This is a genomic window from Acidaminobacter hydrogenoformans DSM 2784, assembly GCF_900103005.1.
Lineage (GTDB): Bacteria > Bacillota > Clostridia > Peptostreptococcales > Acidaminobacteraceae > Acidaminobacter > Acidaminobacter hydrogenoformans.
Window position 1 is genome coordinate 1 of the sequence record NZ_FMWL01000014.1, and the last position, 57,671, is coordinate 57,671.

Here is a 57,671-nt window from a genome sequence, read left to right on the forward strand (position 1 = left end):
AGGCTTGTATTACAGCGTTCAGGAACTGGAGCAAGGAGATCCTCAACGCCTTCAAGTATGGCTATACCAATGGCTGTACAGAAGGATTCAACAATAAAATCAAAGTCTTGAAACGCATCAGTTATGGCGTGAGAAACTTTATGAGATTCAGAAACAGAATTCTTCACATGTGCAGGTAGATTTAACTGGCTGTTTTACACTGCTGGCCTTTTTGTCATGCCCATAATTCGTTCGTTGACAATCGATTACTAAAATACCCTCTAAACATTAAAGGAGCAGGGATTCAAAGAATCCCCACCCCAACTATTGACTTAGAGCCCCAAAAACAAAGAGCGGGTGCCCGCCTTCCAAATTCCTCATCGGAAGGGCCGGCACCCGCTTTCTCAAGCTTCAGCTTCAATTCCATTGCTTTAAAAAACCACCTTCACACGCGAAGGTCCCGCTTCTGGTACCTCACATAAGTCACAAAAAGAGACGCCGCTGTGATCACCATCGTCAAAAGGAGCCCCATGCCTCCCAGCCCGCTTTCGACAACCTCCGTAGCAGCAAAGTACCTGAACGGCGACAGAAAATCCAGAGCGTTCAAATTACCCATATACTCAATAACCACACCAATGGCATAAGTCCCAAAGACCAGCAGCAAAGAGGCGCCCAGCGCTACCTTATAAGATTTTAAAAGCGCCGAGCAGAGAAATCCCAGTGCCATAAACACGACCTGCGTAAAAAACATCCCCACAGCCGTCAACGTCACAGCACTATGGATTGGGGCATTCCCCATTGCTGGAATGAGCAGCACCATAGTCGTCAACCAGGTAAAGAGACCCATGACCAGAATATTAACCAGCCCCGCCAGGAGCTTTGCCGTAATGACCGTGCTTCGACTGTAAGGTTTCGCGAACAGAAACTCTGATGTCCGGTCGCGCTCTTCCGTTGAAATGAAGGACGCCCCCACAAACGCCGCGTGGGGATAAACCATGAGGCAGTACCAATAATACATGATCATATAATAACCAATAGGCGTTCCTATAGATGGCCCGTTCATGCCAAACATGATGACGACAATTCTCGGGATTGCCTCCATAGCCGACATAATGCTGTCCATGTTTTCCATGACCATCGGCGTCTCCATGTAAGCATAAAACGCTGTCAGGATCATGACCAACACCCAAATAACCAAGCCTTTTCTGTGTTTTTTAAGTGTTTTCAGAAATATGGTCTTCATGTCTGTTCACCCCCTTAGGATACCAGCGTGACATCTTTTTTTCGGAAATAATGATGTCCCGCCAATAGGGTTGCTGCCGACACCAAAAGAAACACCATCAGGTTGACCGGATCATAGCGCTGAGTTGAAATGATGTCCGCCCCTTTAAAATAAGTAAACGGCGACAAAAAACCAAGCCAGACGAAACCCATTTTGTAGGAAAACGACCCCGTCACAAAGGCAAAGAACGAGACCCCGGAAGATACTGTCACCGTGGTTCTGAGGTGTGGCCACAAAACCCCCAGCAGCATTCCGAGAAACAGAAAGATCCACTGAACGAAAATGGCAGAGCCAGCGATCAGCGCCATGGCTTGAAAACTGTATGCCCCTTTGGCCCCCGCCGCCATGCCAAGCCAGGACCCCACAAAATAAGCCACGCCAACTGCCAGCGTTGCCAGCAGCCCCGCCAGAAGCTTCGAAACAAAAACCTTTGAACGGCTATAGGGCTTGGTCAGGATAAAATCCGCCGTCGCGCCTCTATATTCCTTGGTCATCATTGACAGGCCAACATTCATGCCATGAACCGCGCAGGCAAACAGCACAAAGGTTGTCAAAAAAGCGTACGCTCCCAGCGGTGTCGACAGAATTTGCAAATTGGTTCCCATGGTTTCATAGTAGCCCTGATTGCTCAGTCCGGATATACTGCTCATGTCCGTGCCTGTGAGCATATCAATATAAACGGGGGTCATCAAAAAAATTGTCACCCCAAGTATGATCGACCATAGAACTGTTGAAACACTCAGCTGCTTCAGCTCAAACTTGAAAATTGTCATTTCCTCAAGCCCCCCTAACGGTAGTAGTGGAGGAAGATCTCTTCCAGGGACGGCTCCTCAATATAGACGTCATTGAGGTCAAGGGCACTGAGCTTATCGAGCAAGTCGCCCACGCGCCCCTTATAAATAAAGCTGACACTTGAACCAGCCTGATGATAGTCCGCAACGCTCCCCATGTCAAAGTAACTTTCCTGAAGCGTCGAGCTGGCCGTCAGCTCGATTTTTTTATAGCCCACGCTTCTCATCTCACTGATATTTTCAATGCTGATCACTCGGCCTTCCTTCAAGATCGCGACCCGCTCACAGATTTTCTGAACCTCGCTCAGCACGTGAGATGAAAATAAAATCGTGACGCCTTTTTTATTCTCCTCCCGAAGAATCTCGAAGAAAATCTCCTTAATAAGCGGATCTATCCCACTGGTAGGCTCGTCAAGAATCAGCAGTTTAGGCGAGTGGAGCAGCGCCGCCACTATGCCCACTTTCTTTTTGTTGCCAAAGGACAGATCTGTAATTTTTCGGTTTAAATCCAGCTTGAGGCGCTCTGAAAGCTCGGAGATCCGGCCTTCGCAGTCCTGTTGGTAAAGGTCCGCGGCATATTTCAGCAGCTCTCGAACCTTCATCTTCTCATAGTAGTAAGCTTCCGATGGCAGGTAGCCCACCTCCCCCGCAATTTCAGCAGCTTCTTTAACGCAATCCTTCCCAAAGATTGTTGCACTGCCCGCGGTCGGATGAATCAACGCCAAAAGACTCCTGATCGTTGTCGTTTTACCAGCGCCGTTTGGGCCAATAAACCCAAAGATTTCTCCCTCAGCCACACAAAAGCTCACGTCTTCGATCCCCATCTGCTTTCCGTAGTACTTGGACAGATTTTTAATTTCAATAATTTGCTGACTCATAAAAATCCTCCTCACGTCAGGCGGGCCCAGTCCCCCACCAAATCTTCAGGTGGGCCCAGTCCCCAACCAACTACTCAGTCGGCTTGTAAAAGCATCGCTTCATGATTTCAATATAATCGTCAAACACTTGAATGTGTGACTCATCCGCCTCTTCATAGCTCCCAAGCTTACTGCGGGCCTGCTCGGAAAACCCCAGCATAACCCAGTTGATCATGTTAAGTACTTTTTCCAGTTCAAAATCCTCCCTGAATTTCGAATAGTCAATATTCTGGTTCATCAGGGCAAAGCTCCTTGAGATGACGTCATGTTTAATCCCGCTGAATTCTTCGTGAAAGTCAGCGTCATTCTCTTTGATCGCCACCTCGAGAAAATCAAACGCATAAGGCATCTGTCTCATATGCCTGAGCTTGATCAAACCAAGCTGCCTGACGCGTTCGAAAAAATCACTTTCCTCAAGATCCATCTCCTTGAGGATCTGTTGAATGATCCCAACGGCATAATGGAACAGATAAATGAAGAGCTTCTTTTTTGACCCAAAATAGACGAAAAGCGCGCCTTTTGAAATGTCTGCATTCTTGATAATTTCATTGGTGGACGCCCGCTCATAGCCATTTCTTACAAACTCTTCGAATGCCGCTTTTAGAATCCTGTTTTGTTTTTCAGGGTCCAAAGCTTCAAACTTGCTGACCAACCGCATCCTCCTCACTTTCTTTTTACACAATTGACCACACTGGTCATTTATAGCTTTATTATCTCACTATTGACCGGATTGGTCAATGGCATCGCAAAAAAAGGAAATCATTGGGGACAGTCCCCAATGATTCCTCAAAAATCAATAAGAACCGTCCCCATTGATTCCATTGATTTCTTGATTTCACATAATCTCCCCATGGGTTTCATGGTCTGTAATCTCGCTGATTCTATTCTTGTCATCCACGAAGACGACCGACGGTTTAAATGTCCGCGCTTCTTCAGCGTCAATCCAGCAGTACGCAATTATGATGACATTGTCACCCACATGGACGTGCCGCGCCGCCGCGCCATTCAGGCAGATGACACCCGACCCCGCCTCGCCTTCAATCACATAGGTCTCAAGGCGCGCGCCGTTGTTGTTGTTGACAATCTGGACCCGCTCGCCAGGCAGGATGCCGGACGCCTCCAGGAGCAGCTTGTCTATGGTGATGCTGCCTACATAATGCAGATTTGCCTCCGTCACTGTGGCCCTGTGAATTTTTGATTTAAACATATTGAGCATCATTCTATTTCACCTCAATTTGAAGATTGTCGATCAGTCTTGGTTTCCCCACTTTAACAGCAAGCGCAATGAGCACCGTCCCGCTCAAAGTCTCAAGCGGCTCAAGGCTGAAGGCATCCACCACTTCAATGTAGTCCACCTCAGCAGACGGCACTTGACGAATGCGCTCCGAAATCGCGTCCCGAACAGCGAAAGCGCTTCTCTCACCAGCTTCAATCATTTCCCGGGCCATGAACAGACTTTGTGACAAAACCAGCGCATCCTGACGTTTAGACTCTGAAAGATAAACATTCCTGGAGCTGAGCGCAAGACCATCCGCCTCCCTGACAATGGGACACGCCACAATCTCAAAATCAAAATTGAGATCCGAAGCCATGCGACGGATCACCGCCACCTGCTGGGCATCCTTGCTCCCAAAATAAGCCCGCTCAGGCGCGACAATATTAAACAGCTTGCTGACCACCGTGGCGACACCCCTGAAATGACCAGGCCGGCTGGCGCCGCAAAGCCTTCCCGTTACCTCGCCCTCAACATCCACATACGTCCCATAGCCCTCCGGATACATGTCCGCCACTTCAGGCGCGAATATAAAGTCGACGCCTTCCGCCTCAAGCAGCGCAGCATCCCGCTCAAAATCCCGGGGATAACTGGCCAGGTCTTCCTTTGGCCCAAACTGAATGGGATTGACAAAAATGCTGACCGCAACCACATCATTTTCCCGACGCGCCTGACGCACCAAAGACAAATGGCCTTCGTGGAGAAAGCCCATGGTAGGCACCAGGCCAACGGACTTTCCTGTTTTTTTGAGCGCCTTCAGCTTCTGCTGCAGTACTCGGGGATTTTGATCCACTTCCATAACTATACGCCTCCAACTATCTTTCCAAATTTTTTATCTCATCACTTCAGCAATACAGCTTCAATACAGCTTCTCAAGCACCTCATCTGCCAACTTAAACGTATGCTCCGGCCCCGGAAACGCGCCGCTTTTGATTTCAGTAATGTACGCCTCAACCGCCGCTTCTATCTCCTCACCAACGCTTGCGAACTTCTTCACAAATTTAGGCGTGAACGTCTTAAACATCCCAATCATATCCTGAATAACCAGAACCTGCCCGTCACAATCCGCACCAGCCCCTATGCCGATGGTCGGTATTTCCAGCTTCTCACTAATCACCTTCGCCAACCTCGACGGAATACACTCGAGAACAACCGCGCAAGCGCCCGCCTCCTGCACCGCAAGTGCCTCTTCAATCAACTTTTGTGCCTGATCCAGATTCTTTCCCTGCACCTTAAAGCCACCAAAGATATTGACCGACTGAGGTGTCAATCCAAGATGCGCAACCACCGGAATCTTAGCCCGGACAATCGCCTTAATCGTTTCCACCATTTCGTAACCGCCCTCAACTTTAACCGCGTCCGCCTGGGCCTCGCGCACAAGGCGACCCGCGTTCCGAACGGCTTCCTCCACGTTTATTTCATAAGACAGATAAGGCATATCCGCGACGAGAAACGCATTCTTCGTCCCCCTGCGCACCGCTTTCGTGTGGTGGATCATATCCTCCATGGTTACCTGCAGGGTATTTTCATAACCCAGCATGGTCATGCCAAGGGAGTCCCCCACCAGCAGGCTGTCCACGCCCGCATCGTCCAGCAGCTTCGCCATACTATAGTCGTAAGCCGTCAGCATGGCAATCTTCTCGCCCCGTGCCTTAAATTCCCTGAAATCACTGACTGTAAATTTTTTATCCTTCACCTTTAGTGTCCTCCTCATTCAGCAGATTTGCAAGCTCTGCCGCCGCGTCGGGTTTGACCTTCAATTTATCTCTTTCCGCCAGCGTTAAGGTCGCAGCAGATAAAGTTTTATAGAGCCCCAGAACCTCTGAAAAAGCTTCAAGGGCTTTTAGATGCTTTTCCACTGTGGCAACGTCACCTCTGGCCACCGGCCCCGTCAACGCCTCCGCCGTTCCTGAACGCGCAACATTGTCCAAGCTTCCATAAACTAAAGGCAACAAACCTTTTATGGCTTCTTTCTCAGAAAAGCCAACTTCCTTAAACAGCTGAACCGCCGTATCCATCAGCGTGACGACAAAATTGGAGGCAAACACCGCCCCCGCGTGATACAGGGCCTTGCTGCCGGCTTCAAGCCGAACAAAGGGGATCCCCAAATTCACAAGCCAAGCTTCAAAGCCGCCCCCAGATTCAACCTCCGCGGAAAACAACGCTTTTCCAAAGGCGTCTCTCGCTCGCTGCACCTCTGAAACTGAGACTAAAGGATGCAGCGTCGCAGTTTCGAAGCCGGCTAACGATAAAGGCGCCAAGGCATCCCTGCTGTGGGCACCGCTCATGTGAACGAAGATAGGACGTTTCAAGCTTTCAGGGCTCAAGAGCTCCTTTTTTTTACCACTCTTTTGAGTCTCCAGCAAAGACAACGCCTCTGCCAAGTCCTGCGCCACCACTTCTATCTGATCATCCACAACCGTAAGAAAAACGAGATCCGCCTCGCAAATCAAATCGAGAGGATTCCGGAAGGCTTCACTGTGCGTCAGCTCAGCCGCCTTCAAGGCCGAATCGTGGGTCCTGCTGGCATAACCCGCTATGGCTTCGCCCTGATCTTTTAAAAAAAGTCCAAACGCTGTACCGACCTTTCCTGCGCCAATTATTCCAATCCTCAAGGTCACACGCCTCCTTTACTTGAAAGGCTATAAGCTGTACTGCACTGTTCCTCTATTCACTTGTTAACGTCTTCCATTTCCTTCCTACATCCTATCCATACCCCAAAACACAAAAAAGACTCGCCCCAGAACAGGACGAGCCGCACGCCAAAAAGGCGTTTCAGTCACGATGTCTGTCTCTGGCCATCTGGCTCTGAGCAGTTGTAAGGTCATTCCGGTACTTCCGCTAAGGGTATGGCGCACGAGGCTGCCATCCAAGGCAATTTTACCATAGAAATGCGGATTGTAAAGAAAAAATGCGGCTGGTACTTGGGACCATCGGCAAAAAATCACGCAGCTTTTGTACTTTTTTGCCGCACGCAGTCCGCTTGAAAGGGCCAATCCATTACCTATTGCAAGCTACAGGCTAAACGTGACATAATGGGGATAGTCAATAAGCTTGAAGCTCATATTGAAGATATTTTCGTTGACAAAATGTTATCACCTTTAGTAAATTGAATGAATCGATATACATTTACTTTCATTATAGGGGGGTGCCCGCGCTGGATCGCTATGAAATTAAAGAATTGGTGCTGTTTGCCGCGCTCGCGGGACGCGTCCTGCTCGAAAACGGTGCGGAAACTTACCGTGCGGAAAGTACGGTTGAGCACATTTTGAGGTCGCGGGGCGTTGGTAATGTTCAGGCCTTCGTGATCCCAACTGCCATCTTTCTTTCGATCGAATACAACGATGAGCTGTACAGTCACATCGAAAGGAACAAACGGATTGGGATAGACCTGATGCGGGTGACCCGCGTCAACGACCTGAGCCGAGACTTTTCCTCGGGCAGCATGAGCGTCCAGGAGGCCCGACTGAAGCTCAACGACATCAAAAAATCCTCACAATACAGTTTGCTGACTCAGCTTCTATTCGCAGGTGTGGGCGGCAGCTTCTTTACCCTGATGTATAACGGCGGTCTCCTGGAGTTTACAGGGGCGCTGATCGCTTCGGCCATCACCGCAGCCGTGACGGAGTTCCTGTTTGCCCATGATGTCAGCCTGTTTATGCGCAACGTCGCAGGCGGTCTGATCACCGCCGCAGCTTCTATTACCTTTTCCGTAGCTTGCACTCTTCTGGGGCTGCAGGTGGACATGAATATCATCATTATAGGCGGGATCATGACCATGGTACCCGGCGTGGCTATCACCAATGCGGTCAGAGACTCCATCTCAGGGGACTACGTCTCCGGCATGTCCCGGACCTCCGAGGCCCTCGTCATCTCCGTCGCGCTTGTTTTAGGGGTTGGCGTCACACTCAACGCCGCTCGAATACTGCTTGGGGGGTTGATGCCATGATTCTGTTGACAAGTGTTTTGACGTCCTTTCTGGCAACCCTCGGTTTCGCGGTCCTGTTCAACACACCAAGGCGGCACCTGTTTACGGCCAGCGCCAACGGCGCTATGGGCTGGGCCCTTTATACCCAGATCACTCTGCTTGGGGGATCCACTATTTTCGCCACATTTGTAGGGGCCATGACTCTGGGCCTCGCCGGAGAGCTGCTGGCCAACTATTTCCGGAAGCCGGCTACCGTCTTTATTGTACCGGCCATCATACCCTTCGTCCCTGGGTACGGCATCTTCTACACCATGGAATCCATCATGGGGCAAAATTATTCCGAGGCCGTTTCCAAAGGCGCAGAATCTTTTTTGATTGCAGTGGCTATAGCCAGCGGTTTAATCGTTTCCTCCACCATGGGAAAGTTTATCAGGACTTACAAGAGCAAAAGAAGAGCCACCAAAGTGTAAACGCCTGGATTTTCATAATAACCGCGAAGGGTTCTGAGCATTAAGGCCTTCGCGGTTTTTTTCTCTGCCGGCGGTTTAATACCTGATACTAATATCTATCATTGACTTTTTCAGTGAATTAACCTATATTTATAGGTGGAAGGTATTATCGTCTAAATATTGGGTCGGCGAAGCGCTGATCCTTTTTTTATAAGGAGTGTGACTATATTGAATCTGCCAACCCTCAAAATTGGGGATCTCGAAGCGCGCCTGCCGGTGATTCAGGGCGGCATGGGCATAGGTGTTTCCATGTCAAGGCTGGCGTCCGCTGTAGCGAACGCAGGCGGCATAGGCGTCATTTCCGGCGCTCAGCCCGGTTTCAAAGAGCCGGATTTCTGGACAAATCCTCTCGAAGCAAATCTCAGAGGTATCCGCAACGAAATACGAAAGGCAAGAGAGCTTAGTCCGCAGGGCATCATAGGCATCAACTTCCTGACGGCGACACGGGAGTATACAGATTTCGTCAAAGAAGCTGTCAAGGAAGGCATTGACCTCATTATCTCCGGTGCCGGCCTGCCAAAGAACCTGCCTGAGTTTGTCAAAGGCACAAAGACGAAATTTGCGCCTATTGTTTCCTCCGGAAAAGCTGCCGAAACGCTGCTGAAGCTCTGGGACCGCCGCTATCAGGTTGTTCCGGATGCCATTATAGTTGAAGGCCCCCTTGCAGGCGGCCACCTTGGCTTTTCGAGAGAAGAGCTGGAAGGCACAGCTAAGGACCTTTACACTTTGCTGGATGAAGTCCTGGTCGCAGTCAAAGCTTTCTCAGACCGCTATCAAAAGCCTATTCCCGTCATTGCAGCCGGCGGTATCTTTAGCGGCGCGGACATGAAAAAAGCCCTTGATTTAGGCGCTGCTGGTGTTCAGATCTCAACGCGCTTCGTCACCACGGAGGAATGCGACGCGGATGACGCTTTCAAGCAAATGTACCTGGATGCCAAAGAGGAAGACGTCGTCATCATTCAGAGTCCCGTTGGGCTCCCGGGACGCGCAATCCGAAACGATATGACCCACAGCCTGGAGGCTGGGCGCATTCCGGTTTCGGCCTGCACCCGCTGCCTCAGCCACTGTGATCCGGCTACAACGCCTTTTTGCATCACGAAAAAGCTTATTGAGGCGGTCACCGGCGAGGTGGACAAAGGCTTGGTCTTCGCAGGCCACAACGCCTTTAAACTCGACAAAATAACGACCGTACAAGCGGTCATGGACGAGCTGGTCACAGAATACGAGGAAGCTTGCACGTCATAAAGGCTAAGAAGAATGAGAAAATGAGCAGAAAGAGCGGGAAACACGTTCAAAAAATCTGGTCTGGGACAATCTGGTTGGGGACAGTCCCCGACCAGATTTCATCTAAAATAAAAAGCGTTCTCTCCTCGGGTTTAATTCCGATTGAAGAGAACGCTTTATTTTTTTACTTTCTACAGCCTCGACACGTAATCCTGGAACCCAAAAGTTCTGTGAACCCGAATCCCATCCGTTTCATTATAAGAGGCAATGGACGGCAGATTGACGCCGTTGAAGGTGTTGTTCTTGACCATGGTGTAATGGGCCATGTCCGTAAACACCAGGCGGTCTCCCGGTTTTAACGGCTCATCAAAGGAATAATCCCCAATTACGTCCCCGGAAAGACAAGTATTGCCTCCAAGACGGTACGTATAAGGTTTCTCCCCAGGTTTTCCCGAGCCTATGATGTGCGGCCGGTAAGGCATTTCGAGGACGTCTGGCATGTGACACGCCGCTGACGCGTCCAAAATAGCTACTTCCATGCCGTTCTTGACGACGTCCAGCACTGTTGACACCAGGTAACCGGTGTTCAGGGCAATGGCTTCGCCTGGCTCAAGGTAGATTTTCAGGTCGTATTTATTCTTCATGAAAAGAATTGATTCGACCAGAGACTCAATGTCGTAATCCTCGCGGGTGATATGGTGCCCCCCGCCAAAATTGAGCCACTTCATCTGCTTCAGGTAAGGGCCAAACTTTTCATCCACCACCGGAATGGTTCTGGCAAGGGCGTCCGAATTCTGCTCGCAGTGGGTATGGAAATGGAGCCCGTCAATGCCTTCCAGCATCTCCGGATGAAAGTTGTCGAGGGTGATTCCCATGCGGGAATTTGGCGCACAAGGATTGTAAAGCTCAACCTCAATTTCGGAATACTCCGGGTTGACACGAAGTCCGCACTCAATCTTCTTTCCCGGGTAAGCCTTGACTCTGTCCCGGTATTTTTCCCACTGAACGAAGGAGTTAAAGACCAAATGGTCACAATAACCCATGAGCGCTTCAAATTCGTGTTCAATGAAAGCAGGCGCGTATGCATGCACTTCCTTGCCCATGTACTCATAGCCCAGCCTTGCCTCGTGAAGAGAGCTGGCGGTGATGCCCGCAAGGTATTCCCCTACAATGGGCAGCATGGACGCCATGGAAAAGCCTTTCAGCGCCAGGAGAATTGAAGCGCCGGTGCGCTTTTGGACGGAATCCAAAATCTCAAGGTTTCGTCTGAGAAGACGCTCGTCCACAACATAGCATGGGCTTGGAACACTATAAAAATCAATATTTTTCAATCTCTGCACCTCAGTCTGTCAATAAGGGGTTAGTCAAGCAGAACCGGCTCAAAGCTCTCGTGCCAAGGCAGTCCCTGTTTGTTGAGTTGTTCCATGAACGGATCCGGATCGAACTCCTCAATGTTGAAGACGCCAGGCTTCTTCCAAAGCCCTTTCAGAATCATCATGGCACCAATGACAGCAGGCACACCTGTGGTGTAAGAGATTGCCTGAGAACCCACTTCTTTGTAGGCCTCCTGGTGGTCGCACATGTTGTAGACATAGTACGTGCGAGGCTGTCCATCTTTCACGCCCTGAATAACGCAGCCGATGTTCGTCTTGCCCTTCGTCCTCGGTCCAAGGGACGCAGGATCCGGAAGCAGCGCCTTGAGGAATTGAAGCGGCACAATCTCTCTGCCTTCGTATACAATTGGCTCAATGGACGTCATGCCGACATTCTCAAGAACCTTTAGATGCGTCAGATAGTTCTGGGAGAAGGTCATCCAGAAACGGATCTTCTGGATCCCCTTGATGTTGAGGGCAAGGGACTCAAGCTCTTCGTGATAGAGGAGGTAAATGTCCTTTTCACCTATGCCTTCAAAATCGTAGACCTTTTTAATGGAAAGCGGCGGCGTCTCGACAAACTCGCCCTTCTCCCAATAACGGCCATTCGCCGTAATTTCGCGGATGTTGATCTCAGGGTTGAAGTTCGTCGCGAACGGATAACCGTGGTCTCCGCCATTAGCATCCAGGATGTCAATGGTATGGATCTCATCAAAGTAATGCTTCTGGGCATAAGCGCAGAAAACACCGGTAACACCTGGGTCGAAGCCGCTGCCGAGGAGTGCTGTGATGCCAGCCTTCTCGAAGCGCTCCCTGTAAGCCCACTGCCATTTATATTCGAATTTTGCCGTGTCGAGCGGCTCATAGTTCGCGGTATCCAGATAGTCGACGCCCGTCGCAAGACAAGCATCCATAATAGTCAGGTCCTGGTAAGGCAGCGCGACATTGATGACAATGTCCGGACCGAACTGCTTAATGAGCTCAATGACTTCCTCGGTTTTATCCGCGTCCACCTGAGCGGTTTGGATCTTGGTCTTGCCGCCGTCGAGTTTCTCTTTCAAGGCGTCGCATTTCGACTTGGTTCTGCTTGCAATGCAGATTTCCTCGAAAACGTCAGGGTTTTGACAACATTTGTGAACAACGACTTGGGCGACACCACCAGCTCCGATGATAAGGGCCTTGGCCATTTTTCAACCTCCTTTAAATAGTTAATCTTCCGGGACAATTATAGTAAAAACCTCACTATAAGTCGAGGGTTTTTACTATTTATTGAACGTCAACTGATAAAATATTTGTGTTGCCTGTTTTTTTGATTCTTATTAGCTGAATCTGACAATAAGCGGACACATAAAATAATATACCCAATGTTGGCTGAGACTAATCGCAAACTAAAAACGTGGTATCATGGAGGAATAAAGGAGGCGATCGCCACCATGTTTACACTCTTTGACCCCAGCCGCCAAAAACTGCCCATAAAAGTCTGGCTCGAGCATGCTGATGCGTTGGAAGCCGTCTGTCTGCAGCAGGCGCTCAATTTATCAAATCTTCCGTTCGCCCAGGGCTGGATTGCCCTGATGCCGGATACCCACAGCGGCTATGGCATGCCTATTGGCGGTGTACTGGCCACCAGGGAAGTCATAATTCCAAATGCGGTCGGCGTCGACATAGGCTGCGGTGTCATTTTTGAACGGACTTCGGTGAAGGTGGGAGAGGTGTTTAAAGGGACCATCGGCAAACGTCTTTTGGAGGTGATGGTGAGCGAGATCCTGCGGGCGATTCCGACCGGATTTGAGCATCATAAGGAGAAGCAGGCCTGCGAGGCGGCGGAGCGTTTTGAGAAGGTCCTTGAAAGTATTGAATTGAGAAGCTTTGAAAAGCCGTTATTGCAAGAGACCGAGCGGGCCTGTTTTCAAGTGGGCACCTTGGGGGGTGGGAATCATTTTATTGAGCTGCAGGAGGATGACGAGGGCTATTTGTGCCTTATGGTGCATTCCGGTTCGAGAAATATTGGACATACGCTGTGCTCGCATTTCAACAAGCTTGCGAAAAGCCTCAGCGGAAAGCTCCAGTGGCAAATTCCGGCGAAGTGGGATCTGGCTTATCTTCCCGTAAACAGCCCTGAGGGCCGGGCCTATATTCAGTGGATGGGGTTCGCGCTGGACTTCGCCCACGAGAATCGTGAAGTCATGCTGGCCCGGGTCAGGCACATTGTCGAGAAGGCTTTGGCGCCGCGGCTTGCCAATGAGGCTTTTGAGATTCTGGAGCATCATCATTGCCACCATAACTACGCTGCGCTTGAACGCCATGATGGTGAGGCATTGTGGATCCACCGCAAGGGCGCGATCCGCGTTGCAGAAGGCGAGACTGGGATCATCCCCGGAGCCATGGGCAGCTGGTCCTATCTTGTGAAGGGCAAGGGCAGCGCTGAGAGCTTTAATTCCTGTTCTCATGGCGCAGGCCGGCAAATGAGCCGCCACGAAGCCAAAAGGCGCTTCACGCTTCAGGAGACTTTGAGGGACCTTGAGCTTGAAAACGTTGTCCTTGGGAAAGTCAAAAAGGGTGACCTCAGCGAAGAATCCAGATGGGCCTATAAAGACATTGATGCAGTGATTGGGAATGAGCTCGACTTGATCGAGCCTATTAAGAGGATGAAGACTCTGGCCGTCGTCAAAGGGTAATAGGTGTTTGGTTCGGCCCAGTCCCCAACCACGTGTCCCTGTCCCCAACCAAATCCCAAAAAACACTAAACGCCTTTGTCATTGAATGATGACAAAGGCGTTTAACTTCTGGGGCCAGATTGGCTCATCTTAGTTTTCCATCTCCTTGTAACCGTAGAGGCCTGCGTAGTCATTGTCAATCTCGTGATCGCAAGATTCACAAACACCAAAACGATTGACTTTCTTTTGATCTCCGCAGCGCTTGCAAGTTTCAACATTCCACTGATCTTTGCTGATGTACTTCTCCATAACCTTCATCCTCCTTAGGTTGAATAATTGTATACAATTATTCTCTTTGTGATTATTATAGGGCCTCGTCTTTCATTTTGCAACCCCTTTTTTCGGTAAAAACTCAATTTTATTATGTTTTTTTGCAAATACATAACATTAAACTTGCATTTTTTAACTTCAAAAAGAATCTTGTATTGCATTGAATACATTTTATAAAATAATTTCACTTCACCTTTCGAAAACGGAAAGATGCATCTTTCTTTTTCAAACTTGCACATTTAATATCCATACGTTCGTTTGAACATAAAAAAACGCGCCCTGGCCGACTATTCGTTCGACGAGGGCGCTCAGCTTCTGGGATCAGGCTGAATCATATTAGTTTTCCATCTCCTTGTAACCATAGAGACCTGCATAGTCACTGTCTATTTCGTGATCGCAAGATTCACAGACACCAAAGCGATTGACTTTCTTTTCATCTCCACAGCGCTTGCATACTTCCACAGTCCATTGGTCTTTGCTCAAATATTTTTCCATAAGATCCTCCCTCAAAATTTGTTGTCTTGCTTAACCTCTTGTGATTATTATAAGTGATCATCTTTCATTTTGCAAGGGCTTTTTTGATATTTTTTTGATTTTTTTATGTTTTTCTGCAAGTGCACGGTTATCAACTTGCATTTATTATTTATTGTTTGAAATAAATTATTCTTTTATCTAAATAATGACGAAGTAGGACCATTTCTAATTTTGATTATATATTAATATTCGTGTTTCAATATTCGATTTTGTTAATCGAACCTTGCCTTTTATACTCATCCTGCCCCTTGCCGTTCCTCAGTCACAGCGCGTTGGTTTGCCATGCGCAGCAAATCGATTTTTCAGCCTTTCCTTAGACATTCCGAAAGTCATCTTGCATATTCCTGCACTTTTTATGCTTTGCGACCTTATACACATCATTTCAACCACATATGTCATTCGCGATCTGCAAAACCTATTAATGAATATTATAGTGACACTTCCTTCATTTCGCAACCCCTCTTTAAGCATTTTTCGCTGTTTAGCAATGTTTTTTTACAAGTACAAAATAGTTTTCTTGCATTTTCAGAAAGCTTTAGAAGCAAATCCTTCACTTTTAGTTATTTTATAAAATAAAACGCCACCTTCCCAAACGAAGGCGACGTTCGATAAAGTTGCATAAATATCAAAACATCTAAAACTGGTGACGTTAAGAGCCCGCGACAATCACCGTCGCCGGGCTTTCCAGGGTATGCGGTGAGCCATCAAAGCCCCCATAGACATTCACTTCCCTAAATCCTGCTTCTTCCAGAGCGCGAACGAGGTCACCAGCTTCTACAGGCAGCAAAGTCGTTGAGGCTTCAGTCTTTCCCTGACCTTCGATCTCCAGCTGACCATGAAATACAACTTCCGCGTCCTTCAATTCATAATGCCTGTGAAAGCGCATGCGCCCCTCCTGACGGTCTATCAAAGGCAACGACAAATCCTTGTGGGCAAGCACACGGTCATAATTGACCGTCTGTATGACCACAGAACCGCTTTCCTTCAATTTTTCCCGGCAAGCCTTCACCAACTCATTAACTTCAGCTAAAGAGCCCAAATGCACTAAGGTGTTCCCTATGCAATAGATCAGGTCAAACGGCCCCACATTCAGCTCAGGCAGGCGCCGCATATCGTAAACCAAGGCTTTGGGCGGATTTTCATCATTTTCTGTCTTAGACACCAGCATTTCCACCATAGGTGAATCCAAATCAAACGCGCAGACATCATAACCAAGGCGCGCCAGCGGGATCGCGTAAGTGCCCGTCGCGCAGCCGACATCAAGAACACTGCCGCGTTCCGGAAGCAGCGCTTTAAGGAACATCAGCTGCTTTTCATTGGTAGGGAAGATCACATCATAATAACGTCCAAGCATCTCATAAAAGTCCACAGGATCACCTCATCCAATTCTTCATTCGGGTCAATAGCCCGGTCGTCATCCACTGCTGTCACAAAGTCGCTTTGATTTAATTCAATTTAATTCAATTAGATATTATTTTATACCCGCTAATCGCTTTCAATAACCGCCCAAACCTCTTCATTCGCAAAATCGATTGACCAAAATCCGAGTCCCGGAAGTCCATAGCGTTCCATCAGCTCAAGCCGCATCTCCAAAGAGGCTGCGTCCTCCAGCCAAACTCTGTATTTTACGCCGTTTGATACATATTCAACATAATTCTGTCCCGTTTCTTCATCAAAGACCGGCATAAGACTTCGCGCCTCCAGCCACTCGGAAGTTCTGGCGTAGCTCAGCGTGGACGAGCTGACCTTCTTAGCCCCGCCAGTGCCTGACTCTTTCCAAATTCTCGTGTAGAGCGGCATCCCCAGCACCAGCTTTTCACGCGGGATCAGCGCGAGGCTTTTTTCAATGCCAGTCACGACCCAGTCCCGGGAAGCGACAGAGCCCGCCTTGGGGCTGGATGCCCAGTGCTCATCATAAGCCATCAGGAAAACAAAATCTACAGACTTGGACAACGCTGGACGGTCATACACTTTGGACCACTGATCGCTGCCCTCCGGCACGGTCACATCTATGGAAACCCATTTGCCGACGCGTTTCAGAGCCTCTGACAGCTTTGCCACATAATCGGAAAAGAGCGCCTGATCCTTCAGATACATATTTTCAAAGTCAATATTGATGCCCTCCAGGCCAAAAGCCACGGCATAAGCCACCACATGGGCAATCGTCCTGTCTGACAGTGCCTCGCTGCGGAGCATTTCCGAGGTCCAGGCGGGGCTGAAATGGTTGGCGTACAGCCCCCAGACCTGGATTCCCGCTTCCTGGGCGCGGAGCACGTAAGACATATCCGCGAGGCTCAGCACTATGCCGTCGACGTTGAGGTCGAACCAGGTGGGCATGATGACGTTTAGGGTGCCAAAACCATCGGCAGCATTGAAGTTAAAATTGTTTTCATAGCTATGAACCTGGTCCCAGGCACCGACTACCCGATCCAGCTGGGCCCTGTCCCCGACCGGAATCACCGGCGGCAGAAAATTCGCAGGGGAGGTCTCAATCCCATCCAGCCGCTCCAGGAGACCCATCCTGCCGTCCGCATGCAGCACATTCAGCGCCCCACCCTCAGTCCTGACCGCTGTCACAAACTGATTTGGCTGGACTTCGAAGACCTTTATGCCATCCAAACTCACCACCGCGCCCTTTGACACTTTCAAATTCACAACATCCGCCCGGTGGGTCAACAGGTTGAGCATGCCAGACTCAGGACTGCGCATCCAGCGCATGCGGTACAGCCGGGAGAGCGCCTCGAGCTCGACATAGCGCTGGTCGTCCACCCGGTAAATTGGCAGACTCAGCGTTTCAAGGCTTTCACTGAGCAAAGCGTCCGTCACGTCATCACCGGACTTAAAGCCCATGGCCTCAAACTTCATGTAAAGCCGCTCGCCTGAGGGACTCACGTAAGCGCCCTCGTCCAGCCACCCCTGAACAATCCGAATGTCCAAAAACAGCCGCCCCTCTTCCTCCACGTAAGTCATCCCGTTTGGAATCACCACGTCGTCAACCGTCACCTTGGAGCGGTAGAGGGTCTGCGCGAAGCGCGCGGAAAGCTCGTCATACTTAAAATACCAATAGCCCGCAGCCGCCCCGGAGGCCAGCAGCAGCAAGATTAGAACTATGATTGCGAAACGCTTCATTTGTCAATTCCCCCTAATCAATGCCTTGGCGCACGCTGACACGCACGCTGATTTTCAAAAGATTGTTTTTGCCGATGGTGTTGGTTCCCCAACCATCGGCAAAAACGCACTTTGAGGGCACTTACGCCAAAACACCGTAAAATACAGCGCCCATGACCCCCGAAAGCCCCATGACCCAAACCACCTTGACTTTAAACCTGGTCAATAGTGCAAACGCGATGGCACCTATAAGAGTCGCCCGCCAGTCCCATTCCACGGTCAGCCCTGTCGACACCGCAGCACTCAAAATCAAGGCAATGACAATAGGCCTGAGGGCGCTAAAAACGCTGCGAAGAAGATGATGCTCCCTATAGGGATAGAGGCGACCAGCCAAAAGGACCGAAAGCGTGATGCAGGTCACAACCACGGCAACTGTCGCCGCCGCAGAGCCCAGGATCCCGCCCATTTTGTAGCCCACATAGGTGGACGTGTTGATGGCCACCGGTCCCGGCGTCACCTGGGAGATGGAAAGGATATTGAGAAACTCCCGGTCTGTCAGCCAGTGATGGATCCCAACGACCTCATGCCGTATGACCGGAAGTATGGCGTAGCCGCCGCCAAAGCTAAAAGAGCCAATTTTAAAAAAGGTCAGGGCCATTTGAAGAATCAATGGCAGCTTCATTCAGACACCTCCCCTTCCCCGGACGACTTCACCGAATTCAGGCCGCTGTCAGACGGCGGAAACACTTTGTTCAGAAGCAAGCCCGTGACGATCCCCCCAGCAATCACAAGGATGGGGTGAACGCCCAGCGCAATCAGCAGAATCGCTGCCAAAGCAAAAATGCCAATATTGAGTGGTGACCAGGACACCTTTTTTCCAAGGCGATAAGCCGAAATCAGGATCATGACCGCCACCGCCGGCATCAGCCCGCTGAAGACCGGCTCAATGTACTTTGCGATATTCGCTTTGATCAGCAAATGCGCTATGATCACAATGATCAGAAAGGACGGCAATATGACGCCCAGCGCGGCCATCAGCGCGCCCCTCAGCTTCTTGAGCCGGTAGCCAATAAAAGCCGCAAGATTGACGGCAATGGGGCCCGGTAAGCTCTGGGCGACACTAATGATGTCCAAAATTTCCTCATCCGTCATCCACTCTTTTTTCCATACTATTTCCTCTTCGATCAGAGGGATCATGGCATAGCCGCCGCCAAAGGTAAATAATCCAATTTTAAAAAAAGTCGTCAGCAGTGCTCTATACATAAAAAAGACCTCCAAAAGACGCACAAAATATTCCTTTATATTGTAACATAAATTGAAGGCGGTCATCTCTGCGGAAATTTGACTTTACAAAAGCCATGCCATAAAGGCGTTTGGTTGGGGACAGTCCCCAACCAAACGCCTTCTCTAATTAAAAGGACGCCTTATTGAATAAGGCATCCTCAAAATTTTTATTTCAAGTTTTCCGGGTTCAGGACTTTCAGATCTTCTGCGACAAAGCGTCCATCCTTTCTGATCAGCTCGCCATCAAAATAGATTTCTCCGCCGCCATATTCCGGGGTCTGAATGCAGACCAAATCCCAGTGAATCGCGGAGGCATTGCCGTTCGAAGCGTCCTCATAAGCCCTTCCAGGGGTGAAATGAAAGCTTCCCATAATCTTCTCGTCGAAAAGTGTATCCTTCATAGGCTTCAGGATGTATGGGTTGACGCCAATCGCAAACTCCCCCACATAGCGGGCCCCCTCATCCGTATCAAAGACCTGGTTGATTTTTTCAGTGTCGTTCGCCGTCGCGTCAATAATCTTGCCGTTTTCAAACCGCAGTACAATGTTTTCATAGGTAAAGCCGTTGTAAACCGCCGGGCAGTTATAGGAGATCACGCCATTGACGGAATCCTTGACTGGCGCCGTGAAAACCTCGCCGTCCGGAATATTGTTTTCCCCCGCGCACTTAATGACAGGAATATCACCAATCGAAAAAGACAAGTCCGTACCGCTGCCAACAATACGCACGTCCCTCGTCTTCTCCATGCGGGCAACCAGGGCATCCATGGCTTTTGACATCTTTCCGTAATCGAGGTTGCAGACATCAAAATAAAACGATTCAAACTTTTCAAGACTTGTCGAGGCAAGCTGAGCCATGGCGCTGTTTGGATAGCGAAGCACGACCCACTTTGTGTTGTTGACGCGCTCGTTCGTCAAATTTGAAAGGTATTTTTCCATATATAGGCGCATTTGATCGCTGGGGACATCCGCCATTTCATTGACGTTATCCGGGCCTGTAATTCCAATATACGCGTCCATTTGACGCATTTTATAGAGGTCAACCTCTTCCCAAAGCTTGAAATGTTCTTCTTTACCCTGCATTACAATTTCTCTGGTGAGAACGGAATCCTTTAATTCTACAAACGGATAACCGCCTGCCGCGTGAACCTCTCGAACCAAAGCTTTAACCAAGGGTTTTGGGCTTTCTCCAACACTCTGAATCATTACTTTTTCACCTGGCTGCACATTACAGGAATACTGAACAAGATTTTTCGCTAATTGATTGATTCTCGGATCCATAATATCCTCCTTGTCAGATCTGACAGTGGTCGTTTACCCATTGACTGGTCGTCTTTATTATATACAAATAGTTTTGACATCGCAATAAATTTATATGGTCTTTTATGGCGCTATTTCATGGTTTTTACTCGGTTTTTACTCAGCTATTGTTCGGCGGTTGCACAGTTAGTGCAAGGCCTTTAGTTTTCAGGCCAGCGCTTTTAGAGTTATTTAATCCGCATTGCCCTGAGCATCTCCCGCAGCATCCCAGCGCTCTCAATCCTGGAAAGGGCATCCACTCTGGTACAGCGTCTGAGAATTTCAAAATAGGCCGGAGCGAAGGCGTGAGGCTCTATTGCCGCGATTTCAAGAAACATCTTTCCAAAACCGTATAAATCCACCGCAGCATCGCAGTGTCCAGGAAAGAGCTTTGCTTCCGGTGACGCATAGCCAAGGGTCCCTCTGAGGGCGGGAGATTCTCCAATTCTGTCTGAACTCTGAGCGAGAACCGGCTTTTCATCTCCTTCCCGGATGAGATGCCTGGCGGCGTCAAAGTCGATCAACACCGCGTCATCGAACAAATCTATTATGACGTTTTCAGGTTTGATGTCATGGTGGAGAAAACCATACACTTCATGGAGCCTGCTCAGAGTCGTCGCCAGCTGCAGGGACCACCTGACCGCATTCAACACCACCTTTTGAGGCGCCTCAGACATCAATCCCCTAAGCGTACATCCCTCCACCCACTCTTCCTCCACCACCAGCTCGTCTGAGCGATGGCCCGAGACCGACCAGTTGAAGACAACAGGCACATTCATGCCCCGCGGCGCCCGCATCAGCTCAAGAATCTCGAGATAGTCACGGCTTGGGGGGTTCTCATAGCGCTTTATGCAGCGTTTTCCCCTGCCCTCGAGACTCCGCACACAGTAGACCGCACAGCTTCCACCTCTCGCCACATCCCCCGGATGGAATTTCGACACCTCAGCTTTGATAGAGCTTTCTTGCCTGGCAACTACCTCATGATTTCCTTTCAAATAACGGCACCTCCAATATACAGTGGGCACAGGCCTCATAGCCCTCATGCTCCGCTTCATCCTGACTCAGCGGCCGGCTGGATTTTCTCAAGTGGAAGCAATTGGCTTCATGATATTTGGAGCCAGTCTTCGTTACATAAACTACTGCAGCGGTTTTTAGCTCTTTTTCCCCTGCGGGGCTGTCATTCGCCCTATAAATGGAACGCCCCGTTTTTTCGAAGCTTGTCACGATAGGTCCAAGGATTGGAACCTCCCGAACCCAATAGAGCTTGGCAACAAAATTTCCAGCTGCGTCTTCACGTAAGTAGAGGTACTGGAGATCAACCTCGCCGCCTACCGCCGCCAGATTTGCCGCCATGGCTAAACTCGTTCCAGCCGGCGACGTCATTTTTCCAGGCTCTTGAACAGCGATTTGCATGCAGGTGTTATGGAAGGCCTGCCGTGTGACCTCAACCACCCTGAGGTGTCCAAGATATTGGGCGAGGCCGAATCCAAGCATCAGCACCAGCGGCAGCGCGATCGCTGCTTCAACCGTAAGCACGCCGCGACTGTTGAGACAGTTCCTGAACCGGGACAGCCTTTTACTCCCAGCCATAGCCATCCTCCCAGGTCACCGCCGGTAAACTGCCCAACGCTTCGACTTGTATTGAAAATGCAGTTGCCCTTTGGCTCAGATCAATGCCGTTGAGTCCACCCTTGTTTTCTCCGCTGCCCAACGCTATAAGATCCATGGCACGCAGCACATGAGCGGTGCCAGCCTTCATCCACAGAAGCGCGCTGAGGTGGTCACCATAATCAGCATCAATGAAACCCTCAGAAGCGTTTGAGTTGTTTACAGGGCCAGTCTTACCCTCTTCTGCCAAGACTGTATCTCCACGCCCAGAGCCAAACTGTGTCTGCCACTTCGCATCCGTCCCATGGATCCAGGGCAGTTCTTCTCCTGCCAGGAGGCGCTTGAGGTCACTTCTGCTTTCCGCGGCAGCCCAGGTCACCACCAGCGCGGAGGAGGTCATCACCGCCGGGACGCCAAAAACGGTATTGACCGCCCCGGAGACCACCGCGATCCACTTTTGCTTTTTCTGGCAACCCGCGACATGGGCGGTGTTGCCCGCGAGCCGGAGGAGGAAAACATCGGCATAAGCCCTGGCTTCGTTAAAAACCTCTGCGCCATGTCCATACAGAAGATATTCCCTTTCGGCGTTAAAAAAAGTTTCTGCAGGTGCGTGCTTATAAAACGGCGTCCGGTTGTCTGCAGCCCGGTCCCTGAAATGCCTGGCAACATAATAAACGAACGCCAGGCGTTCCGGGGCCTCCAGCGGACGCCTCAACCCCTCGTACAATTGGCTGGGCAGCCTATCCTTCTGCGCCGGCGTCAGTTCAGGCCCGATCGCTTCCTCAGCTTCTCCCCCAACCTCTTTCCCATCACGGCCCACTTGATCTTCGGATCTACCCATCTCCCGAATCCAGCGAACTGCCTCAATCGCCAAGTCCTTCTCTTCCTCCGAAACCGTTCCAGAGCTTTCCCCGGATAAAGCCTTCTCAAATGCCTGATCTTCCTTTGAGGCTCCTGCTGCAGGCTCTTGCCCGCCGCTTAATCCCGGGGACTTCTCCATCCATGAAGAAAATCCTGACAAAGCCTCCTCTGCCGTCCCCGATGCGACCGACCGAGCCACAGCTTCCAGGAAGGCTTCCGGTTCATTCAGTGTTTGACGTGGCTCAAATTGCCACGAACGACGCTGACCCTTCCACCAAAACCCCAGCCTGCTCGATGCATTCATGTAGACCTGTGGATCCGCCACCTCAAGATCCACCGCCAGAAGGCTATAGGATTCCAGCAACCGGCGGTCATAGGTGTGCAGGATCGACTGTCCTGTCATCTCCAGCGTCCTCAAGGTATCCGCGTGTTTCATCTGGTTCATGCCATAAGTCACCAGCGCGCCAAACAGACCGAGGATGGTCAAAGTCATCATTAAAGCAAACAGCGTTATGGACCCCGACTCGTCCAAGCGTGCCGAACATAGCCTCTTGGAGGCCAAGCAGCGGTAAAGCTTCCACATCCTCCAAGCCTCCTTTCATAATCACCTCTTATGATCCCCCGCTTACTGAAGCTCTGGCGCCAAGCGGTACATCCCAAATATCAGGAAGTCTGCCGGTACTCTTACATGAAAAGAACGTGCACTTACAGCCTCAAGGCCCTTAAGCCAGGGGTGGCCAGGCTCAAGGACTGCATTGAGCTTTAGGGTTCGAAGACCCAGGAGACTATTTTCTTCACCCAAGCCGCCAAACGCGACAGAACGTTTGACCTTGACGGTACCCATCACCTTTAACCCATCCTCAAAATTTAACCGCTCTGTTTCGACGTGATGCATCTCAGTCATTCCCATTTGGTGGATCCCTGCTGCCATCAACAGGGACTGAAATTCAAAGAGCATGACAAGGACAATCAAAACAGCCATCATTATGGCTGCTGGCGTTAGGACCGCCGCTTCGACCGTCAGAAAACCCTGGCTTTCCATGAACCCGCCTAAAGAACTCGCGCCAGCAGTATAGCATGGTTTCACAGGAGGTTTGTCCATTGCTCCGGGCTTCTGCAGGATGGACTTTTGCGTTTTTTCAAAACCCTGTTCGGCCATAAAATGCATCCTTCCGTGAAAATTTCCGGGTTAACCACGACGACTTGTAACATCATGAAAGCTTTACGCTATTCCATATTTTTACTTTTCACTTCTATAGATTACCACATTTTAACATTTCGTCAAGACTGTTTCGTCCTTCACTTTGGCAATTTTGTTCAAAGCAGAGGTTGCACGGTTTATGGAGCAAGTGGGTGAAGTTCATCATTATGCGAATACTGTATTTTGTATTTATTATTCTTTTTTTAATTTCAATATTGACAGCTTCCTTGCATTTGGGTAATATAGATTTTGTGCCACAACCACACCCCCTCCCCACAGGGGTGCGGATGTACTTTAAATCACAAATCATTCAACCCTACAATACGATACAACGGAGGTACGTCACCATGACCCAAAAAATCATCCCATTCAAACAACCATCTGCAGTTGATCAAAAAGAAACAAAGCAAAAAAACAAGAAAAAATCACACATGGCCTGGTCTTGGATTATCATGGTTATTTTTCTCGCATTGTCTGTCCTCGACCTGCGCTTCGGACTCGGTGCCGTTTTTTGCATGACGATCCCTATGATTCATGCCCTGAGAGGCCACGGCAAAGTCCATTGCTCACACTATTGCCCGAGGGGGTCCCTGTTCGGCAAATTTCTCCAGCGCGTCAGCCTCAGGAATTCTTTGCCGGCATTTATGCGCACCAACGCCTTCAAGAACGGCCTTCTCAGCTTAATGGTCATTATGCTGACGGTCTCACTGGCCCATAATCATGATTCCATACAAACTATTGGCATGGCATTGTTCCGCTTTATGGCAGCTTCACTGGCGGTTGGGCTCCTGCTCGGTGTCTTTTACCAGCCCCGCAGCTGGTGCCAGGTCTGTCCAATGGGACATGCGACGAGCATCATTGCCACTTATCAGAAAAAAGCTGCGGCTTAGAACCTCGCACCTCATACCTGTCAGACCAACGCAAAAAGTCGGTGAAAGACAGCCTGTTTAAGCGCGTCCACCGACTTACCCACAATATTGAATATTATGTCGTAAACATCACAAAAGGGAAGGCGCCGGTTTTAAGGCGTCTTCCCTTTTTGACTTCTCTTTTATTTCGACTTTTTAATTATACTGCAACTTCCGAGTCCGCTGCCATATTCACGTCCGCTGCCAAAGCCGCCCCTAATCCAGCCACATTCCCCAGCGGCAGCCCCGTCATAGAAACCGGATAGCAGCGCCCCTTCTTGAGGGCTTGAATCAGATCTTTTTCCGTTTGAACAACACCGCTGACCTCCGTGGCATAAGCACCGACTTCTCCCGGGGCATGAGCGTCGCTGCCGCCCGTCATTGGAATGCCAAGGGCCAAAGCCACATCAGCGGCACGGTCATTGTGTCCCTTTGTCGTCCGACCATTGTAGCCTTCTATGGCGGTTAACCCCGTCAGCCCGTACAAAGCCTCTCCAAGTCCCCGGCCATTGCTTCGGAAAGGATGGGCAGCAATCGTCGCGCCACCTTTTGAGTTTACGTAATCAATGAGCTGCTGTGACTCAATGCGCTTGCCTTCCTCAACAGCAGGAAGCTGATCGACACCAAATACCAGAATGTCCCCAAGGGTTGTGTAAACTTCTACCCCAACGAAAATAGGCAGGTTGTGACGGGCACTTAAAAATCTTGCCTGCGCCCTCAAACCGAGCACATCATGGTCTGTGATCGCTATGCCCTCCAGTCCTCTGGACTTCGCCTCAAGAACAATCTGTTCGAGACTCAGATGGCTATCCTTGCTATGGGTTAATTCGTGAATATGCAGGTCAAATTTCATTTCAGTCTCACCTCTGATTATAAAAAAAACGGCCGGCAAAATGCCAACCGCCTGATAACAGTATAACCCAAAAGCATGGTCTAACGATATTGAGATTTTTTATCACACTTATGAAACCATTGAGATTTTCCATAAAGCACTAAAACGCTGGGTTTCAGCCATCACAAAACCACCCTGTCCACCATACGTCTATTCACTTGGCGGCAGAAAACCCGCCACAAAGACCAGCATGAATCCCGCGCCAAACCCAAAAGTCAACAGAGCGAGTCGCACGTATCCGGACAGACCAAGCCTGGAAGTCACAACCGCGATCAAAAGCGTGATCAGCATCACCAGAAGCCCCGCTTTTCTAAACGCCTTCGTGTTCAGCATCAATAAACCGCCTCGCTGCCTATGCCCGCAATATTTTCATGGACGTATTCCCGGAGCCACCTGACGACATCAATATTGTCCAGCGGCACATCCTCACCCAGCATCCGCCTGATTTCACGGGTACTGAGAGAAAACTTCTGATCATCCACGTAATGGGTCAAAATGAGATCCGTCTTTGGGCTTGCCAGCGCAATGGTCACAATGGTATCCGTCAGATTGCCCAGAGGAACCCGGTCTATATGGCTGAGCCTGAAAGTCGCGTTCAGCTCCGTGCCCACGCCAAGCTCAGATTTCAGCTCAAAGTCGCCGTCACAGCTTTCTGCCTTCTCCTTGAACATAGGAATTCCAAGACCGACTTTTCGGGTGGTTCTCGTCGTATAAAACGGATCGACAACCCGCTTCACCGTCTCTTCGTCCATCCCCCGGCCATCATCCTTGATCTTAACGGTCAGCCGGTCTTCTTTTTTCGATTCAATAATGACAATTCTCAGGGTTGCTGCCTCTGCGACAATAGAATTCTGGGCAATGTCCAGGATATGCAGGGATAGCTCTCGCATAAGCTTTACTCCTTTATGTTCAGTGGGGTTAACAAACTATCAATCAGACAGTCCAGTGTCCGCTCTTTAAGGTCAATCGCGTTTTCTCTCTCGGAGATCGCTGTGAGCTGGTGCGCGTCGGAATTTCTTAAAATCCTGTAGCCGGCAAGTTCAGGGTGGCCCGCTATAAATTGATCGCCCATTTCGCCAGCAGTGACTTCCAGTGTCACAAAGCCCTCACCCGGCGGAATAAAGCCCAGGTTGGACAGCAGGCTGTTCGAACCCCGGTTGATGTGCGCCGGAACCGCTACCCCGCCCAGTGCCTTAACCGCTGCCACTGCTTCGGTGAGGCTCAGCTGGCAAGAGGTGATCAGCGTGTGGACCACTTCGCCCACAGGCTCATCCTGATCATCCAGCATCCGCTGATGGCCAAAGCGCTCTGGGCGGTTGGGAAGCTTCAACATAGCTTGGTCGACAATTTCAAAGAAGGCCTCCAGAGCCTCGATCCACCGAAAAAGACAGAGGACGTGAACATCTTCCAAGGTCTGGAGTTCCATGGCCGGCACCAAAAGCATATCCCGCTTGGCAGCGACCGCCATGGCCGAGCGCACGTTGCCGCAGTGATTGTGATCCGCGATTGCCAAAATATCAAGACCTTTGATCATCGCCATATTGACCACGTTGTTTGGCGTCATTTCCTCTTCACCGCACGGCGACAGGCAGGTGTGCATGTGCAGATCGTAGTAAAACAGCATTATCTCAGCCCGGCTTCGTAAAGCACCTGAAAGATGCCATAAGCATCCAGGTCTGAGCCTACGACTGCAATGTTTTCCTCAACCGCCTTGTCAAGCACCGCCTGGTCCATAGACAGACCGTCTGGAAGAATGATACAGGAAAATTCGAGTAAAGAGGCCACTGCCAAAACGTTCTGATGGGTCTGAACGGTGATCCACGCGTTCCCCGCCTTGCCCTTCGCCATGACCCAGCTCAGCAAATCGCTGCAGTACAGCCCTGTGATCACCTGAGACTCATCCCCCACAGCGTAGACTCGAAAACCTTCAATTCTTTCAAGTTCTGAGATTTTCATAGAAGTCACCTCTCCTCCGAATCATTGTTTTTTCGTTCACTGTTTTTTCTGACGACACAATCGGCCAAAGTCGCCCTGCCCATGACAATATCCTCCGCAAGGGCCCTGCAGGTTGGCGAGCCGCAAGCCCCACAGTCGATCCCCGGCAGCATATGATAAAGCGCTTCGATCTTGGACAATTTCTCAAGGGCTACCTTGAAATCCGAATCCAGCTTCATGACCGGAAGCGGCTCAATGTCCTCGTCCCATTCCAGCATGCGTTCTGTGATTTCCCCAAAGGCCTCCATGGACACCTCCTGAGGATATTTTGCCGATAGTCGCCTGATCCGCCCTTTCGCAATGAACGGATTCTCCGGGTTCAGCGGACCACCGACACAGCCAGTGACACAGGCGTACCCCTCGAAAAAATCTATATCGTTGAGCTTTCCCAGCTCCAGCTGCTCAAGGACTTTAATGACCTCGTCAATCCCGTCGACTGCCAGATAATCCTCACTGCCCATGGCATAGCTCTGACCGCCCACCATGCCCCAGCCGACCCCCTTGCCGCTGCACTTGGAGATCTGCTGCACGACCTGAATGTCGTCATACATCCTCAAAAGCTTTGTGTAGACCGCTTCCAGGGATATGGCGCCATTAATCTGAGATTTCGCAATACCTATGGGCTTTCGAATACTCGTGATTTTCGCAGGGCACTCCGTCAGATAAAAGACACCTATGTCTTCCTGCGGAAGCCCGGTCATAGCTTCGACCTTTTTCCTCGCGATCCGCGCGGCAACTTCACCCGGTGACTCCAAACGGCTGATATGATCGATCAAGGTTGGAAAGCGCATCTGGATCAGCCGGATCACCGCCGGACAATAGACTGAGATCAAAGGCTTAGGATGACCCTCTTCCCCCACGCGCTTTTTCTGAATCTGCGTGATCAGGTCAGCAGCATAAGCCACATCAAAGACGAAATCAAAACCCAACTCGTAAAGCCCGTTCATGACTTTATTTATGTCGTACTCGAGGCCGAACTGCCCATAAATTGAGATTGCCGGCAGCGCTATGTTATATTTATAATTCTTAAGCATTTCCAAAGAATCAGATTGCGCGCCTTTTGCATTGTACGGGCATACCTTGATGCACATGCCACAGTCAATACAACGTTCCGTCATGATCTCCGCTTTGCCCTCACGCACACGTATTGCCTGGGTGGGGCAACGGTCGAGACAATAGGTGCAGCCATTGCAGTAATCGCGCTCGAGAATGACGGAGTGCAGAAATTTCTCCATGGTTACCTCCACCCCTAAATTTGAATGACCATTTTTATGCGGGTCGGTTCACCTTTCGCCGACTCAATGTAAAATTCATCACAGCATTTTTTCATGTTGGGCAGACCCATGCCGGCACCAAAGCCCATTTCACGGGCAGAAGTCTTCGCTGTCGAATAACCGGCTGTCATGGCAAGCGCCACATCCTCGATCCCCGGTCCACGGTCGACCGCCCAGATCTCTATGCGATCCCCCATGATCATGACTGTGATGACGCCGCCCTCTGAGTGAATCACAATGTTGATCTCCGCTTCATAGGTCATGACGGCGATTCTGCGGATCAGGTCCTTGTCCAAGCCAATTTCCCTGCACTTTTTCTTTATGTCGCTCGATGCCGCGCCGGCGTGAGCGAAGTCCTCTTTTACCACTTCGTAATCATATGCCATTGCCGCTGAGTCACGTTCCATTTCCAAGGCCTTGCTCATAGCGTCTCACCTCACTGGTTGATGCGCATAATGGGTACTGGACTTCGATACGTGATGTTATATTGGCACGCCTTCGAGTCCCTGTCCGTATAGAATTCCGGAGGTAGCATACAAGGTGTGCGGTGTTGAAATTAAAACCATGTCATTTTCTTCAGCGAGCTCAATCACTTCCATAGGCGGGCATTTTCCCCTGACAAAGACTATTGCGCTGAGATCAAGCATTTCCGCGGTACGGATGACCTGATTGTTCGTGAGTCCGGTCAGCAGGACGCAATCCTGCGCATGCTCCGACACGAAGGCGAGAACGTCGCTCATCAAGTCAGAACTGAAGGCGTAGTCGACTTTTTTCTCCATATATTGTTCGCCGACGATGATCTTGCCACCCAGCATTTCTACTAATGTTCCGATCTCCATATGAACCTCCTGCCGTATGTTCCGAAGACGCAGCCCATTGGATTGGGCATACGCTCAAATTCTGCATACTGTTCAGCAATGTAAGTTAACTTTTTAACGATCGGTTTTATTATAACATTAATTTTGCCTTTTTACACCGTTTCTAAGCCCGATTCAACAAATTGTCCAGGAGATTTTTAACGTCTTCAAAGACTGCTTCCACCGGCCGGGAGGCGTCGACTTCAACGATGCGTTCGGAGTGCTCAGACAGAAGGATCCTGTACCCCTGCCGGACTTTAACATGAAACTCCGCTGCCTCCAGGTCCAGGCGGTTGATTTCCCTGCCTGAGTCCCCATAAACGCGTTTAAGACCCTCTGCTGGATCAACATCCAGATAAATTGTCATATCCGGCAAGAAATCCTCTGTGGCGAAACGGTTCAACTCATAGACTTCGTCCATGCCAATTTCCCGGACGTAGCCCTGATAAACCACCGAGGAGTCCACAAACCTGTCAAAGAGCACCAAGTCCAGTTTGCCGAGCTCCGGCAGGACCTTCTGTGTCAGATGCTGACGTCTTGCCGCCGCGTAGAGAAGTGCTTCCGTCCGAACATCCATTTCCGTATGCTCGACGTCGAGAATAATTTCGCGAATTTTCTCCGCAATTCGCACCCCGCCTGGTTCCCTGGTGATCATGACATCCAGGCCTCTCGCCTCAAAGTGGTCCTTGAGCATTGCAAGGAGCGTCGTTTTTCCTGAGCCCTCACCGCCCTCCAGACTGACGGTTTTTGTTTTCTTGCCTTTTGACTTGACGCCGGGCGTTCTCAGCACATCATAGTAAAGCTTTTCAACCTCCTGAATGCCAACGCGCTCGTATCTTGTCACGACGCCCTCCAAGTCTACGACTTCGAGAATAGGCTCCATATCGCAGTTGCCCATGCAGCCCGTCTGAAGCACCTTAATGTGGGCAGCCCGGTCCTGGCCCATAAGATCCAGGAGCCGGGTCAGCGTTTGCCTGGCACCTGCCGTGATACCGCAGGTCGCCATGCCAATCCTCACAATGATTTTCTTATCGTTCCCGGAGGTGTTACTGGCGTCAACAGCCCTCAGCGCTTCCGACCGTATTTTCGTCAATTCATCCAAAGATTTCAAGTTGCAGTCCCCCCTATGGTCATTCCGACGTCCCATGAAAATACTCAAATACCTTTTCAGCCGTCCTGCGATTCATGCCATCTACCTTGGCCAGCTCCTCCACTGAGGCTTCCCTGATTTTATCAATGCTCTTAAAGTACTGCATCAGCCTGAGCCGTCGCTTTTCTCCGACACCATCAATCGCATCCAGAAGTGACTGGGTCATAGTCTTACTTCTCAGGGTCTTGTGATACTCCAGCGCAAAACGGTGAACCTCCTCCTGGATGCCCGCCAAAAACCGGTAGAGCTCTGGCTGTGTCCTTATTGGATAAAATTGCCCCCGGTAATAGAGCTGATCCGTCCTATGGTAGTCGTCCTTCACAAGGCCGGCAATTTCCAGTTCAAGACCCAAAGCCTTCATGACATCCAGCACTGCATGCACATGTCCCTTGCCGCCATCAATCAGGATCAGATCTGGAAAGTGAGAGAACTTGGCACCAATGGACGGCGCTCCCGAACCGCGCTGACCTATTCGGCCTTTATAGTGCCCCCCTGACTCCGCTACGGCTTCTTCTTCCGTCGCCTCCGCCTCTTCCGCTTTTGAGCCCTGGCTTTCGACCAGCGCCTCCAGAGCCGCCTGTTCCTCAAGGCCCCGCCGGAACCGCCGGAATAAAATCTCCTGCATGGAGCCATAGTCATCTGCGCCCTCAATAGTCTTCACTTTAAAGCGCCTGTAATCCCTGGGTTTTTTTTTGCCGTCCTCAAATACCACCATGGAGCCCACCGAAAGAACCCCATAGATATTCGAAATGTCATAAGCCTCAATGCGCCGGAGACGGCCCTTCAGCCCCAGCATATCCTTCAAAGCCGTTTCAACCTGATCCGACTTTTCCCGCTCACGCAGGATCCGTTCCTCAAATTTCTCCAGATATTCACGAGCGTTTTCTCTCACCAGCTCCAGCAGTTTTAGCTTGTCACCTCGCTGCGGTGTCGTCAGTTTGATTTTGAAGCTCGCCTTTTTGGCTAAAAACGCCTCCAGCAGCTCAAAATCCTCCGGCATACGCTCAACAACGATCTCTTTTGGAAATTCCGTGACATTGGCATAATACTGCAGGATAAAATCGTCCAATAAGACCTCTGGATCCTGAAAATATTCTTCTTCAAAGACATATTCTTCTTTGCCTATCATTTTGCCGCCCCGGACTGTGAAAATCATGACGCAAATCCTCGCCTCCGTTGCCCAGCTGCCAATAACGTCCTGGGAAACATCAGACTCATAGACCACCTTCTGCCGCTCCATCAGCTGATCAATGGCCATCAGCTGATTCCGGAGCTCTGCGGCCCTTTCAAATTCCAGCGCTGCTGCAGCAGCCTTCATTTCTCCAGTCAGCTTCTCCCTCAAAAAATCAGTCTTGCCCCCGAGAAACTTCAAAATCTCGTCGATCATAGCACGGTACGCATCTTGGTGCACGTTGCCCTGACAAGGCCCAAGACACTTGCGGATGTGGAAGTTCAGGCACGGCCGCTCCTCCATCTTTTCCAGCCGTCGGTTGCACTTCCTGATGGGATAAATCTCCTGCAGCGCTTCGATTGTCCTGCGCACCGCCTCCGCACTGGTATAGGGCCCAAAATAGCGCGACTTGTCCCTGGACAGCTGTCGCGTCATGATCAGCCGCGGAAACGCCTCATCCACCGTTACCTTTATATAGGGATACTGCTTGTCGTCCCGCAGCAGGATATTAAACTTTGGCTTATACTGCTTGATCAGCGTCTGCTCGAGAATCAGCGCCTCCATTTCGGAGTCCGTCAGGATGTACTCGAACTCCTCGACCACCGCGACCATGCTCCGAACCTTTGGCGCGTGGGAGTTCAGCGCCCTGAAGTACGAGGACACCCTCTGCTTCAAGCGCTTTGCCTTCCCCACATAGATCACGTTGCCCCATTTGTCCTTCATCAGATAGACGCCCGGCTTCTCCGGCACCTTCTTCACTTGCGCCTTTATGGCTTCCATGCGCGTCATAGTCATACTCCGTTTCTCATCTATAATCCCACCGGGCCCAGTTAACGACAGGTTGCCGATGGTTCCTGTCCCCCAAACCAAACATTCATAAACAATTCTATCATATTTTCAGTTTGATTGGTGAATTTCAACGTACGTTGGGTAATAGGTTAACATCACAATGGGAGGTGTTTTCATGAGTCTTTACGATCTTGCCGTCAAAATGGAAATGGACGGTGAACAGTATTATCTTGAACTCGCAAAAAACGCTGTGCATCCCGGCATCAAGGCTGTCTTTGAACTGATGGCAGCAGACGAACGCAAGCATTACGAAATTGTCAGCAACATCATTTCCGGCAGTGTTCACTTCATGGAAGGAACCAGCCTGGATACCCTCAAAAGTGTCTTTGCGAAAGCGCTCGAAAACAAGGAAAACCTCGAGATGCCGGAGCATGCCTTCGAAGCTTATAACAAGGCTGCCGAAATGGAACGCCGCTCCATCGACTTTTATCGTGACGCCTACGAGAATACTAAGTCAGACCACGAAAAGAAAATTCTGATCGAGCTTCAAGAGGAAGAAAATCGACATCTTATGATCGTCGAAAATCTCGCAGAGTATGTCAGAAGACCTGAAGAATGGGTCGAATCCGCCGAGTTCAACCACATGATGGAATATTAATCGACAAAAAGAAGGAAATTGGCACAGCTGAGTCACTTCAAGACTTCCAGGCTGTTCCAATTTCCTTTTTTATTTGAGCGAAAACGTCAAGGCCTTCAGACCCGCCGAATCAGTTTAGCCTGCTCCAAATAAGCGCAGACCGGTTCCTCAAGGTCCTTAGGCAGGCGCAGGCGAAGGCGCCCGCCCAATCCCTTCAATTTCAGGGTCAAAAGCGCTCCTTGAAGTGAGTAGGATTCGAACTCTTCATATAAATAAATCCCATTGGTCGTCATAGCCTTGCTGTTCAATCCATAGTGCTTTCGAAAATTCACGCCCCGCACCAGGATAATATCGTGCTGAAAATCCGCCCTGGCTAACTTGCCGCTGATGACCAGCAGAATCTCTGTCACTGCAATCCACGCCACAACGCTTATTATGATAATACGCGTCTCAATCTGATCGAGCTGAAAAAGCGGCACAAGTCCTGTCAAAGCAATCATAGCCACGGTGAGGATCCTGTCATAAAGCGGCGTTTCACCGGTCTTTAAAGAAAACCGGAATTTGTAAAGATCCGCTGCCTGACGGCATAAGGCCTCACTGATGGTCAAATAAATCAGGGGCTGGAAGACAAGGAAGCTGAACAGCCCGAAATGCCATGCTACAAGCCTGTCGCTTTCGAAGGGTTCAGGGATCAGAATGAAGGAAACCAGCACAAAGAAAAACGCGGCGACAAAACTGAAGGTCGCTAAAAAACTCCTGCTCAGTCGTCTTTTCATGTGGTCTTCTTCCTCGCTTTTCGTTTAGGTTTGATCGTTGTCGCTTGATCTGAAGCTTTCCCGGCATCCTCTAAAGGCACGGCTTCATTTGCGGCTTCCTGAGACGGCAACGCATTCCAAAGAGGTTCCTTCTCAAGTATTGGCCTCAGGTATTGGCCAGTATAGGAGCCTACACAGCGTGCCACCTGCTCAGGTGTTCCTGCTGCCACCACTTCGCCGCCTTTGTCGCCGCCATCAGGCCCAAGATCTATGATATAGTCCGCGGATTTTATGACGTCGAGGTTATGCTCAATAATCACAACCGTATTGCCGCCCTCCACCAACCGGTCAAGGACTTTGATCAGATGGTGGACGTCCGCGACATGCAGGCCCGTTGTAGGCTCGTCGAGGATATAAAGCGTCCTGCCCGTACTGACTTTGCTTAGCTCCGTGGCCAGCTTGACCCGCTGTGCCTCACCGCCGGAGAGCTCTGTAGAAGGCTGCCCGAGCTTGATATAATCCAGGCCGACCTCATGAACTGCCTTAATTTTGCGCTTAATTTTTGGAATGCTGTCAAAGAAGGCAAGTGCCTCCTCGACGTTCATATCAAGAACATCAGCAATACTCTTGCCCTTGTATTTCACCTCCAGCGTCTCCCGGTTGTAGCGCTTGCCTTTACAGACGTCGCACTGGACATAGACGTCCGGCAGGAAGTGCATCTCAATCTTCAGGATGCCGTCACCCCGGCAGGCTTCGCAGCGGCCGCCCTTGACGTTGAAACTGAAGCGGCCCTTTTGGTAGCCCCGCATCTTGGCTTCCGGTACCCTGGCGAAAAGGTCACGGATTGGGTCGAATACGCCGGTGTAAGTCGCCGGATTCGAGCGCGGCGTACGGCCTATAGGCGACTGGTCAATGTCTATGATTTTGTCAATCTCCTCGAGACCTTCAATGCTGAGGTGCCGGCCGGGTTTAACCCGGGTGCCGTTGATTTTGACAGCAGCGCTCTTATACAAAATTTCATTGATCAGGGAGCTCTTCCCTGAGCCGGAAACGCCTGTGACACAGGTCATCACGCCTCTTGGAATCTGGACGTCAATGCCTCTCAGATTATTCTCACTCGCGCCGAGGATCCTTATCCACTGACCATTTGGACTGCGGCGCTTCTCAGGCAGCTCGACCTTTTTTCGGCCGGAAAGGTACTGACCGGTGATAGAGGTCTCGCTGACCATAAGCTCGGGCACTTTTCCCGAAAAGGTCACTTCACCGCCGTGGATCCCAGCCCCAGGTCCCATATCTATGACATGGTCCGCCGCCATAATGGTTTCCTCGTCATGCTCGACCACCAGCAGGGTGTTGCCAATATCCGTCAGGTTTCTCAAGGTTTTCAGCAGCTTGCTGTTGTCCTTCTGGTGCAATCCTATAGACGGTTCGTCCAAAATATAGAGAACGCCCACCAAACCGGAGCCAATCTGCGTCGCAAGGCGGATCCGCTGAGACTCACCGCCAGACAAGGTACCGGCTGTTCTCGACAGCGTCAGATAGTCGAGGCCAACGTCTTTAAGGAAGTTTAGGCGCCCACCTATTTCTTTGACAATGGGCTCAGAAATCGCTTTTTTCATTGCGTCGAGCTCGACGCGTCCAAAGAAGTCAACCAGATCCCGAACGGCCATCTCCGTCATTTCATGGATGTTGATCCCGCCAAAGCGGACAGCAAGGACTTCATCCTTGAGCCGCGCGCCGTGGCATTTTTCACAGGGTTCAAGGCTCATGAACTCGCTGAACCACTCCCGCATATTGTCAGACTGGCTCTCGTTATAGCGCCGCTGAATGTTGGGAACAATCCCCTCAAAGGTCGCTTTGTATTTCTTGTAACCGCCAAAACGGCTGTCAAAAAAGATCTCAAACTCATGAGTCCCAGAGCCGTAAAGAATTGTCTCAAGAGTTTCAGGTTTCAGCTTTTCAACCGGTGTCTCCTCTGATTCTTCAAAATGGTCCAGAATCGCTTTGATCATCTGAGGGAAAAAGGTCTCCTGGCCACTATTGGCGACCGGTGCTATTGCGCCCTCTTTCACAGAAAGCTTCCGGTTCGGAATGACCAGCTCAGGATCGATCTTCTGCAAATAGCCTATGCCTTTACAGTGCTCACAGGCGCCATAGGGCGCGTTGAACGAAAACATTCGGGGCTCCATTTCCGGAATGCCAAGGCCGTGCTCCGGACAGGCAAACTGCGTGTTGAAGACAAGATCCTCACCCTCCAGGATATTGACCACTACCAAATCACCCGTCAGCTTTAGGGCGGTTTCCACCGAATCGGAAAGTCTTTGCTGAATGCCCTCCCGGACAACCAGCCGGTCAATGACCACCTCTATCATGTGCTTTTGGGTCTTGCTCAGCTCAATATCTTCTGAAGCTTCCCGAATCACACCGTCTATCCGGACTCGGACAAAGCCTTCCTTTCGAATCGATTCAAGTTCTTTTTTGTGTTCGCCCTTTTTGCTTCGAACGACTGGGGCCAGCACTTGAATCTTTGTCCCCTCTGGAAGACCCATCACCCTGTCCACGATCTGATCCACAGTTTGCTGAGAGATTTCTACGCCGCAGACTGGACAATGGGGTGTGCCTGCTCTGGCGTACAAGAGCCGCAGATAATCATAAATCTCTGTGACTGTGCCAACAGTGGATCTTGGATTACGGCTCGTTGTCTTCTGATCTATAGAAATTGCCGGGGAAAGTCCGCTGATGGATTCCACATTAGGCTTCTCCATTTGTCCGAGAAATTGACGGGCATAGGCCGACAAGCTCTCCACATACCGCCGCTGACCCTCAGCGTAAATCGTGTCAAAGGCCAGGGAAGATTTGCCGGATCCGCTTAGACCCGTAATGACGACCAGTTCATCTCTGGGTATGTCTATATCGATATTTTTCAGGTTGTGCTCCTTGGCACCCCTGATTTCAAGTTGATTCTTACTCACCTGTGTCACCTCAATTTTTTCTTAAGCGCCTGAATTTTATCCCTCAGCACAGCGGCCTTCTCGAATTCCAGATTGGCTGAAGCGACGTACATTTCGTTCTCCAGATCCTCGATCATTCTCTCCAGGTCGGCAGAATCCAGGATCAATGCCTCGATCTCAGGATCAAGTCCCTCTTCAGCGACCTCGGTCGCTTCAATGATTGAGCGGATCGATTTCACAATACCTTTCGGGGTAATGTTGTGATCCAGGTTGTAGGCATGCTGAATCTCTCTTCTGCGGTTGGTCTCGTCAATTGCCCGCTGCATGGACCCCGTAAAGACATCCGCGTACATGATAACCCGGCCGTCAATATTTCTCGCCGCCCTGCCAATCGTTTGGATCAAAGACGTTTCTGACCTCAGGAAGCCTTCTTTATCCGCATCCAGTATAGCGATCAGGGATACCTCCGGCAGATCCAAACCCTCCCGCAGGAGGTTGATCCCAATCAGTACGTCAAACTCCCCTACCCTGAGCCCGCGAATGATCTTGTTCCGATCCAGCGTCTCAACTTCAGAGTGCATGTATCTGACCTTGATATCCATTTTTTTAAAGTACTCCGTCAGATCCTCCGCCATTTTTTTGGTCAATGTTGTCACAAGGACTCTCTCTTTTCGGGCGACCCTTATGAGGATTTCCGAATACAAGTCGTCGATTTGACCCTTGACCGGCCGCACCTCAATGTGCGGATCCAGGAGGCCTGTAGGACGGATGATTTGCTCAACCACCTGACTGCTCCTGTTCAGCTCATAGGCGCTTGGCGTTGCGCTGACGTACAGGATCTTGTCCAAAACGTTTTCAAATTCATCAAAGCTCAGGGGACGGTTATCCAGAGCAGACGGCAAGCGAAAACCATAATCTACCAGAGTATGTTTTCTGGACTGGTCTCCGCCATACATGCCCCGAACTTGCGGTAAGGTCACATGGGACTCGTCAATGACCATCAAAAAATCCTCCGGGAAATAATCAATGAGCGTAAACGGCCGGCTTCCAGGAGGCCTGCCCGACAAGATCCTCGAGTAGTTCTCAATCCCCTGACAGAAGCCCATTTCCCGCAGCATCTCAATGTCATAACGCGTCCGCTGCTCAATGCGCTGGGCCTCCAAAAATTTCCCTTCATCCTTATAGAACTTGAGCCGTTCTTCAAGCTCCTGTTCTATGACGGAGATGGCCGCTTCAATTTTTTCCTTGCTCGTCACGTAGTGGGACCTTGGGAAAATGGAAATATGCTTCCTGTTGCCCAGAATCTCCCCGGTGAGAACGTTGACCTCAGCAATTCTTTCGATCTCATCCCCAAAAAGCTCCACTCTTATAGCGCTTTCTTCAGAAGCGGCAGGGAAGATTTCAATAACGTCGCCCCTGACCCTGAAAGTGCCTCGAGTAAATGCAATGTCATTTCTCACATATTGAATCTCGACCAGCTTCGACAAGATTTCCTCGCGGGATTTAACCATGCCGGGACGGAGAGACAGCACCATGCTGTTGTAGTCAATTGGGTCCCCCAGACCATAGATGCACGAAACCGACGCGACAATGATCACGTCACTGCGCTCAAACAGCGCCGCTGTCGCCGAGTGTCGCAGCTTGTCTATTTCGTCATTGATCGACGAATCCTTTTCAATAAAGGTGTCGCTGTGCACGACATAAGCTTCCGGCTGGTAATAATCATAATAACTGACGAAATACTCCACCGCGTTGTTTGGGAAAAACTCCCGAAACTCGCTGCAGAGCTGAGCTGCCAGCGTTTTGTTGTGGGCCAGCACCAAGGTTGGCTTTTGTATCTTCTCAATCAGATTAGCCACCGTAAAAGTCTTTCCAGACCCTGTGACCCCAAGCAAAACCTGTTCCTTCATGCCGCTTTCGAACCCGGATGCCAGCTTTGCAATTGCCGTGGGCTGATCTCCCGTAGGCTTGTATTCTGAAACGACTTGAAAAGTCATTTGATCACCTCGTTATCCAAACGTTTGTTCCCTAACTATTATACTCCTCGAACCCTTTACCCGTCAAATAGGTTGGTTGGGGACAGTCCCCAACCAAATTTCAAAACACACCTCGAGAATCGTTCTCAATTGCGCCAAAGCTGGAAAAGGACCCCAGCGCGCCAGGGTCCAATTTTGTCCGTCAGGAAATCACAATGCCTTTTTCCTCAAGACGGCGATCTACATGACGGCGATAATAATTTCTGATGACTGCCGCCGTCGGAACTGCCAGGAACATTCCGAGCAGCCCAAACAACCCACCGCCCAGCAAAATGGCAAGAATGATCATGAACGGTTTTACGCCTACAGAATCTCCAAGAATCTTCGGTCCAAGTATATAGCCGTCAAATTGCTGCAGCACCAAAATGAACAGCAGCACCCACAGAGATTGGATTGGGCTGTAGAACAGGGTGATCAATACAGCTGGAACCGCGCCAATAAACGGTCCAAAATACGGGATCATGTTCGTAACACCAACGATCAGCGCCAACAGAATTGGATACCGGATCCCCATGAAAATCAAACCAAAGTAAGCCAAAATACCAATTATTGCGGAATCAACAATCTTTCCAATGATAAACTTCGTAAACATACGATCACTTTCATGCACAAAACCGCACAAGCCCTCCGCCGTTTCTTTATCAAAATGTGCGTAGGCTGATCTCTTGATGCTGGAGATAAATTTTTCTTTGTCCTTAAGCAAGTATATGGATAAAATCAGACCAATCACAAACTTGAAAATACTGTTCGCGAAACCGAGAACCCCAAAGAACATGGCGCTGACAGCCGTGTCTAAATTTTCACTGATGGTGCTCAGCATGTTGTCCAAGCTCCACCGTTCCAAAAATTTTTCCAAGTCGAAAAATTCAAAGCTCTCAATGCGCACAGACGCGTCCAGCAGAAATCTCCTCAAGGACTCAAAATAGGCCGGCCCATTGTCTATGATGTCCTGGATGCTCGCAGCTATACTCGGGACTATGCCCGTCATGGCCAAGTAAAGGATCCAGGCCGCAATCGCGTACGTCGCCACCAAACTCATCATCCTTGGCAAACGAAGGAATTTCTCCAAGTTTTTCATCAGCGGATTCAAAATATACGCAATTCCAAAGCCCCATACAAAGGGCATAAGCAATCCGACGAGCAGCTTCACAAAAGACCAGACGCTGACGTAGTTCTCTACAATTTTAAAAAGGATCAAACTGATGAATAATACTGGCAGCCACTCCAAATGCATGACGCGAAGCAGATGTTTTTTCAATTCGAAGCCTCCTGAATTGACGCGTTTTCGGTCGTCTGAACAGATGCCTTGATAACATCAATGGCTTTTTCGAGCTGAACGTCCTGTGTCTCATCTTCCACAGGCTCTATGACAATGTCCGGTTCTATACCGACACTATGGATATTCGTGCCATCCGGTGTGAAATATTGTGAGGTCGTCAGTTTAAACGCTGTATTGTCACGCAGCTCAATCACAGATTGAACCAGTCCTTTTCCAAAAGTTTGAGTGCCAATAACGACGCCTGACTCTGAGTCCTGTACAGCGCCTGTCAGTATTTCCGACGCGCTGGCGGAGCCGCCGTCGACAAGAACAGCCATAGGCAGATCCACTTTTTCCTTGTCCGACCGGTAATAAGTCTTTTCGCCGGCGCGATCTTCCATATAGACTATGACTTGCTCACCCAAAAGATAATCCGCGATTTGCGTACATTCACTGAGAGAGCCCCCGGGATTCCCTCGCAGGTCTATAATCAGCCCAGTGATATTTTGAGCCAGAAGCGCATTCAACTCCGACTTAAATTCCTTGTAAGCGTCCTCATCAAAAGAGGTAAGCCTCAAATATCCAATTTGGTCCTCAAGAACCTCTGTCTTGACCACCTGTACCTTTATTTCTTCTCTGACAATCTCAAATTCCATGAGCTCCGTCACACCTGCGCGGCGAATGGTCAGTCTGACAGCTTCACCCGGTTTTCCCCGGATCATGCTGACTGCCTCTTCGTACATTTCCACATTGACATCCTTCTCATCTACCGCGAGTATGATGTCACCGGATTTAACCCCTGCCTTTTCCGCCGGTGTATCCTCAATAGGGGAAACGACTTCAATGTAGCCATTTTCATTTGGGCTCACCACTATGCCAATCCCGCCGTATTCCCCCGTCGTCGAAATATTGAAGTTCTCATAATCCATTGAATTCATATAAACAGAATAGGGATCCTCCAAAGATGCGAAGAGTCCTTTCAAAAGTCCATCTTCAAAATCAACACCTGAGACATCCTTATAGAAATACTGGTCAATATAGCCCTTCAGCTCTTCAACCTTGCTGTAGCGCTTGTCCAGAGACTGATAATATTCCAGGTCTGTTCTCGACATTAAGACCTTGTCGCCAATCCGCAGCTGAAGCAAGTTACTGACAAAAAACGTCCCAACCGCAGTGAGAAGCATCATAACAATACACAATAGTGCCACATTACTTTTTTTCAATTGACCACATCCTATGGTTGTCTGACGTCGCCTGCGACCTTTACTATAAAGGCTGGCCTTCGCCCCTTGAAAGCATTTTCATTTACCCCGTCACCCACGGTACCGGATTGACGTATTTTCCGTTCTGACGGACCTCAAAATGAAGGTGCGCCCCTGTTGAAACGCCCGTGGTTCCAACCTTTGCAACCGTTTGACCCTTGGTGACCTTTGTCCCGGCCTTGACGACCAGCGAAGAGCAATGGGCGTAAAGCGTCACAATCCCACCGCCGTGATCGATCATGATCACCTTACCATAGCCGCCAAACCAATCCGAATAAATGACTTTCCCATCCAGCGCCGCAACGATCTTGGCGCCTGAGGGCGCTGCGATATCGATCCCTGTATGCATCTTATAAGTCTTGTAGACCGGATGAAGCCGGTTCCCAAAAGGTGACGTGATGCGTGTATAGCCAGGCGTTGGAAACATCATTTTACCGCCCACATATTTTTCAGTCGTCTTCAGCTTCGCGATCAAACTTGTGATTTTCTTCGCGTCTTCATTCAGTCGGTCTTCCTGTGCCTCCAGCGCTTTAATATCTTTTTTGAGGTTTTGCTGCTCTGTGTCCAGGCTGGTAAGATCTTGTGAGAGCTTCTTCTGTTTGCTCGACAAGTCGGACTTGAGGGACACCAGTGACGCTCTCTGTTCTTCCAGCGCTTTCTTTTTTTCCTCAACTAAATCTCGCTGCTGCTGCATATATTCAAGCAGTGTTGTGTCATGCTCATAGATTTTTTGAAGCATATCCATGCGACTCAGCATATCTTCAAAATTGAATGAGCCAAGAAGTACCTCGAGATACCCGACATGCCCTGTCTTATACATGACCCGAAGTCTCTGATTCAGCGTGTCCTTCTTCTCGACGATCTTGGATTCTGCGTTGGCCAGTTCCATTAAGGTGGCATTCAGCGTCCCTTCCGTCGTGACAATCCGATCAGAAATATCGTTGATTTCACCTTCAACGGATCTGATACTGTTTTCAATGCTTCCAATCCGCTGCACCACGGATTTCTGATTGGCGGTCAGCTGTCTTTGCTGCTGATCAATTTTCTTCATATCCGACTGCAGCTTTTTCAATTGCTCCTGATATTTCTGCAAATCCTGACTGCTCGCATAGCTTTCCATGCCTACCGCGCCAAAAACCATGACAACCGCAACCAATGCGGCGATCCATCTTCTCAAGGGGGGCGACCTCCTTTCAGTGAGCTCATTATACGTTCAAATATTTTTTCATGGACAAAATACTGCCTAAAATACCTATACCTGAGCCAATGACAATAAACAAAATCAATATATCCTTCATAACGGACTCAACACTCACCAGATACGCGGCGATCAGCACGTAAAACTGGCTGCTCAGGATTGTATGCAGGTACTGATAAAGCGCGTAAATCACACCGGCAGACACCAATGCACCAAGGAGCCCAAGCACCGTCCCTTCTACGAGAAATGGCCAGCGGACAAACCAGTTCGTCGCGCCCACATACTTCATGATGTTGATTTCCCGACGCCTGGCGTTAACTGCCAGCTTCACCGTATTGTTGATTATAAAGGTACTGAGGGCTACCAGTGTGAACATAACCACCAGGCCTACTGTCCGGATCATATCTGCAATATTCATCATCCGTTCAATAATCTCCTGGTAATATTTGATTTCCTCAACACCCTCAATCTTCTCAATATTGCGAACGACATAATTCGCGAACCCAATATCATTTAAAGTGATGATGAAGCTGTCCGGAAGCGGGTTGGACTCAAGCCCGTCGAGCAGATAGCCATTTTCCTGCCACTGCGTCTTCATCTTCTCCATGGCATCTTCCTTAGTCTCAAAGACGACCTCTTTCACGCCCTCAAGGGCGAAAATTTCCTGACCTATTGTCTCTATCCGCGATGTCTCAAGGCCATCATCCAAATAAACCTGAACAGAGTCGAACTGCTCTTTCGCCCCTTGGGCAAGGGAGTTTATATTGACGATCAGTATAAAAATGATCCCCAAAATCAGCAGCGTCGCCGCCACGGAAGACAGAGAGGCTAAACTCATCAGCCTGTTGCGCCACAGATTTTTCATGCTTTCCTTTAATGTATAACGTATCGATCTAATCTTCACAGCCGTAGCAACCTCCCAACTCATCCCTGATGATCTTGCCTTCGCTCAGCGCTATGACGCGCTGCTGCATGACATCAACGATAGTCTTGTCGTGAGTGGCCATGATGATAGTTGTCCCTCTCTGATTGATCTGTCTCAGCAGCTTCATGATTTCCCAGGAGGTGTCCGGGTCCAGATTGCCTGTTGGCTCATCTGCTATTAAAACCGGAGGGTTATTGATCATGGCCCGGGCTATGGAAACCCGCTGCTGCTCGCCGCCGGACAGCTGATGGGGATATAGTTTGTGCTTGTCTGCAAGGCCGACAATACTCAGGATCATAGGCACCTGCCTGCGAATGTCCCGCTCTTTGGCTTCAATAATTTCCATGGCAAAAGCGACGTTTTCATAAACGGTTTTGTTGGGTAAAAGTCTGAAATCTTGAAAGACAACGCCGAGCTGACGCCTGAGGAACGGCACTTTGCGCCTGTGCATATTCGAAACTTTCTTCCCGCAGACGTAGATTTTTCCTTCAGTCGCGTCAGATTCCTTCAGCAGCAATTTGATAAACGTCGATTTTCCGGCACCTGATGGCCCAACGACGAAAATGAACTCTCCCTTTTGAACATCCAAACTGACATTCCTTAGCGCTTCGTGTCCATCATCAAAACGGACAGTGACACCCTCCAGGCGAATCTGCGGAAGATCTTCCGGCAATTGATCCGCAAAATGCATATATAATCACTCCTCGTTGACGGCAGACGCCTTTTTGAAATAATTTTAGTTAGTTTAACCAATACTTTTACATCACTACTATTCTATCTCAATACCAGCCATAAGAAAAGCGAACATTAAAAAAAACCGTATGTGCTCGAGGTTACAGTTAAATGACACCCCCCTTTTACAAAGTAAAAAAGTCAACCCTTGCCAATTGGGCCGGGATTGCCTATGATGTAAATAAGCCATTGATTTAAGAGGAGGACTTCCCATGGACAAGCAGACACTCCGAGCGAGTATTCTCGAGCGACGCAGCAGTCTTACAGAAGAAGAGCTTGACGCTAAAAGCGCTCAAATACTGGACCAGCTTATTCACACCCCACTGCTGGACAACGCCAAAACCGTCATGATCTTTATGGACTTCAAGGATGAAGTCCGTACCGCGGGAATTATTGAGCACCTTTGGAAAACTGGAAAGACCCCGGTTGTGCCAAGAGTCAACAAGAAAGCAGACCGTTTGGATTTGTATTCGATCCAATCCTTCGACGAGCTCATCCGCTCCGCCTATGGCATTCTTGAGCCGTCTAAAGACAGGGTACCGGACATCCAACCATCGGATCTCGATTTGATTCTTTCCCCAGGCGTTGTCTTTGATGTACTCGGCAACCGGATTGGGTATGGCGCTGGCTATTACGACAAGCTGCTCCCTCACGTCAGGACGGAATGTGTGGTCTGCGGGATTGCCTACGACCTTCAGATCGTACCGAACGGGCAGATCCCTGTGGAACCCCACGACATCCCGCTGGATTATCTGATTACGGAGCACCGGATCATCCGAACGCCAAATGCAGATTTAAAGGGCAGATAAGCGACCCTGAAACTTGGTGTCCCACCGACACCGGTTTTCACCGGCATCCACCCTTAAAACACTTCAAAAGAAATTTCCCATAAGACACAAAGATCAGAGGACACCGGGCCGCGTACTACGCCCTGTGTCCTCTGCTTCATTTCATATTAAGAAATTAAAATTTTAATCGTAGAGCCGGTCTGCACTAAACCGGATCTCCAACGTCGTCCTCAGGCTCGTCTTCAGGTTCATCTTCCGGCAACGGATTTGGCCCTGGACCCGAAACCGGTTCAGTATCCTTGTCGCTTTCATTTTCATCTTGACCTTGATCTTCTTCCAATACCGTTTTTTCCTCAAGCTCGGACTTAATGGCCTTTGCCACCCGCAGAGCTTCCAGCTCCGCCGGCGAAGGTGTGATCAGTTCCTGAAGCTTTCTGTTGACTCTGTCATAGACAGAATCCTTCGTATAAGAGCCATCCGGATTCATGTCCCCTGCTTCCACTCCGGTAAGGATCTCAATGCCTTCATCAATGTTCTTCACAGAATAAATGTGGAAAGTACCGGCCTTCACAGCGTCTATGATCTCTTCAGGCAGCATGAGGTTCTTGACGTTCTGCTGGGGGATGATGACCCCCTGCTCGCCATTCAAACCCTTGAGCTTGCACACTTTGAAATAGCCATGGATCTTTTCGTTGACCCCGCCGATAGGCTGAATCTCCCCACGCTGGTTAACCGAACCAGTGACTGCGATCGATTGGCGAATTGGGAGCTCGGACAGGCTGGACAGCAGCGCGTAAAGCTCTGTGCTGGAAGCAGAGTCCCCGTCAATGCCAGAATACAGCTGTTCAAACACAATGCTGGCCGTCAGTGCCAACGGCTTATCCTGAGCGAATTTGTGACCAAGATAGCCGGAGATGATCATGACACCTTTGTCGTGTATGGCGCCACTGGTGCGGGCTTCACGCTCTATATTGATAATCCCGGCCCTGCCCCTGTAAGTGGACACTGTAATTTTGGTAGGCTTGCCAAACTGATACTGCCCTGAGCCGGTGACGGCCAATCCGTTGATCTCCCCGACCTTTTCACCGGAAACATCCAGGAGGTAATCCCCGTTTTCAAACATTTCAAGGACTTTCTCCTCGATTTTGTTGTTGCGCTTTTCCATCATTTCGAGGGCAATTTCCACGTGCTTTGATTCGACGATCTCCGAACCGTCTTCATCCGCCCAGCTGTCCGCTTCATAAATCAAATCCACCAGCTTGTTCAAATGAGAGCTCAGCTTGTTTTGGTCATCCGCCTGGCGGGAGCTCTGCTCTATGACCCGGCCCACGGCGCAGCGGCTGAAGTGCCTGAGTCCATCCTCGTGGCAATGCTTCGCGATAAAACGCGCGATTTTATCAATATTGTCTTCACTGCGGTCCATCTCAATGTCAAAATCCGCCATGACTTTGAACAGCTTTCGGAACTCCTCATCATAATAATAGAGCAGCTGATACGTATATTGATCCCCAATCAGGATAATCTTGACGTCAAGGGGAATAGGCTGTGGCTTCAAAGTCGTTGAGACAATAGCTCCGGTTTGGCTCCCCAGGGACTCAATGGTGATTTCGTCATCCAAAAGGGCTCTCATCAAACCTTTCCAGGCAAATGGCATAGTCAGGATATCCTTCGCAAGGACAATCAGGTAGCCCCCGTTGGCCTCGTGAAGAAGTCCGGGCTTAATCATGGTAAAGTCCGTTTTTAAAACGCCGAGCTCGTTCTTGTATTCAATACCGCCCAGCAGGTTGTAATAGGTTGGATTCGAGGCAAAGACCACCGGCGCCTGCTCTTTGCCGTCATTGTTGACGAACTGGTTTATAGTATACCGGTCGAAGAACGACTCACTGCTCTTTGGCATCAGCGCTGCCAGCGGACCTGTCGACTCTTCCTCGCCACCATCATTCTTAAACCGCTCCAGGTGCTCGACTATGTCGTCAATCAGATAATTTAAATACTGGATCACCGCCTCGTTGTCCCTGTACTTTTCGAACATCTCCGCCAAGTGGAAGGTCGCGATCCGCCTGCCGGTCTTGGCGTCCAAATCCATCATTTTCTGTCTGAACTGTTCCTCAGCCCCCCGCAGCCGGTTGAAAAGGTCCGAGGTTTCAATGCTCAGTTTTGCCGATTGTTCCTTAAGGGTCTCAAAGTCCGACTCCGACAAATTCCTGTATTCTTCTTCCGTCATGGGCTCATTGTTCTTCAGCGGTATGCTGATGAGTCCCCGCTCATTCTGTGCAAAACGAAAGCCGTATTTTTCCCCAATTTCATTGAGCTCATCTATAATGGTCTGGGTGTTCTCCGTATATTCCTGAAGAAGTCCGGCCCTGTCGTTTTCATAATCTTTCCCCGAAAAGGCATTCGCGATCTCCTTTTTGAGAAAGCTGATGATAAAGTTCATGCTCTTTACAAATTCCTTGCCTTCACCTGGCGGTAAGCCTATGGCGATTGGTGTTCTGGCCACCTTGAAATTATTGACATACAACCAGTCTTTTGGCGGCGTTCTAAGCTTCGCGGCTGCCTCAGAAAGATGGCGCACCAGACTGTTTCGTCCTGTACCCCAGCTTCCGCCTACATAAATATTGTAACCTTTTCGCTTCATTTTGAGTCCGAATTTGACAGCCTCTACCGCTCTGTCCTGACCCATGATTGCCTTGAGAGGCTCAAGCTCTTCCGTCGTTTCAAAGGGCAGGCAGTTCAAGTCACAGGCTCTGGTCAATTGATGCGGTTCGAGTCCAAATTTTTTCATAATAGTCCTCCTCCCTGACATGTTCGTTTATACCCTCTATTTCAACGCTAACCTCAAAGTCGTCGAAAAATCCAAGAATTTGATTTCCCAGTCTACAGCGTTAATATTCTCCCAAACGCAAAAAAACGGCGCCTCAGGCATCTGATTTGACTGCCTGATTGCGCCGATTTTGATTTTGTTTTCAAATTAACAAATAAATTACTTCAAGAAATCCTTTAGCTTGTCCCCAAAGAGATCACCCAAAGTCGCAGATGCGTCATTAGCTTCCTCTTCCTGCTGAGCGTAAGCTTCATAAGCCTCAGCTTCGTTGTCCTGGGCCGCCTTGATGCTCAGGGAAATACGCTGTTGATCAGCGTCAATGCCCAGAATTCTGACTTTGACTTCTTGACCTACAGAGAGTACATCCGATGGTTTTTCAACCCGCGCATCAGAAATCTGAGACACATGAACCAGGCCCTCGAGACCTTCGCTAAGCTCCACAAAAGCGCCAAATGGCTGAAGTCTTCTGATCACGCCTGTGACGACCTGATCGACGCGGTACATTTCGTTGACCGTATTCCACGGGTTGTTGGCATAATCCGCAAGGCGCAGTGAAATTCTGCGTTTTTCAGGATCGACATTCAGCACGGTCACTTTGACTCGATCACCAACTGAAACGACTTCAGAAGCGCTCTTGACGCGCTTCCATGAGAGCTCGCTCAGATGGACCAGACCATCAACACCGCCAATATCAACAAACGCGCCAAAATCCGCGAGACGTCTGACTACGCCCTCTACGGTTTCACCCGCCTGCAGAGTTTTATAAATTTCTTCTTCCTTCAAGGCTCTTTGCGCTTCGAGATATTTACGCCCTGAAACGACAAAGTCCTTTTTGTTTCTGACTTCAATCGCGACAACATCCATTGATTCGCCTATGACTTCATTCAGGTCCTCAACACGCTCAAGTCTTACCTGTGAAGCTGGCATAAAGAATCTGATGCCTTTATATTTACCCACGACGCCGCCTTTGACGACTTCAGAAACTTTCACGCTCAGTGGTGTGCCACTTTCGAGGGATTCGTTGATCTCGTCCCAGACATCCAGCGCCAGCGCCCTTTTTCTTGAAAGGACGACATTGCCCTGCCCATCATCCTCTTTGACGACGACGAAGCGAAGCTTAGCGCCGACCTCAACACTTTCAATAGACGAACCATCTTCAAAATCCATTTCGTTCTTTGGCATGACGCCGTCTGTCATATGCTCCAAATTGACGACGAGCTCCTCGCCATTATTGGAAATGACCGTACCTTCTACACAATCGCCCTGGTTGAGGCGCGTCATCGATTTATCGATATCGCCCATGAGCTCTTCCATTGTCATCTCATTATCCGTCATTAGTTCCACCCCTTAGTATCAATCAGAATACTCTCATTATACAGGACATCCCGTCATTGGTCAAACTCGCCCAATTTTTGACCAATATTCCCTATTTTTTTGGTTATTTCAAAGCAAAGCCGCCTTGGGCCCGTCGCTGACGACATGCCCAAAGCGGCTTGATAGCATTGCAGTGTGAAAATCTAAAGTGAATTCGTCTAAAAACTGTATCCTTTAATTCCCAAAGGCTCCAAGCTACAAGCTTCCTGCCGGCGGCGGCGTTTCCGAATCTTCCCAGTCCTCAATGGAATCCGCGATCGATTTGCCCGGCGGTATTATTGGAAGGACGTTGATGTTGGAATTCAACTCTACAACGATCAGGTTTGCCACCGGATCTGCCGCAGCAGCATCCAGCGCTTCAGAAAAGCCCTGCAGATCGTAGACCACCTTGCCCTTGAGGCCAAAGGCACTCGCGAGTTTTTCGAAATCTATAACGTCGTGAATATCCGTTTCACTGTAGACGCCGTTTTGGAACATCTTCTGCCATTGACGAACCATACCCAGGGCATTGTTTTTCAGCAGAACAATGTCCAGCTTAATCTTGTGCTCTGCCAGCGATGCCAGCTCATTCATATTCATTCTGAAGCTGCCGTCACCGGTGATCAGAAAGACCTTTTTGTGCGGGCAAGCGACTTTGGCGCCAATTGCCGCCCCGAGTCCAAAGCCCATGGTCCCGAGCCCACCTGAAGTCACCCAGTTTCTGATGCCCTGGAATTCGAGGTACTGCGCTGCCCACATTTGATGCTGTCCGACATCTGTCGCGAATAATGTATTTTCATCCATCCGGTCGTTCAGAGCGGCAAAGATGCTTTGCGGCGTCAGGGCATACTGATTCTTATAGGCAGGCTTTTCGTAAGCCTCAATTTCCTGAAGCCAGGCTTCATGCCGGCGAACACCAAGCTTTTCAACAATCTGGCCAACCATGGTCTTGACATCCCCTACAAGGGATAATGCCACTGGAATGTTTTTGTCTATTTCGGTTTGATCCACGTCCAAATGAATAATTTTGGCTTGCTGGGCGAACCTTTTAGGATCGCCAATGACCCGGTCGCTGAATCGCGCGCCTATGGTCACAATCACATCCGCCTCGTTCATCATTCGGTTGGCAATTTTTGAGCCATGCATTCCAGCGAGACCATAGGACAGCCTGTGGTTCCTTGGAAAGCCGCCCAGGCCCATCAGCGTGTTGAGAACGGGCGCGTCCAGGTTTTCAGCCAGCCTCATAAGCTCTGGCTCACTCTTTGACAGCCTGACACCCCCACCAGCGTAAATCAGTGGCCTCTTCGCATTTTCAAAAAGCGCCGCAACCTTTTCAAGTTGAGCTTCATCGAGGCTCCGCAGCGTCTCTTGAGTCTTGGCAACCTCTCTTGAGATTTCAGGGGACCACTCTGAAAGGAAGAAATCCTTTGGAATGTCGACCAGAACCGGTCCAGGTCTGCCCGAAGTCGCAATCTCAATCGCTTCAAGCAGCGTTGGAACGAGATCCTTCATGGAACGCACCAGCGAATTGTGTTTGGTGATGGACATTGTGATGCCGGTGATGTCGATCTCCTGGAAGGAGTCAAGGCCGAGAAGCCCGCTTGGGACCTGACCTGCGAGGACAACTAAAGGAATTGAGTCGATATAAGCCGTCGCGATCCCCGTGACTGTATTGGTCGCGCCTGGTCCTGAGGTGACAAAGCAGACCCCCACGTTGCCGGTGGCTCTTGCGTAACCATCGGCAGCGTGCACGACATGCTGCTCGTGGGTGAGTCGTACGTGATGAATCTGATCCTGGTATTTATACAGCTCGTGATAGAGCGGTATGACCGCGCCCCCCGGATAACCGAAAACGGTTCCGACACCGGCGTCAATAAGTGTTTTGATAATTGCTTCCGCGCCATTCACAAGCGGTTCCTCCTAACGGCAAATCGCGCCCTTGGATGCTGAAGAGACGCTTGCCCTGTATTTTTTAAGATAGCCGGTAACCGGTCTGTCCGGCGCTTCCCAGTTCGCCTTGCGCGCTTCCCAAACCTCAGGCTCAACGTCAACGTTAAGCGTTCCCTTGTCGAGATCGAAGGCAATCGTGTCACCTTCAGCGACAAACGCGATAGGACCGCCTTCATAAGCTTCCGGTGAAATGTGTCCAATTGCGCCGCCACGAGTTGCTCCGGAAAAACGTCCGTCCGTCAGAAGGGCGACGTGCTCGTCAAGTCCGAGGCCGCTGAGGGTAGAGGTTGGCGCGAGCATTTCGCGCATGCCCGGGCCGCCTTTTGGTCCTTCGTAGCGGATGACAACTATGTCGCCTTTTACGATCTTTCCAGAAAGGAGTGCTGACGTTGCCGCTTCTTCAGAGTCAAAGACTCTCGCCCGGCCTTCGAATTTTCTCATCTTTGGAGACACTGCCGATTGTTTCACGACCGCACCCTCCGGCGCAATATTCCCAAACAGGACCTTGATCCCACCCTGATCCAGATAAGGCGCATCCGTTGTCGCTATAACCTTGCCATCTGGCTGTTTAGCCTTCGCGACACGGGTTTCGAAGTTGCCGTCCACGGTCTGCTGCGACAAATCAAAGCGATCAATGGCCCCGAGGGCTTTAATGACAGCGCTGATGCCGCCGGCTTCATGAAGGTCCTCAATATGATACGGGCCTGCTGGACTCAAACGGCAAAGGTTTGGCGTACTTTTGCTGATTTCATCCACCCTTTTGAGGTCGAGGACCAAGTCGAATTCAGCCGCGATCGCCGTCAGGTGAAGAATGGTATTGCTGGAACCGCCCAGAGCCATATCCACTGCAAGGGCATTCTCGAAGGCTTGAGGTGTCATAATCTGGCTTGGCGTCTTGTTTTCTTCGTAAAGCTTCATAACTGAGGCGCCGGCCATTTTCGCCAGACGCGTACGATCTGCGTAAACCGCTGGAATAGTGCCATTGCCCGGGAGACCCATACCGAGGGCTTCCGTGAGGCAGTTCATGGAGTTTGCGGTAAACATGCCGGAGCAGGAGCCGCAAGTCGGACATGCGCTGTTTTCAAGCTCGTCGATTTCTTCCTCCGACATACCGCCCTGTGCGTGGCGGCCAACGCCCTCAAACACAGTTGTGAGATCCGTCGCTTTTGACTTGGTCTTGCCGGCGAGCATAGCGCCGCCGCTGACGATAACAGTTGGGATGTCGAGTCTCGCCGCCGCCATAAGAGCAGCTGGAACCGTTTTGTCGCAGTTCGGGATGATGACGAGGGCATCAAACGCGTGGGCAATCACCATAGTCTCAATGGAGTCAGCGATCAGCTCGCGGCTTGGAAGGCTGTATCGCATGCCTCTGTGGCCCATGGCGATCCCGTCGCACACAGCAATAAACGGCGCTGCTATAGGCATGCCGCCATTCATCAAAACGCCTTCTTTAACTGCCAGCGCCAGCTTGTCGAGGTGGGTATGACCGGGTACGATTTCATTGTGGCCATGAAGAATGCCGACGAGCGGACGCTCGATCTGCTCATTGGTGAGGCCAAGGGCTTTGAGAAGAGAGCGGTGTGGCGCTCTCTCCACACCGCTCTTCATAGCGGAGCTCTTCACTTTATTTCACCTCCGACTGTTTGATCCACGACATCATAGAACGCAGATTCTTGCCTGTTTCAACAATCGGATGCTCAAGTTCAGCAGCTTTTATTTTATTAAAGATCGGTCGGCCCTTTTCGTTTTCTTCAATCCAAGCTCTTGCGAAATCGCCATTTTGAATTTCAGAAAGGACCTTTTTCATTTCAGCACGGGTATTCTCGTTGATGATGCGCTTGCCAATCATGTAGTCGCCGTATTCAGCCGTGTCGCTGACACTGAAGCGCATGTTCTCGAAGCCGCCCTCGTAGAGGAGGTCAACGATCAGTTTAAGTTCGTGGAGGCACTCGAAGTAAGCGATCTCTTTTTGGTAACCCGCTTCAACGAGGGTATCAAAACCAGCCTTGACGAGCTCTGTAGCGCCACCGCAAAGCACTGCCTGCTCACCGAAAAGGTCCGTTTCAGTTTCTTCTTTGAAAGTTGTCTCGAGGACACCCGCTCTTGCAGCGCCAATACCGGCAGCATAAGCGAGGGCTTTGTCGAGGGCTTTGCCTGAAGCGTCCTGATGAATCGCTACGAGGGCAGGAACGCCACGGCCTTCTTCATAGACTCTTCTGACCAGGTGGCCTGGGCCTTTTGGCGCAATGAGGTAAACGTCAACATCCGCCGGCGGGACAATCTGGCCAAAGTGGATATTGAAGCCGTGCGCGAAAACGAGGGATTTTCCTGCAGTCATGTGCTCAGCAATACCCTCATCATAAACCTTCTTCTGACGCTCGTCAGGAACGAGGATCATGACGACATTTGCAGCACGTGCCGCGTCAGAAACACTCATAACTTTAAGACCATCTGCCTCAGCGCGCTTAACGGATGGGCTGCCTTCATAGAGACCAACCACGACATCGAATCCGCTCTCTTTAAGGTTCATGGCGTGAGCGCGACCCTGGCTGCCGTAACCAACGATAGCCACCGTTTGACCTGCGAGTGCTTCTTTAGAAATTTCGTTTTCGTAATACATCTTTGCCATTTTAATATTTCCTCCTTTTTATCGAACCCAGCGGACGTCATGGACGCCATAGAGTTTTCTGACATGATCAAGAGCGCGGTCCGTCGTTTGGTCCGGCGCGTCCAGTGTGATCCAAAGGGCCCCTTCGTGCTCCTCCATCTCAACGCCGACGACGTCGAACTCTCTTCTTCTCAACGTGCTGAGGACGCGGATCAATCCATCTACACCATGATCGACTTTTGCATGAAGTTTCTTCGTCATTTTAATAACCTCCTGTCTTATTTTCACCGGCGCCTTACGGGTATAAAAAAAGACCCTCCACCACCACGAGCGCCACGGCTCGTAGAGATGGGGGATTCCCCATGGTACCACTCTACTTTACGGTTAAAAAACCGCCTCTTCGAATCGGCGAGCAACGTCGCGAATTCCAGTCTTTTAACGGGGACAACCGTACCGGTCTACTGTTAGTTCGAACCGGAAGCTCCGGAGCGATGTTTCACCGGCGACCCTTACCCGTCTCACACCCTATGACGGACTCTCTGAAAGGACCATTGCCGCTGAAGCTCTCCTTCAACGCATTTAATCAGGTATTAAATGGATTATACTGAATGAACAATTGATTGTCAACACAAGAAAGTTGACTTTTTTACATAATCGTCACAATTTTTTATAAAATTAATGGAACAGAGGCAGAAAAGAAGTGTCCATGGCTTTCAGCCCATGGTCACTTCCTCTGCCTCATAAAAGTTTATTTCAAATTCTCAACGACAGCTTTCACGAGATGTGCCGCTGTCAGGCCATATTTTTCAAGCAGCGCCTCCGGTGTACCAGACTCGCCAAAGGTATCCTTGATGCCTATGCGGACCACTTTGACCGGGCACCCCTCAGAGACAGCCTCAGCTACAGCTGACCCGAGGCCACCAATGACGCTGTGCTCTTCCGCGGTAACAATCAGCTGGGTCTCGCTGGCAGCTTTTAATACAGCCTCCGTGTCCAGTGGCTTGATCGTGTGGAGGTCCAGAACCCGGGCTGAAATATTTTGCTCAGAAAGCGCCTCGGCAGCTATCAACGCCTCATTGACCATGATGCCTGTGGCGATCAGAGTCACGTCTATCCCCTCGCGAAGCACAGCTGCCTTGCCTATTTCAAAGGCTGCGTCCTCTGGGTAGAGGATTGGAACCGCTGAGCGTCCAAGACGTACGTAAACCGGTCCGTCAATTTTAAGGCTCGCTTCAATCAGCGCTTTGGCCGAAACCCCATCTGAGGGTTGAAGCACAGTCATATTAGGAAGCACCCGCATAAGCGCTATGTCTTCGATCGCCTGATGGGACGCGCCGTCCTCGCCCACTGTGATGCCGGCATGGGTCGCGCAGATCCGCACGTTTAAATTCGGATAGCAGATGGAATTGCGGATGATCTCAAAAGCGCGACCTGCCGCAAACATTGCGAAGGTACTTGCGAATGGCTTCAGACCTGACGCCGCCATGCCCGCTGCGACCCCCATCATGTTCTGCTCAGCAATGCCCATATCAAAAAAACGCTCCGGATATTTCTTCGCAAAGACATCTGTCTTCGTGGATTTGGAGAGATCCGCATCCAGTGCAACAATTTCAGGGTACTTCTCACCCAAGGATGCCAGTATTTCTCCGTAGGCTTCCCTGGTCGCCATTTTTTTCTGAGCTGAAGGCTTAGACATGCTCAGCACCTCCCAATTCTTCGATCGCGCGGGCCATTTCCTCTGCAGAAGGCGCTTTGCCATGCCACCCGACCTGGTCTTCCATAAAGGAGACACCTTTCCCCTTGACAGTTTTCGCGAGAATCACCGATGGCGCAGAACTACAAGCTCTGGCTTCTTTGAAGGCTCGCTTCAAATCATCAAAATCATGCCCCTCCGCCATGATGACATTCCAGCCAAAGCTCCTGAACTTTTGGTCCACCGGCGAGACTGACATGACCTCATCATTGGTTCCGTCAATTTGTAGACCGTTGAAATCAAGAATAGCTGTCAGATTGGACAGCTTGTAATGCGCGCCGGACATAGCGGCTTCCCAGATGAGTCCCTCGTTGAGCTCGCCATCTCCCAGCAGCGCGTAGACGCGGCGCGAATTTCCCATCACCCTGGCCGCAACCGCCATCCCTACGGCCGTTGAAAAGCCTTGTCCAAGAGAGCCTGTCGACATTTCAACCCCCGGTATATTTTTCATATCCGGGTGGCCTTGAAGCCTCGACCCCAGCTGTCTGAGCGTAAGCAACTCCGCTGGATCAAAATAGCCCCGTCTTGCCAGTGCCGCGTAAAGCACCGGTGCCGCATGGCCTTTCGAGAGGACGAATAAATCCCGCGACGCCCGCTTTGGCTCTGAAGGGTCAATATTCATTTCGTCAAAGTATAGTGTCGTTAAAATTTCTACTGCAGACAAAGATCCACCAGGATGTCCGGATTTTGCGGCATGCGTCATTTGAATAATGTCCTTTCGGATCTGACGCGAAATGTTCTGTAAATCAGCGCTTTGGTGCGACACGTCTGTACCTCCTGCTTCTTCTTGAGTGTGATCAGCGGCTTTTTTGCCCTGTCAAAACGGATGTTGTTTGCTTGTATTTACTATGACAACAAGTTTCCCAGCCTGCCTGAGACTGATTGGTTTTAGCGCCGCGAAGCACTTTTTTCCTGATCAGCTTGTTCATAGACTTCCCTATGAACACCATTTAAGCTCGTTTTAGGTTCTTCTTGCTTTGGCGTGTAGGCTTTGCTGAAATCTCTGCTGAGCATGACTGTCAGCATAAATTTGGGAAGTGCCATCATCCGACCAATACGGCTCGGGTTTTTAAGTAACCTATACAGCCATTCCAAATTCATTTTTTGATAAAACGCCGGCGCGCGCTTGGCGGTTCCAGCCCACACGTCAGCACTGCCCCCAACGCCCATGGCGATTTTAACATTAAGTATTTTTCGGTGCTTGTAGATCCATTTTTCTTGTTTAGGTGCGCCCATAGCCACAAAAAGTATATCCGGCTTGAGCTCGTTGATGCGGTCTATGATTTTTAGTTCCTGTTCAGGCTTGAAATAACCATCCTGGAACCCCTTGGATTCTATGCAGGGGTATTCCTTCAGTATCGCTTCTGTTGCCCGTTCAGCCACCCCGGGTTTTCCACCTAAAATGTAGATGGATCGTTTTGTCGTATGACAATATTTCAAAATTCGAT

56 protein-coding genes and 1 other annotated feature (1 of these 57 running past the window's edge) are annotated in these 57,671 nt (G+C 50.1%); of the genes, 8 read left to right on the forward strand and 48 right to left on the reverse strand.

Annotated elements, in window-relative coordinates; genetic code table 11:
- Positions 1-8 precede the first annotated feature (8 nt).
- On the forward strand, positions 9-179 hold the full coding sequence (locus BLP63_RS11755; RefSeq protein WP_330387129.1) for a transposase: 171 nt from the start codon (positions 9-11) through the stop codon (positions 177-179).
- Positions 180-424: 245 nt separating this feature from the next.
- Here the strand turns inward: BLP63_RS11755 and BLP63_RS11760 are convergent, their stop codons facing one another.
- The 8 genes from BLP63_RS11760 to BLP63_RS11795 form a co-directional block, all read right to left on the reverse strand.
- Complete coding sequence (locus BLP63_RS11760) at positions 425-1,222, reverse strand: ABC transporter permease subunit (RefSeq protein ID WP_092591807.1); 798 nt, start codon at positions 1,220-1,222, stop codon at positions 425-427.
- Positions 1,223-1,236: 14 nt separating this feature from the next.
- On the reverse strand, positions 1,237-2,034 hold the full coding sequence (locus tag BLP63_RS11765) for an ABC transporter permease subunit (RefSeq protein ID WP_092591809.1): 798 nt from the start codon (positions 2,032-2,034) through the stop codon (positions 1,237-1,239).
- 14 nt (positions 2,035-2,048) lie between these two features.
- The gene (locus BLP63_RS11770) at positions 2,049-2,930 is read right to left on the reverse strand and encodes an ABC transporter ATP-binding protein (RefSeq protein ID WP_092591811.1); all 882 of its coding nucleotides are present in this window, start codon (positions 2,928-2,930) and stop codon (positions 2,049-2,051) included.
- Between the two features lie 70 nt (positions 2,931-3,000).
- Positions 3,001-3,621 carry a TetR/AcrR family transcriptional regulator gene (locus BLP63_RS11775; RefSeq protein ID WP_170829431.1) on the reverse strand — a complete coding sequence of 207 codons (621 nt, stop codon included), beginning with the start codon at positions 3,619-3,621 and terminating at the stop codon, positions 3,001-3,003.
- Between the two features lie 183 nt (positions 3,622-3,804).
- On the reverse strand, positions 3,805-4,188 hold the full coding sequence (panD, locus tag BLP63_RS11780) for an aspartate 1-decarboxylase (protein ID WP_092591815.1): 384 nt from the start codon (positions 4,186-4,188) through the stop codon (positions 3,805-3,807).
- 1 nt (position 4,189) lies between these two features.
- Positions 4,190-5,041, reverse strand: coding sequence for a pantoate--beta-alanine ligase (gene panC, locus BLP63_RS11785; RefSeq protein WP_092591817.1), 852 nt, complete (start codon positions 5,039-5,041; stop codon positions 4,190-4,192).
- Between the two features lie 60 nt (positions 5,042-5,101).
- Positions 5,102-5,938 carry a 3-methyl-2-oxobutanoate hydroxymethyltransferase gene (panB, locus tag BLP63_RS11790; RefSeq protein ID WP_278278131.1) on the reverse strand — a complete coding sequence of 279 codons (837 nt, stop codon included), beginning with the start codon at positions 5,936-5,938 and terminating at the stop codon, positions 5,102-5,104.
- Positions 5,928-6,857 carry a Rossmann-like and DUF2520 domain-containing protein gene (locus tag BLP63_RS11795; RefSeq protein WP_170829432.1) on the reverse strand — a complete coding sequence of 310 codons (930 nt, stop codon included), beginning with the start codon at positions 6,855-6,857 and terminating at the stop codon, positions 5,928-5,930. Before BLP63_RS11795 ends, panB begins: the two co-directional genes overlap by 11 nt.
- Positions 6,858-7,390: 533 nt before the next feature.
- On the opposite strand from BLP63_RS11795, the gene BLP63_RS11800 reads away from it, so the two are divergent.
- From BLP63_RS11800 to BLP63_RS11810, 3 genes are all read left to right on the forward strand, one after another.
- Positions 7,391-8,191, forward strand: a complete 801-nt coding sequence (locus BLP63_RS11800; protein WP_170829433.1) for a threonine/serine exporter family protein — start codon at positions 7,391-7,393, stop codon at positions 8,189-8,191.
- Positions 8,188-8,640, forward strand: a complete 453-nt coding sequence (locus BLP63_RS11805) for a threonine/serine exporter family protein (RefSeq protein WP_092591825.1) — start codon at positions 8,188-8,190, stop codon at positions 8,638-8,640. The genes BLP63_RS11800 and BLP63_RS11805 overlap by 4 nt, the downstream gene beginning before the upstream one ends.
- Before the next feature lie 207 nt (positions 8,641-8,847).
- Positions 8,848-9,924, forward strand: a complete 1,077-nt coding sequence (locus BLP63_RS11810; RefSeq protein ID WP_092591827.1) for an NAD(P)H-dependent flavin oxidoreductase — start codon at positions 8,848-8,850, stop codon at positions 9,922-9,924.
- Between the two features lie 170 nt (positions 9,925-10,094).
- Here the strand turns inward: BLP63_RS11810 and nspC are convergent, their stop codons facing one another.
- Complete coding sequence (gene nspC / locus BLP63_RS11815) at positions 10,095-11,234, reverse strand: carboxynorspermidine decarboxylase (protein ID WP_092591829.1); 1,140 nt, start codon at positions 11,232-11,234, stop codon at positions 10,095-10,097.
- Between the two features lie 29 nt (positions 11,235-11,263).
- Positions 11,264-12,463, reverse strand: a complete 1,200-nt coding sequence (locus tag BLP63_RS11820) for a saccharopine dehydrogenase family protein (RefSeq protein ID WP_092591831.1) — start codon at positions 12,461-12,463, stop codon at positions 11,264-11,266.
- A gap of 246 nt (positions 12,464-12,709) precedes the next feature.
- On the opposite strand from BLP63_RS11820, the gene BLP63_RS11825 reads away from it, so the two are divergent.
- On the forward strand, positions 12,710-13,954 hold the full coding sequence (locus BLP63_RS11825; RefSeq protein WP_092591833.1) for an RtcB family protein: 1,245 nt from the start codon (positions 12,710-12,712) through the stop codon (positions 13,952-13,954).
- Positions 13,955-14,083: 129 nt separating this feature from the next.
- Here the strand turns inward: BLP63_RS11825 and BLP63_RS16905 are convergent, their stop codons facing one another.
- The 11 genes from BLP63_RS16905 to BLP63_RS11870 form a co-directional block, all read right to left on the reverse strand.
- On the reverse strand, positions 14,084-14,242 hold the full coding sequence (locus tag BLP63_RS16905) for a hypothetical protein (RefSeq protein WP_170829434.1): 159 nt from the start codon (positions 14,240-14,242) through the stop codon (positions 14,084-14,086).
- Between the two features lie 357 nt (positions 14,243-14,599).
- Complete coding sequence (locus tag BLP63_RS16910) at positions 14,600-14,758, reverse strand: hypothetical protein (protein WP_170829435.1); 159 nt, start codon at positions 14,756-14,758, stop codon at positions 14,600-14,602.
- A gap of 688 nt (positions 14,759-15,446) precedes the next feature.
- On the reverse strand, positions 15,447-16,166 hold the full coding sequence (locus tag BLP63_RS11830; protein ID WP_092591835.1) for a class I SAM-dependent methyltransferase: 720 nt from the start codon (positions 16,164-16,166) through the stop codon (positions 15,447-15,449).
- Positions 16,167-16,282: 116 nt separating this feature from the next.
- Positions 16,283-17,926: a glycosyl hydrolase family 18 protein gene (locus tag BLP63_RS11835; protein WP_092591837.1), complete on the reverse strand. Its 1,644-nt coding sequence runs from the start codon at positions 17,924-17,926 to the stop codon at positions 16,283-16,285.
- Between the two features lie 121 nt (positions 17,927-18,047).
- Positions 18,048-18,587 (reverse strand): chromate transporter, encoded by a 540-nt coding sequence (locus tag BLP63_RS11840; RefSeq protein WP_092591839.1) that lies wholly within the window; start codon positions 18,585-18,587, stop codon positions 18,048-18,050.
- Positions 18,584-19,168, reverse strand: coding sequence for a chromate transporter (locus tag BLP63_RS11845; protein ID WP_092591841.1), 585 nt, complete (start codon positions 19,166-19,168; stop codon positions 18,584-18,586). Before BLP63_RS11845 ends, BLP63_RS11840 begins: the two co-directional genes overlap by 4 nt.
- 188 nt (positions 19,169-19,356) lie before the next feature.
- On the reverse strand, positions 19,357-20,469 hold the full coding sequence (locus BLP63_RS11850; protein WP_139159823.1) for an aminopeptidase: 1,113 nt from the start codon (positions 20,467-20,469) through the stop codon (positions 19,357-19,359).
- Positions 20,470-20,675: 206 nt separating this feature from the next.
- Entirely contained in the window at positions 20,676-21,482 is an 807-nt protein-coding gene (locus tag BLP63_RS11855; RefSeq protein WP_170829436.1) for a protein kinase domain-containing protein, read from the reverse strand.
- The gene (locus BLP63_RS11860) at positions 21,466-22,077 is read right to left on the reverse strand and encodes a TadE/TadG family type IV pilus assembly protein (protein ID WP_092591847.1); all 612 of its coding nucleotides are present in this window, start codon (positions 22,075-22,077) and stop codon (positions 21,466-21,468) included. The genes BLP63_RS11855 and BLP63_RS11860 overlap by 17 nt, the downstream gene beginning before the upstream one ends.
- Positions 22,064-23,539 (reverse strand): DUF5702 domain-containing protein, encoded by a 1,476-nt coding sequence (locus BLP63_RS11865; protein ID WP_092591849.1) that lies wholly within the window; start codon positions 23,537-23,539, stop codon positions 22,064-22,066. The genes BLP63_RS11860 and BLP63_RS11865 overlap by 14 nt, the downstream gene beginning before the upstream one ends.
- Before the next feature lie 42 nt (positions 23,540-23,581).
- Entirely contained in the window at positions 23,582-24,115 is a 534-nt protein-coding gene (locus BLP63_RS11870) for a hypothetical protein (RefSeq protein ID WP_092591851.1), read from the reverse strand.
- A gap of 389 nt (positions 24,116-24,504) precedes the next feature.
- On the opposite strand from BLP63_RS11870, the gene BLP63_RS11875 reads away from it, so the two are divergent.
- Positions 24,505-25,047, forward strand: a complete 543-nt coding sequence (locus BLP63_RS11875; protein WP_242870896.1) for a 4Fe-4S binding protein — start codon at positions 24,505-24,507, stop codon at positions 25,045-25,047.
- Positions 25,048-25,225: 178 nt separating this feature from the next.
- On the opposite strand, the gene BLP63_RS11880 is transcribed toward BLP63_RS11875, so the two are convergent.
- From BLP63_RS11880 to uvrC, 10 genes are all read right to left on the reverse strand, one after another.
- Positions 25,226-25,918 (reverse strand): PHP domain-containing protein, encoded by a 693-nt coding sequence (locus BLP63_RS11880; RefSeq protein WP_092591958.1) that lies wholly within the window; start codon positions 25,916-25,918, stop codon positions 25,226-25,228.
- 189 nt (positions 25,919-26,107) lie between these two features.
- Positions 26,108-26,290: a hypothetical protein gene (locus BLP63_RS11885; protein WP_092591853.1), complete on the reverse strand. Its 183-nt coding sequence runs from the start codon at positions 26,288-26,290 to the stop codon at positions 26,108-26,110.
- Positions 26,290-26,847, reverse strand: a complete 558-nt coding sequence (locus BLP63_RS11890; RefSeq protein ID WP_092591855.1) for an ATP-binding protein — start codon at positions 26,845-26,847, stop codon at positions 26,290-26,292. Before BLP63_RS11890 ends, BLP63_RS11885 begins: the two co-directional genes overlap by 1 nt.
- 5 nt (positions 26,848-26,852) lie before the next feature.
- Entirely contained in the window at positions 26,853-27,581 is a 729-nt protein-coding gene (locus BLP63_RS11895) for a hypothetical protein (protein WP_092591857.1), read from the reverse strand.
- On the reverse strand, positions 27,581-27,913 hold the full coding sequence (locus BLP63_RS11900) for a glutathione S-transferase family protein (RefSeq protein ID WP_092591859.1): 333 nt from the start codon (positions 27,911-27,913) through the stop codon (positions 27,581-27,583). The genes BLP63_RS11895 and BLP63_RS11900 overlap by 1 nt, the downstream gene beginning before the upstream one ends.
- A 5-nt stretch (positions 27,914-27,918) precedes the next feature.
- The gene (locus BLP63_RS11905) at positions 27,919-29,187 is read right to left on the reverse strand and encodes a [Fe-Fe] hydrogenase large subunit C-terminal domain-containing protein (protein ID WP_092591861.1); all 1,269 of its coding nucleotides are present in this window, start codon (positions 29,185-29,187) and stop codon (positions 27,919-27,921) included.
- Between the two features lie 14 nt (positions 29,188-29,201).
- Positions 29,202-29,651, reverse strand: a complete 450-nt coding sequence (locus BLP63_RS11910) for an ATP-binding protein (RefSeq protein ID WP_242870897.1) — start codon at positions 29,649-29,651, stop codon at positions 29,202-29,204.
- 57 nt (positions 29,652-29,708) lie between these two features.
- Positions 29,709-30,065, reverse strand: coding sequence for a DRTGG domain-containing protein (locus tag BLP63_RS11915; protein WP_092591863.1), 357 nt, complete (start codon positions 30,063-30,065; stop codon positions 29,709-29,711).
- 142 nt (positions 30,066-30,207) lie between these two features.
- Positions 30,208-31,194: a dTMP kinase gene (tmk, locus tag BLP63_RS11920; RefSeq protein WP_330387149.1), complete on the reverse strand. Its 987-nt coding sequence runs from the start codon at positions 31,192-31,194 to the stop codon at positions 30,208-30,210.
- A gap of 19 nt (positions 31,195-31,213) precedes the next feature.
- Positions 31,214-33,193, reverse strand: coding sequence for an excinuclease ABC subunit UvrC (gene uvrC / locus BLP63_RS11925; protein WP_170829437.1), 1,980 nt, complete (start codon positions 33,191-33,193; stop codon positions 31,214-31,216).
- A gap of 175 nt (positions 33,194-33,368) precedes the next feature.
- On the opposite strand from uvrC, the gene BLP63_RS11930 reads away from it, so the two are divergent.
- Positions 33,369-33,851: a ferritin-like domain-containing protein gene (locus BLP63_RS11930; RefSeq protein ID WP_170829438.1), complete on the forward strand. Its 483-nt coding sequence runs from the start codon at positions 33,369-33,371 to the stop codon at positions 33,849-33,851.
- 95 nt (positions 33,852-33,946) lie between these two features.
- On the opposite strand, the gene BLP63_RS11935 is transcribed toward BLP63_RS11930, so the two are convergent.
- The 8 genes from BLP63_RS11935 to ftsE form a co-directional block, all read right to left on the reverse strand.
- Positions 33,947-34,606, reverse strand: a complete 660-nt coding sequence (locus BLP63_RS11935) for a hypothetical protein (protein ID WP_092591869.1) — start codon at positions 34,604-34,606, stop codon at positions 33,947-33,949.
- A complete protein-coding gene (gene uvrA / locus BLP63_RS11940; RefSeq protein ID WP_092591871.1) occupies positions 34,603-37,557 on the reverse strand; it encodes an excinuclease ABC subunit UvrA in 2,955 nt (984 codons plus the stop codon). The genes BLP63_RS11935 and uvrA overlap by 4 nt, the downstream gene beginning before the upstream one ends.
- Positions 37,558-37,562: 5 nt before the next feature.
- Positions 37,563-39,533, reverse strand: coding sequence for an excinuclease ABC subunit UvrB (gene uvrB, locus BLP63_RS11945; RefSeq protein ID WP_092591873.1), 1,971 nt, complete (start codon positions 39,531-39,533; stop codon positions 37,563-37,565).
- A 181-nt stretch (positions 39,534-39,714) separates the two neighbouring features.
- Positions 39,715-40,830 carry an AI-2E family transporter gene (locus BLP63_RS11950; RefSeq protein ID WP_092591875.1) on the reverse strand — a complete coding sequence of 372 codons (1,116 nt, stop codon included), beginning with the start codon at positions 40,828-40,830 and terminating at the stop codon, positions 39,715-39,717.
- Positions 40,827-42,053: a S41 family peptidase gene (locus BLP63_RS11955; RefSeq protein WP_092591877.1), complete on the reverse strand. Its 1,227-nt coding sequence runs from the start codon at positions 42,051-42,053 to the stop codon at positions 40,827-40,829. The genes BLP63_RS11950 and BLP63_RS11955 overlap by 4 nt, the downstream gene beginning before the upstream one ends.
- Before the next feature lie 82 nt (positions 42,054-42,135).
- Positions 42,136-43,269 carry a murein hydrolase activator EnvC family protein gene (locus BLP63_RS11960; RefSeq protein ID WP_092591879.1) on the reverse strand — a complete coding sequence of 378 codons (1,134 nt, stop codon included), beginning with the start codon at positions 43,267-43,269 and terminating at the stop codon, positions 42,136-42,138.
- Between the two features lie 28 nt (positions 43,270-43,297).
- Positions 43,298-44,194 (reverse strand): permease-like cell division protein FtsX, encoded by an 897-nt coding sequence (gene ftsX, locus BLP63_RS11965; protein WP_092591881.1) that lies wholly within the window; start codon positions 44,192-44,194, stop codon positions 43,298-43,300.
- On the reverse strand, positions 44,184-44,906 hold the full coding sequence (ftsE, locus tag BLP63_RS11970) for a cell division ATP-binding protein FtsE (RefSeq protein ID WP_092591883.1): 723 nt from the start codon (positions 44,904-44,906) through the stop codon (positions 44,184-44,186). The genes ftsX and ftsE overlap by 11 nt, the downstream gene beginning before the upstream one ends.
- A gap of 253 nt (positions 44,907-45,159) precedes the next feature.
- Between ftsE and BLP63_RS11975 the strand changes: the two genes are divergently transcribed.
- Positions 45,160-45,756, forward strand: coding sequence for a 5-formyltetrahydrofolate cyclo-ligase (locus BLP63_RS11975; protein ID WP_092591885.1), 597 nt, complete (start codon positions 45,160-45,162; stop codon positions 45,754-45,756).
- A gap of 184 nt (positions 45,757-45,940) precedes the next feature.
- On the opposite strand, the gene BLP63_RS11980 is transcribed toward BLP63_RS11975, so the two are convergent.
- The 9 genes from BLP63_RS11980 to BLP63_RS12020 all read right to left on the reverse strand — a co-directional run.
- Entirely contained in the window at positions 45,941-48,520 is a 2,580-nt protein-coding gene (locus BLP63_RS11980) for a Lon protease family protein (protein ID WP_092591887.1), read from the reverse strand.
- Positions 48,521-48,718: 198 nt separating this feature from the next.
- Positions 48,719-49,894 carry a 30S ribosomal protein S1 gene (gene rpsA / locus BLP63_RS11985; protein ID WP_092591889.1) on the reverse strand — a complete coding sequence of 392 codons (1,176 nt, stop codon included), beginning with the start codon at positions 49,892-49,894 and terminating at the stop codon, positions 48,719-48,721.
- A 234-nt stretch (positions 49,895-50,128) separates the two neighbouring features.
- Positions 50,129-51,820 carry a biosynthetic-type acetolactate synthase large subunit gene (ilvB, locus tag BLP63_RS11990; protein ID WP_092591891.1) on the reverse strand — a complete coding sequence of 564 codons (1,692 nt, stop codon included), beginning with the start codon at positions 51,818-51,820 and terminating at the stop codon, positions 50,129-50,131.
- 12 nt (positions 51,821-51,832) lie between these two features.
- Positions 51,833-53,485 carry a dihydroxy-acid dehydratase gene (gene ilvD / locus BLP63_RS11995; protein WP_092591893.1) on the reverse strand — a complete coding sequence of 551 codons (1,653 nt, stop codon included), beginning with the start codon at positions 53,483-53,485 and terminating at the stop codon, positions 51,833-51,835.
- 1 nt (position 53,486) lies between these two features.
- Positions 53,487-54,491 (reverse strand): ketol-acid reductoisomerase, encoded by a 1,005-nt coding sequence (ilvC, locus tag BLP63_RS12000; RefSeq protein WP_092591895.1) that lies wholly within the window; start codon positions 54,489-54,491, stop codon positions 53,487-53,489.
- An 18-nt stretch (positions 54,492-54,509) separates the two neighbouring features.
- Positions 54,510-54,731, reverse strand: coding sequence for an ACT domain-containing protein (locus BLP63_RS12005; protein WP_092591897.1), 222 nt, complete (start codon positions 54,729-54,731; stop codon positions 54,510-54,512).
- Between the two features lie 80 nt (positions 54,732-54,811).
- Positions 54,812-55,053 (reverse strand) — a binding site (T-box leader).
- Between the two features lie 165 nt (positions 55,054-55,218).
- Positions 55,219-56,166: a transketolase family protein gene (locus BLP63_RS12010; protein ID WP_242870898.1), complete on the reverse strand. Its 948-nt coding sequence runs from the start codon at positions 56,164-56,166 to the stop codon at positions 55,219-55,221.
- On the reverse strand, positions 56,159-56,989 hold the full coding sequence (locus tag BLP63_RS12015) for a transketolase (protein WP_092591899.1): 831 nt from the start codon (positions 56,987-56,989) through the stop codon (positions 56,159-56,161). Before BLP63_RS12015 ends, BLP63_RS12010 begins: the two co-directional genes overlap by 8 nt.
- A gap of 122 nt (positions 56,990-57,111) precedes the next feature.
- Positions 57,112-57,671, reverse strand: the 3' portion of a protein-coding gene (locus tag BLP63_RS12020) for a WecB/TagA/CpsF family glycosyltransferase (RefSeq protein ID WP_092591901.1). The gene runs 277 nt beyond the window's last position; the window shows 560 of its 837 coding nt (coding positions 278-837); its start codon lies off the right edge, out of view — the gene reads right to left on this strand; its stop codon occupies positions 57,112-57,114.

Bases quoted from the DNA above. Each gene is read 5' to 3' on its own strand.
- BLP63_RS11760 (WP_092591807.1), bottom strand. From the start codon at position 1,222: ATGAAGACCATATTTCTGAAAACACTTAAAAAACACAGAAAAGGCTTG.
- BLP63_RS11765 (WP_092591809.1), bottom strand. From the start codon at position 2,034: ATGACAATTTTCAAGTTTGAGCTGAAGCAGCTGAGTGTTTCAACAGTT.
- BLP63_RS11770 (WP_092591811.1), bottom strand. From the start codon at position 2,930: ATGAGTCAGCAAATTATTGAAATTAAAAATCTGTCCAAGTACTACGGA.
- panD (WP_092591815.1), bottom strand. From the start codon at position 4,188: ATGATGCTCAATATGTTTAAATCAAAAATTCACAGGGCCACAGTGACG.
- panC (WP_092591817.1), bottom strand. From the start codon at position 5,041: ATGGAAGTGGATCAAAATCCCCGAGTACTGCAGCAGAAGCTGAAGGCG.
- BLP63_RS11805 (WP_092591825.1), top strand. From the start codon at position 8,188: ATGATTCTGTTGACAAGTGTTTTGACGTCCTTTCTGGCAACCCTCGGT.
- BLP63_RS11820 (WP_092591831.1), bottom strand. From the start codon at position 12,463: ATGGCCAAGGCCCTTATCATCGGAGCTGGTGGTGTCGCCCAAGTCGTT.
- BLP63_RS11825 (WP_092591833.1), top strand. From the start codon at position 12,710: ATGTTTACACTCTTTGACCCCAGCCGCCAAAAACTGCCCATAAAAGTC.
- BLP63_RS16905 (WP_170829434.1), bottom strand. From the start codon at position 14,242: ATGGAGAAGTACATCAGCAAAGATCAGTGGAATGTTGAAACTTGCAAG.
- BLP63_RS16910 (WP_170829435.1), bottom strand. From the start codon at position 14,758: ATGGAAAAATATTTGAGCAAAGACCAATGGACTGTGGAAGTATGCAAG.
- BLP63_RS11835 (WP_092591837.1), bottom strand. From the start codon at position 17,926: ATGAAGCGTTTCGCAATCATAGTTCTAATCTTGCTGCTGCTGGCCTCC.
- BLP63_RS11840 (WP_092591839.1), bottom strand. From the start codon at position 18,587: ATGAAGCTGCCATTGATTCTTCAAATGGCCCTGACCTTTTTTAAAATT.
- BLP63_RS11845 (WP_092591841.1), bottom strand. From the start codon at position 19,168: ATGTATAGAGCACTGCTGACGACTTTTTTTAAAATTGGATTATTTACC.
- BLP63_RS11850 (WP_139159823.1), bottom strand. From the start codon at position 20,469: ATGGATCCGAGAATCAATCAATTAGCGAAAAATCTTGTTCAGTATTCC.
- BLP63_RS11860 (WP_092591847.1), bottom strand. From the start codon at position 22,077: ATGGCTGGGAGTAAAAGGCTGTCCCGGTTCAGGAACTGTCTCAACAGT.
- BLP63_RS11865 (WP_092591849.1), bottom strand. From the start codon at position 23,539: ATGTGGAAGCTTTACCGCTGCTTGGCCTCCAAGAGGCTATGTTCGGCA.
- BLP63_RS11870 (WP_092591851.1), bottom strand. From the start codon at position 24,115: ATGGCCGAACAGGGTTTTGAAAAAACGCAAAAGTCCATCCTGCAGAAG.
- BLP63_RS11875 (WP_242870896.1), top strand. From the start codon at position 24,505: ATGACCCAAAAAATCATCCCATTCAAACAACCATCTGCAGTTGATCAA.
- BLP63_RS11880 (WP_092591958.1), bottom strand. From the start codon at position 25,918: ATGAAATTTGACCTGCATATTCACGAATTAACCCATAGCAAGGATAGC.
- BLP63_RS11885 (WP_092591853.1), bottom strand. From the start codon at position 26,290: ATGCTGAACACGAAGGCGTTTAGAAAAGCGGGGCTTCTGGTGATGCTG.
- BLP63_RS11890 (WP_092591855.1), bottom strand. From the start codon at position 26,847: ATGCGAGAGCTATCCCTGCATATCCTGGACATTGCCCAGAATTCTATT.
- BLP63_RS11895 (WP_092591857.1), bottom strand. From the start codon at position 27,581: ATGCTGTTTTACTACGATCTGCACATGCACACCTGCCTGTCGCCGTGC.
- BLP63_RS11900 (WP_092591859.1), bottom strand. From the start codon at position 27,913: ATGAAAATCTCAGAACTTGAAAGAATTGAAGGTTTTCGAGTCTACGCT.
- BLP63_RS11905 (WP_092591861.1), bottom strand. From the start codon at position 29,187: ATGGAGAAATTTCTGCACTCCGTCATTCTCGAGCGCGATTACTGCAAT.
- BLP63_RS11910 (WP_242870897.1), bottom strand. From the start codon at position 29,651: ATGAGCAAGGCCTTGGAAATGGAACGTGACTCAGCGGCAATGGCATAT.
- BLP63_RS11915 (WP_092591863.1), bottom strand. From the start codon at position 30,065: ATGGAGATCGGAACATTAGTAGAAATGCTGGGTGGCAAGATCATCGTC.
- uvrC (WP_170829437.1), bottom strand. From the start codon at position 33,193: ATGACGCGCATGGAAGCCATAAAGGCGCAAGTGAAGAAGGTGCCGGAG.
- BLP63_RS11930 (WP_170829438.1), top strand. From the start codon at position 33,369: ATGAGTCTTTACGATCTTGCCGTCAAAATGGAAATGGACGGTGAACAG.
- BLP63_RS11935 (WP_092591869.1), bottom strand. From the start codon at position 34,606: ATGAAAAGACGACTGAGCAGGAGTTTTTTAGCGACCTTCAGTTTTGTC.
- uvrB (WP_092591873.1), bottom strand. From the start codon at position 39,533: ATGACTTTTCAAGTCGTTTCAGAATACAAGCCTACGGGAGATCAGCCC.
- ftsE (WP_092591883.1), bottom strand. From the start codon at position 44,906: ATGCATTTTGCGGATCAATTGCCGGAAGATCTTCCGCAGATTCGCCTG.
- BLP63_RS11975 (WP_092591885.1), top strand. From the start codon at position 45,160: ATGGACAAGCAGACACTCCGAGCGAGTATTCTCGAGCGACGCAGCAGT.
- BLP63_RS11980 (WP_092591887.1), bottom strand. From the start codon at position 48,520: ATGAAAAAATTTGGACTCGAACCGCATCAATTGACCAGAGCCTGTGAC.
- rpsA (WP_092591889.1), bottom strand. From the start codon at position 49,894: ATGACGGATAATGAGATGACAATGGAAGAGCTCATGGGCGATATCGAT.
- ilvC (WP_092591895.1), bottom strand. From the start codon at position 54,491: ATGGCAAAGATGTATTACGAAAACGAAATTTCTAAAGAAGCACTCGCA.
- BLP63_RS12005 (WP_092591897.1), bottom strand. From the start codon at position 54,731: ATGACGAAGAAACTTCATGCAAAAGTCGATCATGGTGTAGATGGATTG.
- BLP63_RS12010 (WP_242870898.1), bottom strand. From the start codon at position 56,166: ATGTCTAAGCCTTCAGCTCAGAAAAAAATGGCGACCAGGGAAGCCTAC.